The sequence below is a fragment of the Rossellomorea vietnamensis genome (assembly GCF_025398035.1).
GTDB classification, from domain to species: Bacteria; Bacillota; Bacilli; order Bacillales; family Bacillaceae_B; genus Rossellomorea; species Rossellomorea vietnamensis_B.
In genome coordinates this window covers 57672-114898 of the sequence record NZ_CP104558.1, presented here as the reverse complement: position 1 = coordinate 114898, position 57227 = coordinate 57672, and the positions used below count along the sequence as shown (strand labels likewise).

Annotated in this window: 64 protein-coding genes (1 of these 64 only partly in view); 14 read left to right on the top strand and 50 right to left on the bottom strand. The window is 45.4% G+C overall.

All coding sequences use genetic code 11. The annotated features are described in order from the left end of the window. Positions 1-226: 226 nt before the first annotated feature. From N5C46_RS00590 to N5C46_RS00540, 11 genes are all read right to left on the bottom strand, one after another. Positions 227-1990 (bottom strand): ATP-binding protein, encoded by a 1764-nt coding sequence (locus N5C46_RS00590; RefSeq protein ID WP_261750487.1) that lies wholly within the window; start codon positions 1988-1990, stop codon positions 227-229. Continuing rightward, positions 1987-2703, bottom strand: a complete 717-nt coding sequence (locus tag N5C46_RS00585; RefSeq protein ID WP_034758246.1) for a response regulator transcription factor — start codon at positions 2701-2703, stop codon at positions 1987-1989. The genes N5C46_RS00590 and N5C46_RS00585 overlap by 4 nt, the downstream gene beginning before the upstream one ends. A gap of 121 nt (positions 2704-2824) precedes the next feature. Further along, entirely contained in the window at positions 2825-4000 is a 1176-nt protein-coding gene (gene ccsB / locus N5C46_RS00580) for a c-type cytochrome biogenesis protein CcsB (RefSeq protein ID WP_034760586.1), read from the bottom strand. After that, positions 3981-5657: a cytochrome c biogenesis protein ResB gene (gene resB / locus N5C46_RS00575; RefSeq protein ID WP_261750486.1), complete on the bottom strand. Its 1677-nt coding sequence runs from the start codon at positions 5655-5657 to the stop codon at positions 3981-3983. The genes ccsB and resB overlap by 20 nt, the downstream gene beginning before the upstream one ends. Positions 5658-5688: 31 nt before the next feature. Further along, positions 5689-6219 (bottom strand): thiol-disulfide oxidoreductase ResA, encoded by a 531-nt coding sequence (gene resA, locus N5C46_RS00570; RefSeq protein ID WP_159362189.1) that lies wholly within the window; start codon positions 6217-6219, stop codon positions 5689-5691. 257 nt (positions 6220-6476) lie between these two features. Further along, positions 6477-7208, bottom strand: coding sequence for a pseudouridine synthase (locus tag N5C46_RS00565; protein ID WP_034758238.1), 732 nt, complete (start codon positions 7206-7208; stop codon positions 6477-6479). 147 nt (positions 7209-7355) lie between these two features. After that, positions 7356-7883, bottom strand: coding sequence for a spore maturation protein (locus N5C46_RS00560; RefSeq protein WP_034758235.1), 528 nt, complete (start codon positions 7881-7883; stop codon positions 7356-7358). Next, complete coding sequence (locus N5C46_RS00555; RefSeq protein ID WP_261750485.1) at positions 7884-8477, bottom strand: nucleoside recognition domain-containing protein; 594 nt, start codon at positions 8475-8477, stop codon at positions 7884-7886. Next, complete coding sequence (locus N5C46_RS00550) at positions 8470-9636, bottom strand: D-alanyl-D-alanine carboxypeptidase family protein (protein ID WP_261750484.1); 1167 nt, start codon at positions 9634-9636, stop codon at positions 8470-8472. The genes N5C46_RS00555 and N5C46_RS00550 overlap by 8 nt, the downstream gene beginning before the upstream one ends. 187 nt (positions 9637-9823) lie before the next feature. Beyond that, positions 9824-10417: an SMC-Scp complex subunit ScpB gene (gene scpB / locus N5C46_RS00545; RefSeq protein WP_261750483.1), complete on the bottom strand. Its 594-nt coding sequence runs from the start codon at positions 10415-10417 to the stop codon at positions 9824-9826. Beyond that, positions 10404-11168: a segregation/condensation protein A gene (locus tag N5C46_RS00540; RefSeq protein WP_098439972.1), complete on the bottom strand. Its 765-nt coding sequence runs from the start codon at positions 11166-11168 to the stop codon at positions 10404-10406. Before N5C46_RS00540 ends, scpB begins: the two co-directional genes overlap by 14 nt. A 165-nt stretch (positions 11169-11333) precedes the next feature. On the opposite strand from N5C46_RS00540, the gene N5C46_RS00535 reads away from it, so the two are divergent. Beyond that, positions 11334-11864 (top strand): DUF309 domain-containing protein, encoded by a 531-nt coding sequence (locus tag N5C46_RS00535; protein WP_261750482.1) that lies wholly within the window; start codon positions 11334-11336, stop codon positions 11862-11864. Between the two features lie 13 nt (positions 11865-11877). Here the strand turns inward: N5C46_RS00535 and N5C46_RS00530 are convergent, their stop codons facing one another. From N5C46_RS00530 to spoIIM, 17 genes are all read right to left on the bottom strand, one after another. Next, entirely contained in the window at positions 11878-12249 is a 372-nt protein-coding gene (locus tag N5C46_RS00530; RefSeq protein ID WP_229592311.1) for a GNAT family N-acetyltransferase, read from the bottom strand. A gap of 361 nt (positions 12250-12610) precedes the next feature. Further along, positions 12611-13909: a diaminopimelate decarboxylase gene (gene lysA / locus N5C46_RS00525; RefSeq protein WP_261752422.1), complete on the bottom strand. Its 1299-nt coding sequence runs from the start codon at positions 13907-13909 to the stop codon at positions 12611-12613. 76 nt (positions 13910-13985) lie between these two features. After that, positions 13986-15464, bottom strand: a complete 1479-nt coding sequence (locus tag N5C46_RS00520) for a spore germination protein (protein ID WP_261750481.1) — start codon at positions 15462-15464, stop codon at positions 13986-13988. Continuing rightward, a complete protein-coding gene (locus N5C46_RS00515) occupies positions 15430-16026 on the bottom strand; it encodes a stage V sporulation protein SpoVABEA (RefSeq protein ID WP_261750480.1) in 597 nt (198 codons plus the stop codon). Before N5C46_RS00515 ends, N5C46_RS00520 begins: the two co-directional genes overlap by 35 nt. A gap of 23 nt (positions 16027-16049) precedes the next feature. After that, a complete protein-coding gene (locus tag N5C46_RS00510; RefSeq protein WP_034758212.1) occupies positions 16050-16472 on the bottom strand; it encodes a stage V sporulation protein AB in 423 nt (140 codons plus the stop codon). Then, the gene (locus N5C46_RS00505; RefSeq protein ID WP_261750479.1) at positions 16462-17082 is read right to left on the bottom strand and encodes a stage V sporulation protein AA; all 621 of its coding nucleotides are present in this window, start codon (positions 17080-17082) and stop codon (positions 16462-16464) included. Before N5C46_RS00505 ends, N5C46_RS00510 begins: the two co-directional genes overlap by 11 nt. Positions 17083-17297: 215 nt before the next feature. Continuing rightward, on the bottom strand, positions 17298-18062 hold the full coding sequence (sigF, locus tag N5C46_RS00500) for an RNA polymerase sporulation sigma factor SigF (protein ID WP_261750478.1): 765 nt from the start codon (positions 18060-18062) through the stop codon (positions 17298-17300). 12 nt (positions 18063-18074) lie between these two features. Beyond that, positions 18075-18518, bottom strand: a complete 444-nt coding sequence (spoIIAB, locus tag N5C46_RS00495) for an anti-sigma F factor (protein WP_034758205.1) — start codon at positions 18516-18518, stop codon at positions 18075-18077. 1 nt (position 18519) lies between these two features. After that, on the bottom strand, positions 18520-18870 hold the full coding sequence (gene spoIIAA / locus N5C46_RS00490; protein WP_034758203.1) for an anti-sigma F factor antagonist: 351 nt from the start codon (positions 18868-18870) through the stop codon (positions 18520-18522). 121 nt (positions 18871-18991) lie between these two features. After that, positions 18992-20158, bottom strand: coding sequence for a D-alanyl-D-alanine carboxypeptidase family protein (locus N5C46_RS00485; protein WP_261750477.1), 1167 nt, complete (start codon positions 20156-20158; stop codon positions 18992-18994). A gap of 217 nt (positions 20159-20375) precedes the next feature. Further along, a complete protein-coding gene (locus N5C46_RS00480; RefSeq protein WP_261750476.1) occupies positions 20376-21680 on the bottom strand; it encodes a pyrimidine-nucleoside phosphorylase in 1305 nt (434 codons plus the stop codon). 34 nt (positions 21681-21714) lie between these two features. After that, positions 21715-22530 (bottom strand): purine-nucleoside phosphorylase, encoded by an 816-nt coding sequence (locus N5C46_RS00475; protein WP_060672283.1) that lies wholly within the window; start codon positions 22528-22530, stop codon positions 21715-21717. A gap of 76 nt (positions 22531-22606) precedes the next feature. Then, positions 22607-23791: a phosphopentomutase gene (deoB, locus tag N5C46_RS00470; protein WP_261750475.1), complete on the bottom strand. Its 1185-nt coding sequence runs from the start codon at positions 23789-23791 to the stop codon at positions 22607-22609. A gap of 207 nt (positions 23792-23998) precedes the next feature. Continuing rightward, entirely contained in the window at positions 23999-24892 is an 894-nt protein-coding gene (gene xerD, locus N5C46_RS00465) for a site-specific tyrosine recombinase XerD (RefSeq protein ID WP_098439963.1), read from the bottom strand. 6 nt (positions 24893-24898) lie between these two features. Continuing rightward, positions 24899-25126 carry a YqzK family protein gene (locus N5C46_RS00460; protein ID WP_034758190.1) on the bottom strand — a complete coding sequence of 76 codons (228 nt, stop codon included), beginning with the start codon at positions 25124-25126 and terminating at the stop codon, positions 24899-24901. A 187-nt stretch (positions 25127-25313) separates the two neighbouring features. Further along, complete coding sequence (locus N5C46_RS00455; protein WP_034758188.1) at positions 25314-25772, bottom strand: ferric iron uptake transcriptional regulator; 459 nt, start codon at positions 25770-25772, stop codon at positions 25314-25316. Between the two features lie 111 nt (positions 25773-25883). Continuing rightward, positions 25884-26537, bottom strand: a complete 654-nt coding sequence (spoIIM, locus tag N5C46_RS00450; protein WP_034758186.1) for a stage II sporulation protein M — start codon at positions 26535-26537, stop codon at positions 25884-25886. Between the two features lie 125 nt (positions 26538-26662). Between spoIIM and N5C46_RS00445 the strand changes: the two genes are divergently transcribed. Next, the gene (locus tag N5C46_RS00445; RefSeq protein ID WP_261750474.1) at positions 26663-27244 is read left to right on the top strand and encodes a GNAT family N-acetyltransferase; all 582 of its coding nucleotides are present in this window, start codon (positions 26663-26665) and stop codon (positions 27242-27244) included. Between the two features lie 422 nt (positions 27245-27666). Here the strand turns inward: N5C46_RS00445 and N5C46_RS00440 are convergent, their stop codons facing one another. After that, entirely contained in the window at positions 27667-28221 is a 555-nt protein-coding gene (locus N5C46_RS00440; RefSeq protein WP_261750473.1) for an NUDIX hydrolase, read from the bottom strand. 81 nt (positions 28222-28302) lie between these two features. Between N5C46_RS00440 and mciZ the strand changes: the two genes are divergently transcribed. Next, positions 28303-28428, top strand: coding sequence for a Z-ring formation inhibitor MciZ (gene mciZ / locus N5C46_RS00435; protein WP_261750472.1), 126 nt, complete (start codon positions 28303-28305; stop codon positions 28426-28428). A gap of 79 nt (positions 28429-28507) precedes the next feature. Further along, positions 28508-29431: an aldo/keto reductase gene (locus N5C46_RS00430; protein ID WP_261750471.1), complete on the top strand. Its 924-nt coding sequence runs from the start codon at positions 28508-28510 to the stop codon at positions 29429-29431. 15 nt (positions 29432-29446) lie between these two features. Here the strand turns inward: N5C46_RS00430 and N5C46_RS00425 are convergent, their stop codons facing one another. The 5 genes from N5C46_RS00425 to N5C46_RS00405 form a co-directional block, all read right to left on the bottom strand. Further along, a complete protein-coding gene (locus tag N5C46_RS00425) occupies positions 29447-29965 on the bottom strand; it encodes a GrpB family protein (protein WP_420720430.1) in 519 nt (172 codons plus the stop codon). Positions 29966-29982: 17 nt separating this feature from the next. Next, positions 29983-30213 (bottom strand): YqkE family protein, encoded by a 231-nt coding sequence (locus tag N5C46_RS00420; protein WP_261750470.1) that lies wholly within the window; start codon positions 30211-30213, stop codon positions 29983-29985. A 116-nt stretch (positions 30214-30329) separates the two neighbouring features. Further along, the gene (locus N5C46_RS00415) at positions 30330-30992 is read right to left on the bottom strand and encodes a CoA transferase subunit B (protein ID WP_261750469.1); all 663 of its coding nucleotides are present in this window, start codon (positions 30990-30992) and stop codon (positions 30330-30332) included. Positions 30993-31010: 18 nt separating this feature from the next. Further along, positions 31011-31703 (bottom strand): CoA transferase subunit A, encoded by a 693-nt coding sequence (locus N5C46_RS00410; RefSeq protein WP_034758170.1) that lies wholly within the window; start codon positions 31701-31703, stop codon positions 31011-31013. A gap of 20 nt (positions 31704-31723) precedes the next feature. Then, positions 31724-32911, bottom strand: coding sequence for an acetyl-CoA C-acetyltransferase (locus N5C46_RS00405; RefSeq protein WP_261750468.1), 1188 nt, complete (start codon positions 32909-32911; stop codon positions 31724-31726). A 174-nt stretch (positions 32912-33085) separates the two neighbouring features. On the opposite strand from N5C46_RS00405, the gene N5C46_RS00400 reads away from it, so the two are divergent. From N5C46_RS00400 to N5C46_RS00385, 4 genes are all read left to right on the top strand, one after another. Next, entirely contained in the window at positions 33086-33985 is a 900-nt protein-coding gene (locus N5C46_RS00400; protein WP_261750467.1) for a hydroxymethylglutaryl-CoA lyase, read from the top strand. Between the two features lie 61 nt (positions 33986-34046). Further along, the gene (locus N5C46_RS00395) at positions 34047-34178 is read left to right on the top strand and encodes a hypothetical protein (protein ID WP_256503904.1); all 132 of its coding nucleotides are present in this window, start codon (positions 34047-34049) and stop codon (positions 34176-34178) included. A gap of 130 nt (positions 34179-34308) precedes the next feature. Next, positions 34309-35235: an alpha/beta hydrolase gene (locus tag N5C46_RS00390; protein WP_261750466.1), complete on the top strand. Its 927-nt coding sequence runs from the start codon at positions 34309-34311 to the stop codon at positions 35233-35235. Further along, on the top strand, positions 35232-36131 hold the full coding sequence (locus tag N5C46_RS00385) for an aminoglycoside phosphotransferase family protein (protein WP_261750465.1): 900 nt from the start codon (positions 35232-35234) through the stop codon (positions 36129-36131). Before N5C46_RS00390 ends, N5C46_RS00385 begins: the two co-directional genes overlap by 4 nt. 556 nt (positions 36132-36687) lie before the next feature. Here the strand turns inward: N5C46_RS00385 and N5C46_RS00380 are convergent. Then, positions 36688-37020, bottom strand: a complete 333-nt coding sequence (locus tag N5C46_RS00380) for an iron-sulfur cluster biosynthesis family protein (RefSeq protein WP_261750464.1) — start codon at positions 37018-37020, stop codon at positions 36688-36690. Positions 37021-37151: 131 nt separating this feature from the next. On the opposite strand from N5C46_RS00380, the gene N5C46_RS00375 reads away from it, so the two are divergent. Then, positions 37152-37367 carry a CDGSH iron-sulfur domain-containing protein gene (locus N5C46_RS00375; protein ID WP_034758155.1) on the top strand — a complete coding sequence of 72 codons (216 nt, stop codon included), beginning with the start codon at positions 37152-37154 and terminating at the stop codon, positions 37365-37367. 49 nt (positions 37368-37416) lie between these two features. Here the strand turns inward: N5C46_RS00375 and N5C46_RS00370 are convergent, their stop codons facing one another. The 7 genes from N5C46_RS00370 to N5C46_RS00340 all read right to left on the bottom strand — a co-directional run bounded on the left by N5C46_RS00370 (position 37417) and on the right by N5C46_RS00340 (position 43571). Continuing rightward, positions 37417-37749 (bottom strand): YolD-like family protein, encoded by a 333-nt coding sequence (locus tag N5C46_RS00370; protein WP_261750463.1) that lies wholly within the window; start codon positions 37747-37749, stop codon positions 37417-37419. Between the two features lie 23 nt (positions 37750-37772). Further along, positions 37773-39035, bottom strand: coding sequence for a Y-family DNA polymerase (locus N5C46_RS00365; RefSeq protein ID WP_034758151.1), 1263 nt, complete (start codon positions 39033-39035; stop codon positions 37773-37775). Between the two features lie 374 nt (positions 39036-39409). Continuing rightward, positions 39410-40195: a glucose-1-dehydrogenase gene (locus tag N5C46_RS00360; protein WP_061809700.1), complete on the bottom strand. Its 786-nt coding sequence runs from the start codon at positions 40193-40195 to the stop codon at positions 39410-39412. A 13-nt stretch (positions 40196-40208) separates the two neighbouring features. Then, positions 40209-41060: a GRP family sugar transporter gene (locus tag N5C46_RS00355; RefSeq protein ID WP_261752420.1), complete on the bottom strand. Its 852-nt coding sequence runs from the start codon at positions 41058-41060 to the stop codon at positions 40209-40211. A 170-nt stretch (positions 41061-41230) separates the two neighbouring features. Continuing rightward, a complete protein-coding gene (locus N5C46_RS00350; RefSeq protein ID WP_261750462.1) occupies positions 41231-41752 on the bottom strand; it encodes a YobA family protein in 522 nt (173 codons plus the stop codon). A 49-nt stretch (positions 41753-41801) separates the two neighbouring features. Then, positions 41802-42596 carry an SDR family NAD(P)-dependent oxidoreductase gene (locus N5C46_RS00345; RefSeq protein ID WP_261750461.1) on the bottom strand — a complete coding sequence of 265 codons (795 nt, stop codon included), beginning with the start codon at positions 42594-42596 and terminating at the stop codon, positions 41802-41804. Between the two features lie 15 nt (positions 42597-42611). Further along, positions 42612-43571 (bottom strand): MBL fold metallo-hydrolase, encoded by a 960-nt coding sequence (locus N5C46_RS00340; protein ID WP_261750460.1) that lies wholly within the window; start codon positions 43569-43571, stop codon positions 42612-42614. Positions 43572-44082: 511 nt separating this feature from the next. On the opposite strand from N5C46_RS00340, the gene proC reads away from it, so the two are divergent. The 3 genes from proC (at position 44083) to namA (ending at position 47246) form a co-directional block, all read left to right on the top strand. Continuing rightward, a complete protein-coding gene (gene proC / locus N5C46_RS00335) occupies positions 44083-44901 on the top strand; it encodes a pyrroline-5-carboxylate reductase (RefSeq protein ID WP_261750459.1) in 819 nt (272 codons plus the stop codon). Positions 44902-44977: 76 nt separating this feature from the next. Next, positions 44978-46129, top strand: a complete 1152-nt coding sequence (locus N5C46_RS00330) for a glycosyltransferase family 2 protein (protein ID WP_261750458.1) — start codon at positions 44978-44980, stop codon at positions 46127-46129. Positions 46130-46226: 97 nt separating this feature from the next. After that, positions 46227-47246: an NADPH dehydrogenase NamA gene (gene namA, locus N5C46_RS00325; RefSeq protein ID WP_224519568.1), complete on the top strand. Its 1020-nt coding sequence runs from the start codon at positions 46227-46229 to the stop codon at positions 47244-47246. A gap of 49 nt (positions 47247-47295) precedes the next feature. Here namA and N5C46_RS00320 read toward each other — a convergent pair whose 3' ends face one another. From N5C46_RS00320 to rnz, 3 genes are read right to left on the bottom strand one after another with little or no spacing between them, the layout of a single operon-like run. Beyond that, complete coding sequence (locus N5C46_RS00320; protein WP_261750457.1) at positions 47296-48051, bottom strand: GNAT family N-acetyltransferase; 756 nt, start codon at positions 48049-48051, stop codon at positions 47296-47298. Between the two features lie 34 nt (positions 48052-48085). Continuing rightward, a complete protein-coding gene (locus tag N5C46_RS00315; protein ID WP_261750456.1) occupies positions 48086-48625 on the bottom strand; it encodes a histidine phosphatase family protein in 540 nt (179 codons plus the stop codon). 11 nt (positions 48626-48636) lie between these two features. Next, positions 48637-49563: a ribonuclease Z gene (gene rnz, locus N5C46_RS00310; RefSeq protein ID WP_261750455.1), complete on the bottom strand. Its 927-nt coding sequence runs from the start codon at positions 49561-49563 to the stop codon at positions 48637-48639. Between the two features lie 286 nt (positions 49564-49849). On the opposite strand from rnz, the gene zwf reads away from it, so the two are divergent. Further along, positions 49850-51352, top strand: a complete 1503-nt coding sequence (gene zwf, locus N5C46_RS00305) for a glucose-6-phosphate dehydrogenase (RefSeq protein WP_406686805.1) — start codon at positions 49850-49852, stop codon at positions 51350-51352. 16 nt (positions 51353-51368) lie between these two features. After that, positions 51369-51989 (top strand): cyclase family protein, encoded by a 621-nt coding sequence (locus N5C46_RS00300; RefSeq protein WP_261750453.1) that lies wholly within the window; start codon positions 51369-51371, stop codon positions 51987-51989. Between the two features lie 93 nt (positions 51990-52082). On the opposite strand, the gene N5C46_RS00295 is transcribed toward N5C46_RS00300, so the two are convergent. From N5C46_RS00295 to N5C46_RS00275, 5 genes are all read right to left on the bottom strand, one after another. Beyond that, positions 52083-53186, bottom strand: a complete 1104-nt coding sequence (locus N5C46_RS00295) for an NADH:flavin oxidoreductase (protein ID WP_261750452.1) — start codon at positions 53184-53186, stop codon at positions 52083-52085. A 176-nt stretch (positions 53187-53362) separates the two neighbouring features. Further along, on the bottom strand, positions 53363-54769 hold the full coding sequence (gndA, locus tag N5C46_RS00290) for an NADP-dependent phosphogluconate dehydrogenase (protein ID WP_261750451.1): 1407 nt from the start codon (positions 54767-54769) through the stop codon (positions 53363-53365). A 163-nt stretch (positions 54770-54932) separates the two neighbouring features. Then, positions 54933-56186, bottom strand: a complete 1254-nt coding sequence (locus N5C46_RS00285; RefSeq protein WP_261750450.1) for a DNA polymerase IV — start codon at positions 56184-56186, stop codon at positions 54933-54935. A gap of 21 nt (positions 56187-56207) precedes the next feature. Beyond that, positions 56208-56678 (bottom strand): chemotaxis protein CheW, encoded by a 471-nt coding sequence (locus N5C46_RS00280; protein WP_261750449.1) that lies wholly within the window; start codon positions 56676-56678, stop codon positions 56208-56210. Positions 56679-56936: 258 nt separating this feature from the next. Further along, a protein-coding gene (locus N5C46_RS00275) for a tripeptidase T (RefSeq protein ID WP_224519557.1) crosses the window boundary here: on the bottom strand, positions 56937-57227 show its end. 834 nt of this gene lie beyond the right edge of the window; only the last 291 of its 1125 coding nucleotides appear in the window; its start codon lies beyond the right edge, outside the window — the gene reads right to left on this strand; the stop codon is at positions 56937-56939.

Sequence of the window (57227 nt, the reverse complement as noted above, 5' to 3'; positions counted from 1 at the left end):
TTTACCTATGTAAAAAAGTTACACACTATCAATATAGTATTATTTAGGTGAAAAGGAAAGACCTATATTGACCTTAAAACCGCATGAAAAAAGCCAACAGGGAAATCACCCTGCTGGCCCATTTTCTCTATTTCAACAACCTTCTTGAAATAGAGCAAAAAATAAAGAATGTTTCCCATGTAACAAGAAAAATCGTCATGTTTCTATGGAGATGATCGATAATTGCCTAAATAGGGAGAAAGAAAGTGAAGGTTGTCCCTTGGTCGACTTTGCTTTGCACCTGAATATGCCCCTTATGGGACTCAATGATATTCTTGGCGATGGCGAGGCCGAGACCTGTTCCGGACTTTCCTCTTGTTCTTGCTTTATCTGCCTTGTAAAAGCGCTCGAATACAAAAGGAAGGTCTTCTTCGGGTATACCGGAACCCGTGTCCCTGACATGGAACAGAAATCCACCTTTCTTTTCCGTCAGGGAAACCGTCACTTCCCCTCCCGTCGGCGTATGCCTCAGAGCATTATCGATGAGATTCGTTAATACTTGTTCAATTCGATCGGGGTCTATGGAAATCTCTTTATTCAGTTCCACATCACTTTCAAAGTAAATGGAAACCTTTTTTTCCTTGGCCAATCCGATGAACTTATTTGTCACCCTTTCCGTGAAAGGCACAACACCGATCACATCCTTGTTCAGGGTGATATGCCCGGCTTCCATGCGGGCGAGATCCAGGAGATCGTTGACGAGCCTTCCCATGCGAAGCGATTCATCATAGATGATGCGCGCAATTTCTTTCTTCTCTTCTTCGGATCCGGCAATATCATCCACGATCGCTTCACTATACCCTTGCAGCATGGAAATGGGGGTGCGAAGTTCGTGGGATACATTGGCGATGAAATCCTTGCGGAGCTTATCCAATCTCCGTTCTTCTGTCATGTCCCGAACCACCGCGACCGCTCCCCTGATGGTGTTATTATTATACAGGGGACTCACGATCACTACATAGGAACGCCCTTGCAGACTCAGTTCATCCGTCTGTTCCATTTCTGTTACGACCACACTCTGCAACAACTCTCTTACTGTCGTCGGAATGGCTTCTTCACCCTCTTCACTTTGCTCGTAATACCAGTGTTGAAGGAAACGATCAGCAGGGGGGTTTGTGATCAGGATGGTCCCGTCCCGATTAAAGGTGATGACACCATCAGCCATACTGCTGAGAATGGATGAAAGCTGTTCTTTCTCCTGACTGAGTGCGTTGATATGAAACTTCAGCTGCCTTCCCATCTGATTGAAGCCAGTAGCAAGTTCACCGATTTCATCCTTTGTCAGGATCGGAACCTTTGTATCGAACTTTCCCTTTGCCACTTCGAAAGCAGCCTCCCTCATTTTCCGGAGCGGTGCAGTGATACGGGTGGAGAGGAAGAAGGCAAATATTGTCGTAAGGATGATGGCAATCCCCGCGGCAAGCAGAATCAGCTTGGTGGTTTGTCGTGTTGTATCCTTGATCACTCCCAGGGACTGATAGAGATAAACGGCACCATCTTCCCCATTGATATGAAGGGGCGTTCCGACTACGATGACATTCTCATATCGATTAGACGACTCCTTGGACAGTTCAACCTCTTTTTTCACGGTGATTTCTTTTGATTTGACCGACTGAAGCTTGTTATCCTTCGAGATATACTGGTGGATCTTCTTTTGAAAGACCGTCGAATCCTGAGAATATAGTGATTGGTTTTGATCCAGGGAAATAATGATATTAACAGGTTCATCGATGATTTCTTTCCCAAGTTCCATTCCAAGGGTCAGGTCATTATGATTCTCGATGACCCTGGCTACTTTTTCAGCTGTATGGGTCAGTTCTTTCTCCACTACACCTACATGGTAATTTTGAAAGAATTCCAACAATAAGATGGTTAGAATAAATAATACAAAGGAAACCAGAAGCAGGATGGTCACCCACAGTTTCCCTACTACACTACGCCAAAGCCTCATTCATTTGTTACCTCGAATTTATAGCCTACTCCCCATACGGTCACGATCATTTTAGCAGCCATTTCAGATACTTTGTTCAGCTTTTCCCGTAATCTTTTCACATGGGTATCCACCGTACGCAAATCGCCGAAGAATTCGTAATGCCATACTTCCTTCAACAGGTGCTCACGATCAAATACTTTATCAGGAGCTTTCGCAAGGAAATAGAGGAGTTCATATTCTTTAGGAGTCAGATTGACATCGATTCCATCCGCCGACACCCGGTGGGCATCATTATCGATTGTCAGATGCGGATAAACAATCAGGTCCTTTGCTTTTGCATCCGTCTGAATGAAGCTTGACTTCGTGGAGCGTCGTAATAATGCCTTCACCCTGAGAACTACTTCGCGGGGAGAGAAAGGCTTCACGATATAGTCGTCGGTCCCGACCTCGAAACCTTGTACCCTATTCACTTCTTCACCTTTGGCAGTAAGCATGATGACAGGGGTCGCCTTGCTTTCCCGAAGGTGCTGACACACTTCGATTCCATCCATTCCAGGCATCATGATATCCAATAGAATACAATCATAGTTCTGTTCGAGGGCCATCTCTAACGCCTGTTCTCCATTTTCCGCTTCATCGATTTCATAGTTTTCCCTTTCCAAATACATCTTTAGCAGTCTTCTGATTCGATCTTCATCATCAACAACCAGAATGCGAATATTTTCCTCCATGGGTACATCCCCCTTTGTATATTTACACTATATTATCCTATATTTTGTATAAAAAAAGAAGCTGACAGGAAAGAGAATTGGATTCTCATGGTTGTCAGCTCCTTCCTTTCGTTACGATTAATTAAGCGTATGAGTGTAACCCGGCAATGATAAGATTAACCGCTACAAGGTTGAATAGAATGATTGCAACCCCTACAACAGCAAGCCATGCCGATTTCTCGCCATGCCAGCCTTTGGACAGGCGGAGGTGGAGAAAGGCTGCATAGAATAAGAATGTAACCAATGCCCAAACCTCTTTCGGGTCCCATCCCCAAAAGCGGGTCCAGGCGATCTGTGCCCAGATCATGGCAAAGATGAGTCCTCCAAGAGTGAATACCGGAAATCCGATCAAGACGGAACGGTAACCGATTTCGTCCATCAAGTCGAGGTTCACATTCTTTACGAGTGGCTGCATCTTAGCTGCGATCCGCTTTCTGAAGATCAAGCGGAGAAGAAGATAAATGACTGTCCCGACCATAAATGACCAAATCACGGTATTTAATTTCTTCGCATTGATGAGAGCAGGCATTTCAACGAGTGGCTCCATCACGTCTTCGCTTAATAATTCACCTTTATTTGGACCTACCAGGGCTGGAAGGGTGTATTCAGAAATTGCCTCTTCCCCCTGTTGATTCACATATTGAAAGTTCGCTTCATAATGGCCAAGGGTAAATGCCGTCGATGCGACAACAAACCCCAGTACGACAACCAATGAATACATCACTGTCTCGAGCCAGAATGACTGCCTGCTGCCTTTTGTATGCTGAACTGATTTCAGTAAGTAGATCAACCCTGCCACGAAGCTGATGGAAAGAATCGCTTCCCCTGCCGAAACGGTGGTGACATGGATCTTCAACCAATCACTTTGAAGGGCAGGGATGAGTGGACTGATGTCCTTTGGAAACATGCTGGCGTATGCAATCACCAAAAGGGCGAATGGCAGTGCGATGACACCAAGGATCGTCGTCTTATACATAAAGTAAAGAATGATGAATGCCCCGACAAGCATCATACCGAAAAAGGTTGTAAATTCGAATAAATTACTTACCGGTGCATGTCCCGAAGCCCCCCATCTAAGAAAGAAGTACCCCAATTGAGAGGCAAATCCGACAAGGGTTAAAGCAATTCCGATAAAGCCCCATTTTTTCTGGTTCGTTTCCGTTGTATTCTTTTGACGGATACTCCCGCCAAAAAACAGAGTCGCGATCAAATACATGATGAAGGATACGTAAAGTAAATTACTGCTCCACTCTGCCATTGTTGTCGTTGACATCCTCATTCCTCCTTACTTCGTCCTTTTGTTGTTGATCGACAGGCTCATTGATTCCACTGCCTTCCAATACAAAGCTGATTTCATTTTTCAAACCATGCCAGTTTTTGTTCGTATGACCGGCTACGATGAGTCCATCCCCATCATCACTCCGCCTGATCCAGATCCTTCTGTGATGCCAGTATGCACCCTGTATGACACCGATCATGAAGATGGCTCCTCCAAGGGCCAGGATCCAGAGGGTAAGATCCTTATGTACGGTTAAGGCGGATACATCTCTCGTCTCGACACCGGCAAATGACAATTTATAGTCATTTTCCCCTAAGGGCTCAAGGTTTTTTCGGATTCCTACAAAACTGATTTCACCTTCGGGCTTTTCGGGTGAGAACAATTTAAACAGGAATGCCGGGTTATTCGGAAGGGGAGATTTTGTCTGCGGTTCACCCTGTTCGTTGAACCCGGAGAAATCCGGATAATATCCCATAAGTTCTGCTTTATACCCATCTTCAAACGTATAGGCATTTTGAGGGTCGAATAAATCGACTGTGAATTCACCGAAGCTTTTCCCCGACTCTTTGTTATCAAGGGTAAAAGACATGGATTTGAATTCATCCAGTTTATAACTTGTTTGATAAACAGCAAAATTTCCGAATTTCAGAGGATGGTTTACTTTAATGGAATCCTCCTGTTCTTTCTCTCGTTCTGCCTTCTGACCGGGAACGCGCTCTCCTGATTCCTTATACAGGATCACATCCGATTGGAAATTCTTCGCAATGGTCCCGTTTTTGTCAATCGCTTCACCGAATACTTCTTTATCCTTATTCTTGTCGTATGTCTCCAGGGTGAATCCCTTGTTTTCCAAGTAATATTCCTGGTCCGTCCCCGGAACGGCTCTCGTCTCTCCTTCACGGATCCACACCGTTTCGTCTATGTACATCCCCGGAACGAATCGAAGCATGCCACCGAAAAGGAAGATGATCAGACCGATATGATTTACATAGGGACCCCATCTTGAAAACCGATTCTTCTCTGCAAGGATATTTCCATCCTCTTCCCGGATCTTATATTTTTTCCGCGTCAGATTTTCTTTTATTTTTCCGATTGGCTCATCATATTCGGTCGTGTCCGTTTTCCCGTAGATCCTTTGGCGTTTCAAAAAGCCGACATGTCTTGTGACACGTTGATTCTTCAAGGCGCGATAGAGGGGGATCACACGGTCCAGGCTGCATATGACGAGGGAAACCCCAATGGATGCAATCAATAGCAAGTACCACCATGAGCTATAGAGATCATGGAACCCTACCGTATAGTATAGTTCTCCAAAGAAACCATAAACATCTTCATAGTATTCATCTGCAGGCTGACCATTTGGAATATACTGTTCCTGGGGCAGTATCGTTCCCACTGCTGAAGCAATAAGCGTGATGATGATTAACCACACGCCCACTTTCACAGATGAAAAGAAATTCCAAATCTTATCTATAATCGATTTATTATACGTTTGGGAACGTCTTGCACTCCCCTCGTAACGCATGTCATGGAGCTTTTCATTCTTTGCTTCCTCCGTTAAAGCCCGTCCACAGGATTCACAGAGAACCGTACCATTTGGATTCACATGACCGCATACACATTTAATCTCTTTCATGCTAAAACTCCTTATTTCAAGTTAAACTGCCTTACGGCTTGATGCTCTCTAAATCTTCAATGATATCGTTTTCTGTCATCGTACCCGTTATGATCTTCTCAATCTTTCCTTGAGGGTTGATCAGGAACGTCGTGGGAAGTGGATCGATCCCGTATGCATTCTGCACTTCTTCTTCCTTGTCTACTAATATAGGGAACTCTAACCCATGTTTTGAAACGAATCGGTTAATGAGGAAATCGGATTCCCCTACATTTACCGCTAAAATCTGTACACCTTGATCCTGATACTTCTTAAATTGATTGTTCATGTAAGGCATTTCCCTTTCACACGGCTTGCACCATGTTCCCCAGAAGTTCAGGAAGACTCCTTTTCCTTCATAGTCGGAAAGGCGGTGTGTATTCCCATCCATATCCGTAAGGACAAAATCCGGTGCCTTATCGCCAGCCTTTAACATCCCTCTTTCATCCTTCGTGAAATTTGCATAAAGGGTATATGCAACTGCAGAAGTCAGCACAATCAGAATAATGGTCCTGATGAGCAATCTGCGCTTTTTCTTATTCATTTACGTGTGCCTCCCAAATTGAAATCGTTCTCAAGAATGGAGAAGTTTTTCTCTCTTTACAGTAGCAAAGGGCCTGAAGTCATAAGAGTCCACTTATGACTTCAGTCCCTGCCATGATGTACGGTTTCATATCCTCATAATGAGCAGAGAAATATCCCAATTATTTCAGGGTAAAATTTCTTTCTCATTATATCATTTATCACTTTAAAGTTAATGTAAATTATATGAAGGATATGTGACACTTTCCATAGTGGACATTAGTGGATGCTGCCTGTTTCAGCGAGCGCCCTCAATTGTTTCACTTCATGTGGTGTCAGTTCTCTTCCCTCTCCCGCATTCAAGCCGTGGAGCGAAAGGAATGCATATCTTTCTCTTTTCAACTTTTGAACAGGATAACCCAGGGCTTCGAACATCCTGCGGACCTGACGGTTTCTTCCTTCATGAATCGTGATTTCCACGATTGATTTCCCCTGCTTTTTATCGATGCTCAGGACTTTCACTTTAGCCGGTGCGGTCATTCCGTCTTCCAGCTTAATTCCTTTCTCAAGCTCACGGATCTTGAATTTAGGCGGAATCCCTTTTAATCTTGCCACATACGTCTTTTCAATTTCATTACTTGGGTGCATAAGGGAATTGGCGAAGTCGCCATCATTGGTTAACAAGAGGATCCCTGAAGTTTCATAATCAAGTCTGCCCACAGGATAAATTCTTTCCTCGATTTCAGGGAAGAAATCCGTTACCACCTGACGATCTTTATCATCGGTTACAGCCGAGATGACCCCTCTTGGTTTATAAAGCATGTAATATACTTTATTTTCTCTTTCGATCTGGATACCCGTCACTTCAACTCGATCGGAGTGAGATACCTTCGTTCCAAGTTCCTTCACGACTTTCCCATTGACCTTTACTTTACCTTCTATAATTAATTGCTCTGCTTTACGGCGTGACGCCACGCCACTGTGAGCAATTACCTTCTGTAATCGTTCCACGGTCTTTCACCTCATTTAATTTTCAATACATTTACCTTCATGAATTATTACACAATCCAGGCAAAATAGAAAGGCATAAAGGAAAATCGACCAATCCAGTCGATCCCTTTATGCCTTTTCATCTTTCCTGCAAGGTGAGGCTGATCATTAAAACATAATGGTGACGATGAAGATGGCAGCGGCTATTCCGACCAGGTCGGCGAGGAGACCCACTTTCAGGGCATCCCCCATTTTCCGGATGCCGACTGCACCGAAGTATACGGTCAGTACATACAGCGTTGTATCCGTGCTTCCCTGCAGGGTGGAAGCGAGTCTTCCGATGAACGAATCGGGTCCGTTGGTGGCGATGATATCACTCATCATGCCGAGGGCAGCAGTTCCTGAAATCGGCCTGATGATGGCCAGAGGGACGATTTCAGGAGGGATCCCGAGTGCAAGTAATGCGGGGCGGATCAGACCAACAAAGAATTCAAGGGCACCCGATTCCCGAAAAATGGTGATGGCCACCAGCATCCCAATCAGAAAGGGAATGATCGATACCGCTATTTTGATCCCTTCCTTTCCACCGTCAACAAATGTTTCATACGTCGGGACCTTTTTGATGGTCCCATAGATTAATATAAATCCAATCATGATCGGTATCAGCCATAAGGAAATGGTGGATATCCATTGCATTTACTTCACCTCTCGACGGGTTCGCCTGTAATGAAAATAACGGTCGATCAGAATCGCACCAATGGTGGACAGCATCGTGGCGATCAGAGTGGGTCCTACGATTTCAGTTGGCGACGCAGAGTCATATTTCATACGGATGGCGATCACCGTTGTCGGAATGATCGTAATGCTGGAGGTATTGATCGCCAAGAATGTGATCATCGACCTGCTGGCCACATCCTTTCCACCGTTTAAGCTTTTCAACTGCTCCATAGCTTTGATCCCTAGTGGGGTTGCAGCATTTCCCAAGCCGAACATATTGGCCATCATATTGGAAAGGATATACCCCATTGCCGGATGATTATCGGGCACTTCCGGGAATAGTCTCTTCACAAATGGTCTGAACAACTTAGCCAATTTATCAAGTAATCCCGCTTCCTGGGCGATCCTCATAATCCCGAGCCAAAACACTAATACACTGATCAATCCTATGCATAAGGTAACGGCTTCATTAGCTGAAGTGAAAATGGCTTCATTCACCTCGGCCATTTTCCCGTTAATGATGGCGAATACCAACCCGATGATGGTCATCCCTACCCATATCAAGTTAACCATGGTCCCGTACCCCTATGATGGATTCAAAGGAATAAGCCCAAAACTTCCACCAGCTTTTTTCTTCTTTCTTTTCGCCTGATGCTTTATAAAAGACGGGAAGGGTATCCACTTCCTTGTCCCCTAAATAAACCACTGCCTTCCCGACTACCTCAGGCACATGCTGGCCCTTTACCCATTCCTGTTTTGGCTTCAACATCTTATACTCCACCTTGACCTTATCTACTTCATCATCCTTCAGGGTTAATACAGATTCCCGCTTAAGGTACGCATGGTTTTTATAGATTTTATCATCCATTTTTTCAATATTACCTTTTTCCAGGACGATTTTGTAATCATAGTGTTTAAATCCGTATTCAAACATCCCAATATGATCATTCCAGTCATCAGGACCGTTCAGGGTCACGGCAATCAGATTCTCCCCATCTTTGGATGCGGTGGATACGAGCGTTCTTTTTGCCAGTTTTGTATAACCCGTTTTCCCTCCTGTACTATATTTATATAATTCCGTCAGCAGTCTATTTTTGTTTTTCCACTTGCGGTCCCACTTTTCATCCGGATTCGGGGCGGTGTGGACCTTGGTGCCTGCAATTTCCTTATACCTATCGTTTTCCATGGAATATCTCGTGAGAACGGCCATATCATATGCTGTCGAATAGTGATCTTCATGGTCATCCAGACCGTGTGGATTAGAGAAATGAGTATTTTCCATCCCTATTTCCTTTGCCTTTTCATTCATCATATAGACAAAACCGTCGAGGCTTCCCCCTACAAATTCCGCAATGGCGACTGCCCCATCATTGCCTGACCTGAGCATCAATCCGTACACGAGATCCTCAAGCTTTATCTTCTCTCCTGCCTTCAAATAAAGGGAGGAGCCTTCCGTACCGGCTGCGTTCTGAGATACGGTTACTTCCTGGTCCATCTTTCCGGATTCGACGGCAAGGATCGCAGTCATGATCTTCGTGATGCTGGCAATGCGACTTTGAGTATGGGCATCCTTTTCATATAGAACGCGCCCTGTTTCCTGATCCATTAAGATAGCTTTTTGTGAACTGACTGAAGGGGCAGCCAGAACCTTACCGGAAACAGAGACAAACAGAAAAGCAATGATTAGAAAATAGTATATGTAAAATCTCGCTCTCTTTCGATTCACACCCATCTACTCCTTTAAATCTAACGTGTTTGTACAAGTTTATGAGAGGACAAGGGGTAATATGAGTGAAATCTCGAAAGCAAAAGGGCAGATGGTACAGGTGAAATGGTTATCACGATGGACCATCGCCAAAACAAAAAAAGGCAGGACTGTGTATGCACCTTCACAGTCCTGCCTGTTCATATACGATTTTCTATTCGTTCGTTCCCATCGTCTCCTGAAATTTTTCAAAGAACAGGTCCGCTTCGTCCTGGGCGAATTCGTCTTCAATATTTTCAGGAAGAGGCGGAAGCTCCTCGATGCTCTTCAGGCCGAAGTAGTCCAGAAATTCTTTCGTTGTACCAAATAAAAAGGCACGTCCGGTCCCTTCCGCCCTGCCCACTTCCTTGACGAGCCCTTTTGATGTAAGGGTCTGAATGGGACGCTCGGTCTTGACTCCCCTGATCTGTTCGATTTCCATACGCGTGATCGGCTGTTTATACGCGATAATCGCAAGGGTTTCAAGGGCTGCCTGGGACAGGAAACTGACATGTGGGGATTCTACCAGTTTCTTTAAGTAGTCGGCATTCCTTTTTTTTGTCACTAATTGAAAGGTTCCTGCTATTTCAATGATGTATATGCCTCTATTAGAATCATTCTCATAATCATTCTTCAAGTCTTCAAGGACATCCTTTGCTTTTTGTTCTTCGATTTCCAGTACCGAACAGACCTGTTTCAGTGATAGACCTTCGTCCCCCGCTGCAAACAATAAGCTTTCAAGGATCCCTTTCCAATTAATATTGCTCAACCATTCCAGCCTCCTCTCCTGCTTCTACAAATATTTCCGTAAAGTTATTCTCCTGGTTGACGATGATTTGTTTCCGCTTCATTAATTCAAGCACAGCAAGGAACGTCACCACGAGATGCTCTTTGCTGTCAGAGGGAAAAAGACTTGTAAAGGATGTGCGTCTTTTTAGATTCTGTAAATTTTCCAGAATATCGGTCATTCTTTTCTCAATGGATATTTCCTGTCTCGTAATTCTCGTTTGAACGGGGCGCTGGAGTTTTTTCCTTCTCAATAATTTATGAAAAGCGCCAAGCATATCATATAAAGATACCTGAACCTCTGTATTCTTTAAATCAACCTCTTCACTGAATTCAGAAAGGTCACTTGGAGGCTTGGTATACACCTGCCCCCGCTCTTCCTCACGATGCTTCAGCTCATTCGCCGCTTCTTTAAACTTACGGTACTCAATCAACCGCTCCACCAGTTCGTCCCGGGGATCTTCCTCTTCAAATTCGATTTCATCGCCCATCATGCCCTCATCATGCTTAGGAAGGAGCATTTTACTTTTAATGGCGAGTAACGTTGCTGCCATCACCAGATATTCACTTGCGACATCCAGTTGCAAATCCTTCATCGTATGTACATATAACATATATTGCTCCGTGATCTGAGCCATAGGAATATCATATATATCAATTTCTAAGGAGTTAATCAGATGCAAAAGAAGATCCAGGGGACCTTCAAAAGCGTCAATCTTTACATTGTATTCCACTTAATCACCAAATTTCTCATAACAATCTTGCTGGAACGCTACTTAATAGTATAGTAGAAAGACCACTATTCTCCAATAGAAAGTTTTGTATTTACAGGCTTTCCTGTCGTATCATCAGTGGTTTATGCTACAATTTAACTACTTTGCGTCATATGGAGGGATCTTATGGTTTATCCGGAAGCCTACATCGAATACTTAATGTATTTTCACGGTAATCGAGATTATTTTGAATGCCATGAAGTATTAGAAGAATATTGGAAAGAAGTCGATCCGGGAAACAGGACTTCCCACTGGGTGGGTCTCATTCAGGTCGCAGTGGGCTTTTATCATTATAGACGAGGCAATCTGACAGGTGCCGTCAGGACATTCAATAAAGCTGTGAAGAATATTGAGGGGAATCACAAACCATTGACCGGGTTGGGGATTGATTCCAGAAAGCTTCACGCAATGATGGAAGAAACCATTCACCAAATCGGTGAAAATCAACCTTATCACAGTATCATCCTGCCTTTAACGGATGCTTCCCTTTCAGATCAGGTTCAACTGCGGTGCAGGAAAAATGGCTACATCTGGTGTTCAGAGAGTGACCTGACGAATTCAGGGCTCATTCACCGCCATTCCCTCAGGGACCGCACCGATGTGATTACCGAGCGGATAAATGCCTTACGAAAAAAAAGAGGCGGACCACCAGAATAGGCGGCCTGCCTCTTTATTGTTCTTGTTCCTCGTTGTCTACACCCATCTCATCGCATTTCTCAAAAAATGATGCGGTGTCTGAATTGGGCTTCACTTCAAGCTCCGAGTGCATATCCCTCAGATGTTTCACCATGGATTTCCCGATTCCTTCGTGACGATGTGATGGATTGACTGATATATGTTGAATCTCTAATGTACCTTCTGTTTTATAAACTCCGATCAAACCTACTATGTCCTCTTCTTTCCATAAAAAGAGCTGCCAATTTTCTTCAGTTTCGTATTGCTTCATCGTTTGTTGAAGCTTCTTCAAATCCTTTTCATTTGGCATGAAAGATAATAATCCCATGGCAATCTTTTCAAACGCCTTTTTATACCGAATTAACATATTTACCCCTCGTCATGTTTTATGTCTAATCTATTTATTTCCTATTATAGACAAAAACTAGAAATTTAATTGATATGAACGTTTATTTATCTTACTAAATTTACTTTTATTAAGCAAATCCCAATCAATCAGTTTCCAGCGATGAACATCCAGTAGATGACTCCCCACACCAGACCGGCAACGATTAATAACAAGAACAATGCTTTATTACTGATCTTCATGACTGACTCCTTTGTCTTCACTCTATGTGTTTATGTCATTGTTATTGTATAGTAAAATCGAAATTTGTTAAAGTATGTAATTCAGAATGCAAAAAAGTAGTCTTTAAGTACGAGATACTTAAAGACTATATGATATGCCGTTAAAACCTTATATCATGGGTGATCAAATCCTCATATGTCTCCCTTCGGACGGCTAACCTGGCTTCTCCGTCCTCGACAAATACGACGGCGGGCCGTGGAATCCGATTATAGTTATTCGCCATCGAATATCCGTATGCACCTGTACAGAACACAGCGAGAATATCCCCGTCTTCCGCGAGAGGAAGTGGCAGGTCCCATATCAGCATGTCTCCTGACTCACAGCATTTCCCTGCTACGGAAACCGTATCTTCACACATCCGGTCTGCTTTATTCGCTAATATCGCTTCATATTTTGCCTTGTACAGGGCAGGTCTGATATTATCGCTCATTCCCCCATCGACCGCTACATATTTCCGGACGCCCGGGACATCTTTCTGAGACCCTAACGTATAAAGACTTGTACCTGCGTCTCCTACAAGTGACCGACCCGGTTCGATCCAGATTTCAGGCATCTCTAAATTGTATTTCTCCACTTCCTCTTTCACTGCAGCAATCATTTCTTTCACATATTGACGAGGAGGAATGGGATCATCCTCTTTCGTGTATCGAATCCCAAATCCACCACCCAGATTAATGACCTTTGGCTCAAAGCTGTAATGTGAACGCCACAGGGCAACCTTTTCAATGATTTTCCTGGCGGCGAGAATGAATCCCGTCGTTTCAAAAATCTGTGAACCAATATGGCAATGGAGGCCCAACAATTCAATTGTCTCGGAATCCATCGCTGATTTCATCGCTTTTTCGGCCTGACCGTTCTCTAAATCAAATCCGAATTTCGAATCTTCCTGTCCCGTAAGAATATAATCATGGGTATGAGCTTCGATCCCTGGTGTTACTCTTAACAGAACCCTTGTGGCTTCTTCAAGAGATCGTGACAATTCACCCACAAGCTCCAGTTCATGAAAGTTATCGACGACGATACAGCCGATTTTATGTTCAATGGCCATCGTCAGTTCTTCCCTTGACTTATTATTCCCATTAAAATGGATCCGTCCCGGAGGAAACCCTGCCTTCACGGCCGTAAATAGCTCTCCTCCAGAAACGACATCCAGGGACAACCCTTCTTCATCCATTAACTGAAAGATGCCGATACAGGAGAATGCTTTGCTGGCATAGGCCACTTCCGCCTTTACCCCGAGGGATTCAAATGTTTCTTTAAACCCTCTTGCACGCTCCCTGACAAGTTTCGTGTCATATACATAAAGGGGCGTACCATATTGAGCCGCCAGGTCTCCGGTACTGACCCCGCCTATCATTAAGCTCCCGTTTTTTATTTCTGCTGATCCATGAAGATGCATGAAACGTCTCATTCCCCTCTATAGTCCACTACTAATTAAACGTAATTTACCACAGAACAGGAATTGTTGCAATATTCTAAGATTTCGCAGGCTGTTTGTATTTGTTTCTCGGCTGGACGATACTTGGTCGAATTTTAGACCCCGGTACCGACTTCCTGACGAGAATCTGCATAAACGCCTTCGGACTGAAAGGCAGCAGCGGCCATAGGTACGGTGTATTGAGGGATTTGATATTCGCTACGTACAGAATGAACAGGGTACTTCCAATCATCAAACCTGGAATATGGAAGAACGCAACCATCACCAGGAGAATAAGCCTTGCCATCTTATTCGCTACACTTAATTCATAACTCGGAGTCGCAAAGGTCCCGATTGAAGCGACAGCTACATACAAGATGACCTCTGGCTGGAATAGCCCTACATCGATGGCAATCTGTCCGATCAAGACGGCGGCGATCAAACCCATGGCCGTGGAGAGCGGGGTCGGGGTATGAATGGCGGCGATCCTGAACATCTCCACCCCAAGGTCAGCGATGAACAATTGAACGATCACCGGAATATTGGTTTGTTCCTGAGGTCCGACATATTTAATGACTTCAGGCAGCAGTGATGGATCCAGTACGAATAGATACCATAACGGAAGAAGGAAAAGGGAAGCAAGCACACCCATGAATCTTGTCCATCTCACAAACGTCCCTACAGCCGGTGATTGTCTATACTCCTCCGCATGTTGCAGATGATGAAAGAACGTGGTAGGGGTGATGATGACACTCGGCGATGTATCGACAAAGATCAGCACATGCCCTTCTAGCAGGTGGGTCGCAGCTACATCAGCCCTTTCTGTATATCTGACCAGCGGATATGGATTATATCCTTGCTTCACCAGAAACTCTTCTATCGTTTTATCCGCCATCGTCAACCCATCGATTTTTATACTTTTCAATTCTTTCTTGATCACTTCAATCAAGCTCGGGTTGGCCACATCATCGATATATGCGATTGAAATATCCGTCTTGGAACGCTCTCCGATCCGGAATATTTCAAATCTCAGCCTGGGATCTCTTATTCTCCTTCTTGTTAAGGCTGTATTGACGATGATATTCTCGACATAACCGTCACGGGAACCGCGGACGACCTTCTCCGTATCGGGTTCTGACGGCTGTCTTCCAGGATAACTCCGGACATCTACGATCAGCGCTTCTTCATATCCTTCAACAAATACGGCAATCAAACCGGAAAGCACTTCATCGACTGCTTCTTCAATCGTTTTTACCGGTTCGACGGATTGATGCACAAGTCGATTATGTACAATATCGTATAATCTGCTTGTAGCCCGTTCATGATCATTGATCTCCACAAGTTCTTCTACAATTTCAATGATATAAGAGGCATCGGTAAGCCCATTTATATAATAAAAATGAACACCTTTTTTCAAGACCATCAATTTGCGGACACCGATGTCAAAGCTTGTGTTCAACCCTACGTGCTCTTTCATATAATCTTCAATGACCTTTAAGTCTTTAGGTATCGGTGTTTCTTTCGTCTTTTGAGGCATGATAACCACTCCTTTCTAAGATGATCTCCACTGCTTTTTTCGTAATGGGGGCGCCTTGGGAGTAATGATCCCTCTTGGCCATCTTCCCTATGTCACCAATTCCGACAATCACCGGCACATCCAGTTCATCAAGGCAGTAAACAGTATCCCCCGTCAATCTGCCCACATCCATTTCAGGTACACCGAATTTATCGACCCCGTATGGAGTCAACTCTCCGAATTTATCAATGCAGACATCCACCCTGGTCCATTCAGCCTGCCTGGTTTTACTTGCTACCGCAATAATTCCGAGCACGTCTATTTCCGGGTGATTCGCCACATACTTAAGTGCCCTTTCACCTGCGCCTTCCCCAATGAATCCACTATCATCAAACATCACAAAGACAGGGTCGTTTTTGGCTCTTTGAATCAGCTTTACAATTTCCGGTCCCGACAACACAGAAGGATTGCCTTTAGAGCTTGAGATACACCTTCCCCCATACCCTTTCGCCACACATTCGATCGCGCGCTTGGCGTATTCATCCCCATCTGTTATCAGGATCACTTTCCTTTTATTGTCCATACGAAACCCCTGCCTCTTGCAAATTATTGATGAACCAAGTAAAGCCAATGAAATAGAGAACCGAAAATCTTCCCAAATACGATCGCCATGATCAGTATCACAATCTGTCCATCAATCCCGATTCGTTTGGCCAGGATGGGAAACACATTCAATACTTCCGTCAAGGCAGCAGCCAACAGTCCGATGAACACTCCACTCATGAGACCGAGGGGGATAAGGACCAATGGAGAGAAATGGAGAGTGTAGTCATTCAGGCTGATGAATCCTCCTGCAAGCGCTCCGGTAATGACGGCCATCTCATAGTAATGAATCATTTTCATTGTTTTGGTCAATTGAGTTAACCGCGGGATGATTCCCAATACGGTTAAAAATGCAACGAATCCCGAGCCTACAGCCAGCCCCCCGGCAAATCCGATAAATACGGTGATCAATACATTAATGGTCATCCAGTTTCTTCTGACTTTCTTTATTTTCGTGCATAATCACGTATTGGTCTAAATCCTGCTGGTAGTTAAACATTTCAACTTCAAGAGGGCTCGGCTCTTCATTGAGTCTTTTTCGAAACACATGATTGAAAAACAAAATCATTCCAAGACCTAAACCAAACGAGTAGGGAACCTGGAATAATAATGGGTGGGGATCCACCCCTCCCGTCACAAAATGATACAGCCTTTGATGAACTTCTCTCATACTTACATCTTCATGAAAATTCATTATCGCCAGGGCCGCACCGATGAATAATAGTAACCAAACGCCAATGAATAAAGGGAGAGAGACTTTCTTTTTCTCATAGATCACTTCTATGATGCTTTGAGTAGGCCCGATCGTTTGAATATCCAGGTCCGGGTATACTTTGCACACCTCACTGATGACCTTCATGACATCGACAACGACAATATTCTTATCTGAAGGGGTCACCTGATGAATCGGGATTTCCTTAATATCTTCCACAATCGCTTCAGATGCTATGATTTGCGCCAGCTGAGAAAGCTTGACCATGCTCTCTTCCCTTACCTGCACTCGATGGCGTAAGCGTATATACAAAATACCTTCCATGCAGTTCACTTCCTGAAAACATGATTTTCCCTTCGTACCAATAGTATGGATTAACGTGATTTATTTATGTAATGTCCTCGGGGACGATGGGACAAATGGGTGAACGAAACGTTGGGCTGGAAGTGATGGGAAGGTCTGGAGGGAAGGTTTATGGAAACAATTTCAAAAAAATAACCTTGTGGATTCAGTAAATGGAATCCACAAGGTTATGTTGTCTAAGGTTCTGAATGCATATGTTCTTTCATCGTTTGTAAGATTTTCTTCTCAAGTCTTGATACCTGTACCTGGGAAATCCCCAGCCGATCCGCTACTTCCGATTGGGTCTGATCTTTGTAATACCTTAAATACACGATCAGCCGCTCACGATCATCCAATTCCCGGATCGCTTCTTTCAGGGCAATCTTATCAAACCACTTATTATCCGTATTATCGGCAATCTGATCCAAGAGCGTGATGGGATCACCATCATTTTCATAAACCGTTTCATGGATCGAAGAAGGGGCACGACTCGCTTCCTGGGCCATGATCACCTCTTCAACGGAATATTCAAGATGGTCGGCAAGCTCGCTGACTGTCGGGACCCTGCCGAACTTCTTGGAAAGCTCATCCTTCGCTTTCCTGATTTTATTCCCCATTTCCTTCAGGGAACGACTCACCTTCACTGTCCCATCATCCCGAATGAAACGCTGGATCTCTCCGATAATCATCGGAACCGCATACGTCGAAAACTTGACATCGTAGCTTAAATCAAACTTATCCACTGATTTCAGCAACCCGATACTGCCTATTTGAAAGAGATCATCCGGCTCATAACCCCGATTGAGAAAGCGTTGGACGACGGACCATACAAGGCGCATATTCTTCTGGACGATCAAATCCCGGGCGCTCTGGTCCCCTTCCTGACTTTTCTTGATCAGGTCTTTCACCTCGTGATCTTTCAAAAAGGTCTGTTCCTTTTCATTTTTCACTTCGACATCCATGGGCACGACTCCTTAATTGCATAGCGCTTTACTATTGGTCAAGTGCTTCTTCAGCCTTACCGTGGTGCCTGTACCTGGGTGTGATGACACTTCTATTTCATCCATGAAATTCTCCATGATCGTAAATCCCATACCGGAACGTTCAAGTTCCGGCTTGGAGGTGAAGAGGGGTTGACGGGCTTCTTCCACATCCCCGATCCCGATCCCTTCATCGCGGATGGTCATATCAATGAACCCATCCTCTTCCATGATCACGGATATATAAACCGTCCCATTCGGTCTGTTATCATAGCCGTGAATGATGGCATTGGTCACGGCTTCTGAGACGACGGTCTTGATCTCAGTCAACTCATCCATCGTCGGATCGAGCTGGGCAATAAATGACGCAACAGTCACGCGGGCAAAGGATTCATTTTGGCTTAAAGAACTGAATTGAATGTTCATTTCATTTCTCATATCATGCGACCCCCAATCTTTGTAATGCATTTTCTTCAGACGGCTCAAGACGAATGATCTTAAACAACCCTGACATTTCAAATAATCGGTTTACAGAAGGGGAAATCGCACATACCACCATTTCTCCATGCTTTTGCTTGATCTGCTTGTATCGACCCAAAATGACACCCAATCCGGAACTGTCCATAAAGCTCAATTCCTCTAAATTCAAAATGATATGCTTTACATTCTCACTTTCAATCAGGCTTGAAGCTTTTTCCCTGAGTTCATCGGCAGTGTGATGATCCAACTCACCACTTAAACGGACACACAGTACATCTTTTTTGACTTCTAAGTTAATAGCAAGACTCACTATCAGAAAGCCTCCTTCTCTGTCGTATAGTGAGTCATTTCGCTATTCTTTTAGTAAATTCCTTCTCCATGACAAAACTAGAAGGAATTCGTCATATTTAGAGGTTATTTTCCGAGGCTCATTACTTTCCTACCTTTGTAAAAAGTCCAAAGGATTTTTTATATAATTCCCACCAGCTTGCATCGTTTACATTTTTCTTGGCAACGAGAGTGCTTTCCACTACTTTTTTTCCTTTATTCATCACCACGAGCGTCCCGACTTTGTCTCCTTTTTTAATAGGAGCTTTCAAGTCTTTCGATAAGGTGATCTTCTGCTGGATCTCATCTAATTTTTCACCTTTTTGGGTAAGGAGGGAAATGGGCTCATCCGTTACGGCATCCACCTTATTCTCCTTCCCTTTTGAAACTTTCACCTTAGCCAGGGAATCCCCTTTTTTGAAGAGAGGTTTGGTCGAATACTGATTGAAGGCATAATCGAGCATTTTACTCACTTCATTGTTCCGTTCCTTTGGTGTCGGGGCACCGAACACGACTGCAACCACTCTCATATTGTCTTTCTTTGCCGTCGCCGTCAGGCAATATTTCGCCTCATTCGTGAAGCCTGTCTTCAATCCATCCACTCCGTCATAGAAGCGGACCAATTTATTCGTATTCACGAGCCAGAATTTTTTATCCGACCCTTCACGCAGGTAAGATTCATAGCTGCCTGTGAATTTTGTGATGCCATCATATTTAAGAAGTTCCTTCGCCATCATCGACATATCATGGGCCGAACTGTAATGATCTTTGGACGGTAAGCCTGTCGGGTTTTTGAAGTGAGTTTCCTTTAACCCGAGCTCTTTCACTTTTTTGTTCATTTTCTCAACGAATGCTTCTTCACTTCCTGCAATATGTTCCGCCATTGCGACTGAGGCGTCATTGGCGGACCCAATGGCAATCCCCTTCAGCATTTCTTCTACAGACATGCTTTCACCCGGCTCCAGGAAAATTTGTGATCCGCCCATCGAGGCAGCATATTCACTTGCCCGCACTTTGTCATCCCACTTGATTTGACCTTTTTCGAGGGCTTCCATGATGAGTGTCATGGTCATGATCTTAGTCATGGACGCAGGTGCCAGCTTTTCATGACTGTTCTTCTCGTATAGCACCGCTCCAGTATCACGCTCGATCAATATGGCCGATTTCGCCACGTCGGCGAGCTCCGATTTCTTTTCCTGGGCAAATCCTATGGAAGGAAATAGAAAAGCTGTTAAAACAAATGTCACCACTATATACGCAAAACGTTTCATCCAACTGTCCTCCAATCAAAATCTCGTTATTATTTCAATACTCATAGATCCATTTTTTCCATCCTCATCATTTTTATACAAACATTGGTAAAAAGTCATTCAAAACTTATTGAGCCGTTCGCTCATTGAAATGAAATCAAGAATCTGTTTTCACACAAAAAAAGCCCCTGCCGAAGAGAAATAATCCCTTCGGCAGAGGCTTCGTTTAAACTAATGATCAACCTGTGATTTCAGTATGAATCAACGTTGGTGCATCCACATGTTCAGTTGTCACTTTAATGCTCTCATAAAGCTTCTCTTTCACATTGTCGATGTTTTCTTCATTGCTGTAGATGGTGGCAAGGGAATCTCCCGCTTTGACCTCGTCACCAATTTTCTTGCGAAGTTCAAGACCGACGGCTAAGTCGATCACAGAATCTTTCGTTGCACGGCCTGCTCCAAGCCACATGGCAGCTGTTCCAACTGCATCCGCCACGATTTCAGATACATACCCATCCTGTTTCGCTTCAAGCTCAATTTTGTACTTAGCTTGAGGGAGTTTGGATGGTTCATCCACAACGGAAGGATCTCCACCTTGCGATTCAAGGAATACCTTGAAATTCTCAAGAGCCGATCCATCATCAATCGCTTTTTGTAATAACGCCCTTGCTTCTTCTAACGTTGAAGCTTTCTCTGCCAGGAATACCATGTGGCTTCCAAGGGTCAGGCAAAGTTCCGTTAAATCTTCGGGACCTTCCCCTTTTAACGTATCGATCGCTTCCTTCACTTCAAGGGCGTTCCCGATGGCATAACCAAGTGGCTGGCTCATATCTGAAATGACCGCCATCGTCTTTCGTCCGACGTTATTCCCGATATTCACCATGGCTTTGGCAAGGTCCTTCGAATCGTCAAGCGTCTTCATGAAGGCACCGGCACCGGTTTTTACATCCAGTACGATGGCATCGGCTCCCGCTGCGATCTTTTTGCTCATGATCGAGCTTGCAATCAACGGAATGCTGTTGACCGTTGCGGTTACGTCACGCAATGAGTATAGCTTTTTATCAGCAGGCGTCAGGTTACCGCTTTGACCGATGACGGCCAATTTATTCTTGTTCACTAAACGGATGAACTCATCGTTTTCGATTTCCACATGGAAGCCTTCTACGGATTCAAGCTTATCGATGGTTCCTCCTGTGTGTCCAAGACCCCTTCCGCTCATCTTCGCTACAGGGACTCCGACAGACGCCACAAGTGGTCCAAGAACAAGTGTCGTTGTATCACCGACTCCACCTGTGGAGTGCTTATCGACTTTGATGCCTTCAATGGCGGACAAATCAATTTGATCTCCCGATTCCACCATGGCCATCGTCAGGTCCGCTCTTTCTCTATCGCTCATATCTTTGAAGAATATGGCCATCGTCAGGGCGCTCACCTGATAATCAGGGATGCTTCCGTCCGTATATCCTTCCACGATGAATTTGATTTCTTCCGTAGATAATTCTTTTCCTTCACGCTTTTTCTCTATTAAGTCAACCATTCTCATTGCCTTCACCCACTCTTCTAGTATTAATCCGCTTTTATAATGATTTCACGATTTCTTTTACATATGAAAGGAAATTGGCACGCACCATTTCCGTCGTTTCCATGACTTCATCATGGGAAAGTGGCTGGTCCAGAATCCCTGCAGCCATGTTTGAAATGCATGAAATCCCCAATACCTTGATTCCTGCATGGCGGGCCACGATGACTTCAGGTACCGTTGACATTCCGACTGCATCCCCACCCAGGGTACGGGCAAGGCGAACCTCAGCAGGCGTTTCATAAGTAGGACCGGTATTACCTACATATACCCCTTCCTGCACTTCAATGGATAATTTCCCGGCGATTTCTTTCGCTTTTTGACGCAATTCTTTACAATATGCTTCTGACATATCCGGGAATCTCGGCCCTAAGCGGGAATCATTCGCTCCGATGAGTGGATTGCCTCCCATATTGTTGATATGATCGGAAATCAGCATCAGATCCCCCGCCTGGAAGCTTTCGTTCACGCCGCCGGCAGCATTGGTCACAATCAGCACTTCCACGCCCAACTCTTTCATGACGCGTACAGGGAATGTCACTTTATCGAATCCATACCCTTCATAGTAATGGAAACGCCCTTGCATGGCGACGACTTCCTGTCCGGCCAATTGTCCGAACACAAGCTGCCCTGCATGACCCGCCACGGTTGAAACAGGGAAATCAGGAATTTCCTTATAAGGGATCTTCACTGAGTTTTGGATTTCATCTGCCAATACACCAAGCCCTGATCCCAGGATCAATCCGACCTTAGGCTGTCCTGTATATTGATTTTTCAAATGATTTGCTGCATTTTGGATGTTTTCGTAATTCATCTTATTACTCCTTTTCAACGTAAAGAGGAGGAAATGAGCCTTTCGTTCGGCTTCACCCCACTCCCACTCATATTTTTTATTTTAATTTCGTCAAGAAGCTTTGGCCGAACTTCGGCATGTCCACATTGAAGTTATCTGCTACTGTTGCCCCGATATCTGCGAATGTTTCAGAGATAGGAAGTTCTTTCCCTCCATCAAAACGCTTTGAATATACAAGAAGTGGGACATACTCCCTCGTATGATCTGTTCCTGGAGCAGTGGGGTCGTTCCCGTGATCAGCTGTAATGATCAGAAGATCATCTTCGGTCATTTTCTCGAATACTTCAGGGAGGCGCGCATCAAATTCTTCCAGCGCCTTTCCATATCCTTCTGGATCGCGTCGATGTCCATATAACGCGTCGAAGTCAACCAGATTCAGGAAGCTTAAGCCTGTGAAGTCTTTGTCGAATGATTCGACGAGTCCATCCATTCCGTGCATGTTATGCTTTGTGCGAATGGATTCGGTCACCCCTTCACCATTATAAATATCTGATATTTTCCCAATGGCGATCACATCAAAGCCGGAGTCCTTCAATTCATTCATGACTGTACGGTCAAATGGCTTTAATGCATAGTCATGGCGATTGGATGTGCGCTTAAACGCTCCCGGCTCCCCTACGAACGGACGGGCGATGACACGTCCGACGAGGTATTCCTCTTCTTTCGTGATTTCACGGGCAATTTCACAGATTTTGTACTGTTCTTCGATCGGAATGATGTCTTCATGAGCTGCGATCTGAAGAACGGGGTCTGCAGATGTATACACAATGAGTGCCCCTGTTTCCATATGCTCTTTTCCTAATTCTTCAATGATTTCAGTACCGCTGGCAGGCTTGTTTCCAATGATCGTCCTGCCTGTTTCCGCTTCCAGTCTTTGGATCAATTTTTCTGGAAATCCATCCGGATACGTCTTGAACGGCTTATCGATATTCAGGCCCATGATTTCCCAATGACCCGTCATCGTGTCTTTCCCGACTGACGCTTCCTGCATTTTAGTGTAGTATGCAAGAGGTTTCTCGGCCTTCTCAATACCCTTCACTTCTTTAATATTGGAAAGGCCGAGCTTCCCGATATTCGGCATATTCAGTCCATTCATGTGTTCAGCAATGTGACCGAGCGTATCTGACCCCTTATCGTTGAACAGTTCTGCATCAGGCGCTTCGCCGATACCGACCGAATCCATTACGATCAAGTGAACCCGTTTGTATGTATAGTTGCTCATTATAGTAAACCTCCTATATAGTTATCCCTTTAAAAAAGCGGTTACATTTTCGACCTTCAAACGTATCATACCCTTATCTGCATTGAAGCAATCGACAGGATTTAACGTCAGAAGTCTGACATCTATATTCTACTTTTCCCTTTCAAAAAAAACAAGAGAGATCCCTTAAAGAATCGTAATTTCTTTAAGGAATCCCCCTTCATTCTTTTAAGCTCTGGGATGGAATTGTGAATAGACATCCTTTAAGCGGGTTTTCGTCACATGTGTATAGATTTGGGTCGTGGAAATATCTGCATGACCCAGCATCTCCTGAACCGCTCTCAGATCCGCCCCGTTCTCCAACAAATGAGTGGCAAATGAATGACGAAGCGTATGAGGCGTCAAATCCTTCTCAATATTGGCTTTCTTGGCAAGGGCTTTTAAATTCTTCCAGAACCCCTGCCTTGTCAGTCCTTTTCCATGGTGATTCAGAAATAAATGATCATCACGGTGCTTCTTGCTCCGTAATTTCAAACGTGCATCACCTAAGTATTTCTCGAGGACATCCATGGCCGTCTGCCCGATCGGGATGATCCGCTCTTTGTTCCCTTTTCCGATGCACCGGACAAATCCCATGGTCAAATGGACGTCTTCCAATTGAAGCTGGATGAGTTCGCTTACCCGTATCCCCGTCGCATAAAGAAGCTCAAGCATCGCCTTGTCCCTCATCCCTAAAGGTGTCGATTCTTCAGGGGCTTCGAGTAGAGCCTCCACTTCAGCGATGCTCAAGATCCTCGGGAGTGTCCTCTCGGTCTTTGGTGTCTCGATGTGCACCGTCGGATCTTGTTCCGTCGCCTTTTCCCTCAATAGGAATTGATGAAAGGAACGGATCGATGCCACATGACGGGCAACGGTCTTTGACGATTTCCCCTGGTTTTTTAAATGTCCGAGAAATTGAAGGATATTCACCCTTGAAACGGCGTTTAATTCTGCCACTTCTTCAACCTTCGATAAGTATAAGGCATAATTCTTTAAATCACGTTGATACGACTCGATCGTATTCTTTGCAAGCCCTTTTTCTACTATTAAAAAGTGCATGAAATCTTGAATATGGTCTTCCACACTGCATTACTCCCCGTTCATATAAAAAAATAATAATCGGTCATACCAATGGCTCTCTTCCTCTGTAACGGAAGAATAAACCTTCACCGCTGCTCCCTCCGGCTCGTCATATTTGTGGTAACCTTCGTATTCTTCGCTTATCCACATGATACCATAGTAAAATAAAATCGTTGAACCCGTAAATAAAATAAACACCTTAATGGTCTGCCATACCAATTGAACCCCTTTTATCATCCTGTCGTCCTCCATATTCGCTTGCTTATTAATACAAGCTATGACGATTTTGAACCGTTTTATACCTTATGGAGTGAGATACTGTGAAAAATTCCGGGAGAGTATGAAAAAAGCCTTAAAGAGTATGTATGGGATGTTTCCGATTCTAGAAACAACACAGGGGTCTTTAAGGCTTTCCGGCATCATCTTATTCTTCTGGATCTTCTTCTTTATCCTGACATCTGGAACAAATGCCATGAAAGGTGAGGCGGTGGTCTTTTATTTTAAACTTCCAGTCTCGTTCGACAATCGTTTCCACGTCTTCTAAAAGATCATCTTGAATTTCATCGACAGCTCCACATTCAATACATACTAAATGGTGATGGAAGTGGGCTGCCCCTTCTTGCCTGAGGTCATAACGCGATACACCATCGCCAAAATTGATTTTATCTACAATTTTCAGTTCAGACAGCAATTCCAATGTACGATATACGGTCGCCAGTCCAATTTCCGGAGATTTTTCCTTAACGAGGAGGTATACATCTTCGGCGCTGAGGTGATCTTCTTCATGTTCCAATAACACGCGGACCGTAGCTTCGCGCTGTGGCGTAAGCTTGTAGCTGGCAGAATGAAGCTGTTTTTTTATTCGTTCAATGCGGCTTTCCATAGTCCTCTCCTCCCTCGTCAATGTCTTTACTATTATATCAAAAAGGGAGGAATAAGCAAAATAAAATAATTATAATCAAACAAATAAAATGATTCTTATATAATAATCATTTTATTTTATTTTCCCTATGACCGCTTCCATTAAAGTAGGTGAAAGATAGGCTTCAATACTTGCGGCGACGGTGACGATTCCGATGGCCACCACCATGAAGATGACGTATCTTGAGAGGAACGGGATCATCTGGAACTGCATGGACGACGACTGCCTCATAAAGATCTTCCGGATCAGTGTCAGGGAGAAGTTCGCGCTGATCGCACCTATAAAAATAAATGCCGGAATGATGATAATATTTTGTGGAAGGACGCTCACAAAAGATAATAAAAATCCGCTCCAGCCCATTTGATTCACAAGAAATCCGACAGAAAAGCCAACGACGACACCCTTCATAAATAAAAGGACGAAGATGAGGGGCAGCCCGATGATCGAGATCCCGAGGAGCCACATCAACCCGAGATACTTCACATTATGGAGGAAACTCTGACGGAAGAGTTCTTCCGCTGATGTCATGCTTCCATCCTCCATCTCACTGAAGAATTTACTTAAATAGAAATAAAGGTCCTCCTTTTGGGCAAATGATAAAGAATTCACGACAATCGCACCAAAAATGATCCCCATTAAAAACAATGTAATGATAAATAAATAGATTGAGGAATGTGCTTGTACATGTTGAACGAGTGGATTTGAATTTGATATTTTTTTACGCATCACAGTGCTCCTCCTAGATATCGATTACTAATCTATATGTAAGGCTGGAGAGGTTTATTCTACTCTATTGAACTTCCATTCGGATAAACGTATAATCATAGAAACCTGAGTGGGAGGAATATTATATGACCAAGGCAAGCTTAATCGAATTTCCCGATCGGATCGAAACTCCACGCCTTTATATTCGGCCATGCATGCCTGGTGACGGGTCAGACGTGTTTCGTGCCATTGCAGATTCACGGGATGCGTTAAGACCATGGCTGACCTTTGCCCGGAAAGAACAGACCCTTGAAGAGGTGGAGGCAGGCGTACGGGAATCCTATGCAGAGTTCATTAAAAAGACCGATATCCGCCTACATATCTATCTGAAAGAAACAAATGAATTCATCGGATCCACAGGACTTCACCGCATTGACTGGGACGTTCCTAAAGTGGAAATCGGGTATTGGCTCATCTCACAGCACACAAAAAAGGGATATATGGTGGAAGCCGTGAATTCGTTGACCCATTTCGCCCTCCACGACCTTTCCTGTCAGCGTGTGGAAATCCGCTGTGATGAGAGAAACACTGCCTCGCGGAGGGTGCCCGAGAGACTGGGGTTCAAGCTTGAAGGGATTTTAAGGAATGACCATCTTGATGAAAATGGGACGGATGCACGTGATACGTGTGTGTATTCCCTAATTCTTGGGGACCTGATTGAAAGTTGATTACCGCATGCGGCCTGGCCGTTTTTTGTGACTCGCCAGGTTGTGCGGTTGGGTTCAGGTGATTGCGGATATTGTAGAGCTTGTGAATATTAGATCAGGCTCTCTTCTTTTTGTAAATTTGACCTTTGATTTTGTATTTGATGTTAAAATTCCAGTTGAATACTGAAGGAAATGTAGAAGATTGATAGAATATGCTCTTACGCGAGGCGGCAGTTGCTTCTAAAAAGCTGGATAGAGGTTCGTAATTCCGTCATTAAATCATTTATTGCGTCATAATCCAAGTAATTGCGTCATTATTTTATTTATTGCGTCAAAAACCTGTGTAATTGCGTCATTTTTTTATCTTTTTGCGTCTTTTACCATTTTTACCCAAACGAAGCTGGACCCTTCTCAAACAGAGTCCAGCTTCGTTCCTTCACCATTCACTCTTTTCCCACAAGCCCCTGCAACTGCAGATATTGAACCGCATAAGCCGTTTTCGCATCATAGATCCGCTGTTCTTTAATAAGTTGCAGTGCCTCTTCTACTGTCACTTCAATCAACTCGACAAATTCGTCTTCATCCGTTTCTTTCGACTCCAGGATGGGATGGATATCGTGAGCGATATACAAGTGCACGAGCTCATCCGCAAATCCAGGTGAAGTGTAAAACGAAATAAGATGCTCCAGATTTTCACATCCGTACCCTGTTTCTTCTTCCAATTCCCGCAGGGCCGTTTTATCCGGCTCTTCACCCGGCTCAAGCTTTCCGGCAGGTATTTCGATGATGGATTTCTCCAACGCTTTGCGGTACTGCTCCACCATCACTATTTTCCTTTCCGGTGTCAATGCGATGACCGCTACAGCCCCAGGGTGCTTAATCAGTTCCCGCTTGGATGTCTTGCCGTTTGGAAGCTCGACTTCATCCACTTGAAGATCAATGATTTTCCCTTGATAGATCGTTTCTGTTGTAATCGTCTTTTCTTCGAATTTTTTCATCGTTCAACTCTCCTTGTTCTGTCATCGACCTTGTCCTCATACATTTTACCATATCCCATTCGAGGATCGAGGTGAAAACCCTTGAAGGTGATTGCTGAAAAGGACCGGATCATCCTGGTAGGGAAAGCATGGGAAATCAAGGCGAAGCTGAAGGAATATAGTCTAACGTACTCCACTGTGAAGGAATGGATCGACGCCAATCGTTGAATCCGACCGTTTTCTTTGTTTATTCGTCCTCACTTTCGTTAATATAATAGAGAGTGCTAATGTTGAAAGGACGGATACCATGGAAAAAAGACGGATTGGAAACTCTGATTTATTAGTATCAAAGATGGGACTCGGTTGTATGTCCCTTGGAACCGAAGAGAGTTCTGCGAAGGAAATTGTGCAGCATGCTTTAGAAAATGGTATCAATTACCTTGATACGGCTGATTTATATGATTTTGGGCAAAACGAAGAAATCGTCGGCAACGCCATCCGTGATGTCCGGGACGACATCATCCTTGCAACAAAAGTAGGAAATCGCTGGGATGACGTGGAAGACGGCTGGCGCTGGGACCCTTCCAAATCCTATATCAAGTCTGCCGTGAAGGACAGTCTATCCCGCTTAAAAGTGGACTATATCGATCTTTACCAGCTTCACGGAGGGACGATCGAAGACAATTTTGAAGAAACGATCGAAGCGTTTGAAGAGTTGAAGAAGGAAGGGCTGATTCGCCATTACGGCATCTCTTCCATCCGGCCGAATGTCATCAAGCGATTTCTAAGTTCTTCTTCCATTGACAGCGTCATGATGCAGTACAGCTTACTCGATCGCCGCCCGGAAGAGTGGATGGACCTGCTGGATGAAAATAAGGTCAGCATCGTAGCCCGGGGACCTTTGGCAAAAGGGCTTCTTTCTGAAAAGATGCTGTCTAAAGCTTCTGCGAAAATGAAGGAAGATGGCTATCTGGACTACTCTTATCAAGAGCTTGAAGAAACACTGAAGTCCATCCATGGGAAACTGGGGGACAACCGTTCAATGAACGAACTTGCCCTTCAATATATTCTCGCTCATGAGTCGGTGGGTGCTGTCATCCCGGGAGCAAGCTCCGTTCAACAGCTTCAGGAGAATATCAACGCAGTGAATGCGGGACCTTTATCTTCCGAAGAGCTCGACATGCTAAAACAGCTAACCAAATTATCACGATATGAGCAACATAGGGACTGAATAAAAATAAGCGGGTCAGGGTTTATTGGTTCCCTGCCCGCTTATTTTTTCATACCAGCTTAACGCCTTTTCCTCAAGGTCTTTCACAAATTGATCCTTCCCTTGAATGTAGCCATCCATATCATGCGGAAACTTCTTTGCAAGCATTGATTTCAAGTCACCGTATCGTTTGGCTTCCTTGTCAAATCCCCTCAAATAATCACGAAACGCCAAGTGCCTGACTACATGATCAATGCCATAAGGGAAAATATGAAGATGTACGGCTCTCTCATTCCCTTCTCCTTTATAGAAGTAGCGGCGGTTCGGGATGCCATTCTCACCTTTTCCGACAAAATCCAGTTGCCTGAATTGTTCTCTACGTTCATCAACGCTCTCTAAGCTTGGTACTTCTATCATTATGTCTATGATCGGCTTAGCAGCCAAACCCGGCACGGAGGTTGAACCGATATGATGGATGGTTGCGTCAGGAAGGAGCTTATTCAGACTGCGTTTTTCATTTTCAAATTTCTCCTGCCAGCCTGCTTGATGAGGCACCACTCTTACATCCCGCATCAATCCTTATAGTTCTTCCAATTCATATTACTTTCATTCAACAGCTCTTCGAAACTTTTATTCTTCTCACGCTGTTTTTTCTCTTCCATTTTCCGGAGGCGCTCTTCTTCCTTCTTCACAGACTCTACTTTTTCAAGCTCTGCCTTCTTCTGTTTCAGTTGTTCGAAGATGTCCCCGTTGATGGAATTTTTCAACGTCAATTCGGCTTCCTGTTTCTTTTTCTTGGACATGTTCTGATTCCCCCTATCTGTCATAGTTATAAATCTTTTTTCCACTTTAGTCAAAAGGCAGGCTCAAAAAAAGCCGGTCAAAAGAGGTACTCTCCCCTTCTAACCGGCTCTCTCCATCAATACGCTTCCAGTACTACGTCATCCCCTACGATCAACGTCGCATCCGTGGATGATTGGATATCCTCCACAGAGAAGCCGTTCGCCACTTCGCGAAGCAGTAAGCCTTCCTCCGTTACATCCATTACGGCGCGGTCCGTTATGATGCGGTCAACGACGCCTTTTCCCGTCAGGGGCAGGGTGCATTCTTTCAGGATCTTGCTTTCCCCGGCCTTATTGACATGTTCCATGATGACGATGATGCGCTGGGCACCGTGAACGAGGTCCATCGCTCCACCCATCCCTTTGATCATTTTCCCCGGGATCATCCAGTTGGCAAGGTCCCCGTTTTCGGCTACTTCCATTCCACCAAGGATGGCAATATTAATATGTCCTCCCCGGATCATTCCGAATGACTCCGAGCTATCAAAGTAAGAGGAGCCCGGAATCGCCGTAACGGTCTCTTTTCCGGCATTGATGAGGTCGGCATCGACTTCATTTTCACCCGGATATGGTCCGATTCCGAGTAATCCGTTTTCAGATTGAAGGACAACCTGTTTGTTTTCTGTGATATAGTTGGCTACCAGTGTAGGCATCCCTATCCCTAAGTTGACATAGAAACCGTCTTCTATTTCCTTTTCCGCTCTTCTTGCGATTCTTTCACGCATTTTGGCACGATCCATCCCGTTCCACTCTCCCTTCTATGCTTGTCTCACTGTTCTTCTTTCAATCCGCTTTTCCTGCTCGGCCTGTATCAGGCGCTGCACGTAGATGCTCGGTGTGTGCACTTCATTCGGGTTGATGTCCCCGATTTCCACAAGCTCCTCCACTTCGGCGATCGTCACTTTCCCCGCCGCTGCAATCATCGGATTAAAGTTTTGCGCCGTTTTGTTATAAATCAGATTCCCCATCTTATCGGCCTTCCACGCTCGTACAAGTGAGAAGTCGGCTGTATAGGCTTCTTCCAGCAGATATTCTTTTCCATTAAATGTGCGGGTTTCCTTTCCTTCCGCTACCGGTGTCCCGACTCCTGCAGGCGTGTAGAAGGCAGGGATCCCTGCACCACCTGCACGGATCTTCTCCGCAAGCGTCCCTTGGGGAACGAGTTCCACCTCAAGTTCTCCCGATAATACCTGTCTTTCAAATTCTTTATTTTCCCCGACATAGGAACCTATCATCTTATCAATCTGCTTATTCTTCAATAATAAACCCAGGCCCCAATCGTCTACTCCACAGTTATTTGAAATGACGGTCAGGTTTTTCACTCCTTTTTCCACAAGGGCAAGAATGAGTTTTTCAGGGATCCCGCACAGGCCAAATCCTCCAACCATCAAGGTTGCTCCATCGTGAATATCTGCCACCGCTTCGTCATATGAAGTGTATACTTCTTTCATTGTAGTCCCTCCTCTAATCTTTATTTATGAAGTTCAACAACGGTTGCTACTCCCTGTCCTCCACCGATGCATAGGGTAGCGAGTCCGTTTTGGACGCCTCTTTTCTTCATCTCATGAATCAGCGTCACAAGGATCCGTGTACCGCTGGCTCCAATCGGGTGACCAAGTGCTATGGCTCCCCCGTTCACATTGAGGGCATCCTTTTTGAATTGAAGCTCTTTATCCACCGCCAATGATTGAGCGGCAAATGCTTCATTGGCCTCAATCAATTCCATATCCTCCATTGTCATCTTCGTTTTTTCCAATACTTTTTTAACGGCGGCAACCGGTCCGATCCCCATGACACTCGGGTCTACACCTGCATTGGCATTCCCTTTGATCGTCACGAGAGGCGTGATGCCAAGTTCGTCTGCTTTCTTCCTGGACATGACGACAACAGCAGCGGCCCCATCATTGATGCCCGATGCATTACCCGCTGTCACAGAGCCATCTTTTTTGAAGGCAGCCCGAAGACCTGATAACTTCTCCGCCGTTGATCCTTTACGTGGGAACTCATCCTGTTTGAACACGAGCGGATCCCCTTTTCGCTGCGGGATGGAAACCGGAACGATCTCATCATCAAATCGGCCTGATTCAATGGCTGCAGCAGCTTTTTGCTGACTCCATGCAGCGAATTCGTCCTGTTCTTCCCGAGTCAGAGAGTAACGGTCACATAGATTTTCTGCCGTCACACCCATATGGTAATCATTAAAGGCACACCATAAACCGTCTGATATCATGCTGTCGACGACTTTTTGGTCCCCCATCTTGTATCCTTCTCTTGCTCCCTGTAACAGATATGGAGCCTGACTCATATTTTCCATTCCACCTGCAACGATGATATCTGCATCCCCTGCGAGGATTGCCTGTGTTGCGAGATGAACCGTTTTTAATCCTGATCCACACACTTTATTAATTGTCATGGCCGGTACCTGTTCAGGCAGTCCCGCTTTGATGGATGCTTGACGGGCCGGGTTCTGTCCCAATCCTGCCTGCAACACATTCCCCATGATCACTTCATCCACTTCATTACCGCTTAAACCAGCCTTCTCCAGGGCATCTTTAATGACAATCGCTCCAAGTTCCGGAGCGGAAATACCTTTTAAAGATCCGTTAAAGCTTCCGATGGCCGTGCGTACTGCACTCACAATGACAACTTCATTCGACATCGTTCTTCCTCCCTTTCTCTTCTGACTGATGTGCCTGCCTATTGATAACCTATAAAACAGTTCCACTTTAACTCATTCTATGTAAGCGGTTAAATTCCTCTAAATTCGTCAAAAAATTTTTATATTGATTTATATGTCGAAATTTTCTTAAAATGGAGAGGGAGGAGTGAAATGATGAACTTACCTAAAAAAGCCACAATCATTGAAGTCGGTCCGAGAGACGGCTTGCAAAATGAAAAGAACTTTGTCCCGACGGACGTTAAAAAAGAATTTATCCTTCGGTTGAAACAATCAGGTGTGAAAGAAATGGAGCTGACTTCGTTTGTTTCCCCTAAATGGGTTCCACAAATGCAGGATGCCGGTGAGATTGTCGATGCCTGCATGACCATGGATTCACGTGATATCGTTCTTGCACCAAATAAAAGGGGGATCGAGCGGGTCTATGAAACAGGATGCCGTTCTGTAGCCGTCTTTGTCGGTGTCAGCGATTCCTTCAATCAAAAAAACATTAATAAAACGAGTGAGGAAGCCATGAAAGGACTGGCTCCCCTCATAGCGGAGCTGAAAGAAAAGGGCTATTTCGTGAGAGCCTGCATTTCGACCGCTTTCTACTGTCCATATGAAGGGAAGATCCTGCCTGAGGCTACTCTTTCCCTTTGTCAGGAATTCGTTTCATTCGGTGTGGATGAATTGAGTGTCGCTGATACGGTGGGGCGGGCCAACCCGTCTGAAGCCTACCATCTCTTTGCATTATTGAAAAAAGAATTACCCGGCACATTGCTGACAGCACATTTCCATGACACCCGGAAGATGGCGCTGGCGAATATCCTTGCGTCCCTCGAAGCGGGGATCGACCGCTTCGACACAAGTGCCGGCGGTCTTGGAGGCTGTCCTTTCGCCCCCGGTGCAACAGGGAATGTCGCGACGGAGGATGTCGTATATATGCTTGAGGAAATGGGGGTTTCCACAGGGGTTGACCTTGAGAAACTCGCCCTTGCCATCGACGTGGTGAAACCTCATATCAGCCGTCCAGTGGAAAGCGGTTATTACCGCCTTTATGAATTGAATCAGTAGTGCATATGTCCTCTCTCCTCCGAGCATTCTAAAGGGGATAACCTTTAAGGAGATGAGTCATATGAGCCAAAAACGCGACAAAGGATTCAGTCAAAAAGGCAAACCGAATGCAGATACGGTTTCTAACACCATGGCGAAAGAAGAACTGGATAAAGCCATTCATCCAACTAAAGGACAAAATGCTAAATCATAAGTCCTCAACTGCACATGGACTAAAAAAGAGTGTCTCTTCACGAGGCACTTTTTTTCATCCCCAAAAATTCCGCTTATTTCCTTTATTTGCTACAATAAAAATAAACGACATTTCTTAGAGGTGATGACACATGAGAAAAAAATGGGCCATCCTCGGCGGCACCCTGTCCTCTATCGGGCTGCTTGGGGTTTATATTACAAATCGATTTATGTATTTGCCGAAAAAGGGGGATGACTTCATCCGCGCACGTGAAACCGAATCGACCCGACTGATCGAAGAAGAGTATGACTCCCTTCCTAAAGAAGAAGTCCTGATTCCTTCTCAATACGGTTATGATATTAAAGCGATATTCGTGAAGCCATACCCTCATAAAAAATTCATGATTTTTTCCCATGGAGTGACGGAAAACAAGTGGAATTCCATTAAATACATGAACCTTTTCATCAAACAGGGGTTCAATGCCGTCATTTATGACCACAGGCGCCATGGGGAATCAGGGGGTAAGACCACGAGCTATGGATATTTTGAAAAATATGACCTGAAGGCGGTCGTGGACGAGCTGATCCGCCGTGAAGGAGACGATGTATTCTTTGGAATCCACGGAGAATCCATGGGGGCAGCGACTTTGCTTCTTTATGCCGGCAGCGTGGAAGATCGGGCTGATTTTTATATTGCCGATTGTCCCTTCTCCGACTTCGGTGAACAGCTTGCTTACCGGATGAGTGCAGAAGTGAAGTTGCCGGCAAAATTCCTCCTCCCCCTCGTGGACGGTACCCTGAAACTGCGACAAGGCTATACATTAAAGGATTTATCACCAATTTCGGTTGTCCAAAACATTCTAAAACCCGTATTATTCATTCACAGCAAGAACGATGATTTCATCCTTCCTCAAATGACAAAGGATCTTTTTGAGAAGAAGCAGGGTCCAAAGGAGCTGTTCCTTGATTTCAGCGGTACCCATGCCCAGTCGTATAATGATAACCCGGAAGAATACGAGGAATTGATCCAACGGTTCCTAGAGCAATTTGTTTTAAAGGGAAAGGATGTCGTCTCATGATTCCAACGGATTTCAGGTTAAAAATGCAAACGATGTATGGGGATGCGGGGGATGATTGGATGACGGATACGGAAGATCTTATGGAGTCATTAAAAGACCGATTCCAGTTAACCTACGGTGAGCCTTTTTCACTGAGTTATAACTTCGTGATCCCGGTCCAGATCGGGTGTGAGCGGGACGCCGTGTTAAAGATCGGGTATCCGAACAGTGATTTCTCCAATGAGTTTCATGCCCTGCAGGATTTTCAAGGTAATGGTATGGTGAAAGTCATCGATTACAACAAGGAAGAAGGCTGGATCCTGTTAGACCGTCTCATGCCGGGATCTTCCCTTCTCTCGATTGAAGATGAAACAGAGGTCCTTTCTGTCTTCTCCCATACCGCCAAACGACTTTGGCATAAACCTGTCAGCACCCACCCCTACCCTACGGTTGAATCCTGGTCAAAGGGAATCGGAAGGCTACGGGAACGATTTAACGGGGGAACCGGCCCCATCCCTCAGGAGCTCGTCGCTAAAGCTGAAGCCCTTTATCCGGAATTGCTGAGTTCTTCCACAGATCTCTATCTTCTTCACGGTGATCTTCATCACGGAAACATTCTCTACTCCGATTCTTCCGGCTGGACTGCCATCGATCCCAAAGGGCTGATCGGCGAGAGGGAATATGACTGCATTCAGTTCATGTTGAATGAGTGGGAGAAATGGGATGCGCCATTAGAGCTGCTCCGGTATAGGACAGAGACAATCGCTTCCCTGCTTTCCCTCTCTTATGAGCGGTTGCTTCAGTATGGATTTTGTCATTCCATTCTGTCTGCGTCCTGGTCTGTAGAAGGTGGACTTGATGGATGGAAAACCGGGGTTTCTTTGGCGGGGATGTTTGAAGAGCTCTTGGCGGAGTAATGGATAATCTTCCTTAACCACCCAATAAATTGGGATTATATGTTAATATTTATATAACTAGTTTTTTACGTGGGGTGGATTATATGAGAGAGATTGCATTGGCCTTCGGGAATATTTTTGGAGGGATCGCGCTTATCGCCCTCTTCGCTTCTTTGTGGGGAAGATTTGAGGACTATTTCGTTGTTAAATTAACCGTCTTTCGTCAGCAGCTTTTCCTCTTCTCCCTTACCCTTTTCATTGAAATTCTTTTTCTTTTTTCTGTCTATTTCTTTTTCCACCTGGCTTTTTTGGATGCACTGTTCATTTCTTGCACCGTCTTCCTATTTGTCATCTGGGTAATCCCCTACCATGCTCATTTCAACATGAATACAGACTTGTTGTTTTTGAAAAAATTCGGGCTCTCTTCTACGATACGGATTTTCATGCCGGTCCGCTCCCCGTTTTTTATAGGGACTCTCCTTTTTTCGGTTTTCGGTTTCATGGTTATATTTTGTGCGTATTTTTGGTTTTAAGAACACAAAAGCTCCGGCATGGCATGCACCGGAGCTTTTGTGTTCTATTCCTCAGGGTACATCAAAAAGTTCATTCTCCCATTGATGATCTGAGCGGGGCTTTTTAATTGGAATGTATTGCTTTGGGAAGAAAAATCGATTTTCAGCTCTTCATCAAGAAAGACCATCTTTGATTTTTCTACAAGAATGGGATAACTGTTCGTGTCGATCTTGATATCTTCCCCTTGCACAGGGTGATGGACAAACCACAGGGTAGGAATCCCGCTCACCACACAGCCGCAGCCTTCTGTATCATATTTTAGTTTCAGGTGACCTTGTTTGTTTTCTATTTTATCCTCGAGCTTTTGGGTTGCTTCGTTCGTTAGTTGGATTTTCATTTGACTTTCCTCCTCTGTCCTTTATCCTACCACATTTCATTTGTTCCTTTTAGAATATTGCTTTTTTACTCTTTTCATCTTACTATCGATAGTGGGGATTCTTTTGTATTTTCTAGAAAGGGTGGGTTTTCATGACAAAAGCTCAAATTAAAGTGAATGATAACGGTTCTTTTCGCGTAAGCGGCGATGTGGAACTGATCGATGCTGATGGAAATGTATTTCCAACGAAACAAGTGTTTACTCTTTGCCGCTGCGGTCTATCAACCAACATGCCGTTTTGCGACGCTTCTCACAAAGGGAAATTTGAATCATGTGTGCGTGCAGAAAAGGTACTGGACGAAGAGTAAATGGAATGAAAAGAGAGACTTCACCCGAAGTCTCTCTTTTCATTTGAAATCAGTCGAAAAAGCGAATATCCACAACGCTTGCCAGTGGAATATAGTGTACGTCTTCGAACCTGTCTACGACATGCAGTTTCCCGTCCAATGGGTCGACATGATGAACGGTTCCGATTGATAATTGATGACGGTGCTTCACGTAATGGGTGATCGATACCATTCTACCAAACTCCATCGCCTCAGCCACGACTTCATTCATCCTGTCGAGCTCCTGCTCATCCAGTTCGATCCTCTTTTCATGTGTATCTTCCTTTGCCCAATCCCTCAGGAGCTTCACGTGCTCGGGGAGCATCATGGATGTCCATTTGATTCTTCCTCGATCCCGGATCAATTCTCTTCACCTCCTGTCATTCGTTATGATTTATGTCCGCCGAGCAGACGGGCACGATGCCTTGCCGTTCCCGCTTCAGTATAGGAGACGGCGCGGAGAAGGGCCCCTGAACCATATTTATTCCGGATGTGGTCCACTACATACCCGAGCTCCCGTTTTTCCCAGCGGTCAGGTTCGAACAGGGAAACCTGCAGCGCTCCATCCTCTACAATATTCGAAAGGGCGATATTGATTTTCCGTACGGTTTTCCCATTATAGTTCTCTTCGAATAGCTCCAGGCACACCCGGTACAGATCCATGGTGATGTTGGTCGGTTCCTCTATCGTTCGCGACCGGTGGAACCCCCCTCCGAACTCCTCGTGGCTGTAGCCGATTCCGAAGCTCACGGTCCGCCCGGCCTTGCGATGGGTCCGGGCACGTCTTGCGACCTCTTCGCACATTTCCAAAATGACGCGTTTGATTTCCTTTCTCTCCTTATAATCCCGCAGCAGGATCTGACCCTTGCCGAAGCTGACCTGCCCATCCATGATCGGTGCCCCTATTTCGGACAGGTCCACCCCCCATGCATGGTAATAAAGCTGGTTCCCCATCACACCGAACTTCGCCTCCAGCTTCTCCAGGTCATACTTCGCCAATTGCCCGATGGAGAAGATGCCCATGCGATTGAGGGTCTTCTCAAGGCGTCCTCCAATCCCCCACATTTCCCGGAGCGGAGAGAGCGGCCACAGCTTTTCCGGAACGTCTTCATAGGTCCACTCGGCAATTCCTTCTTTCTTTGCTTCAAGATCCAGGCACAGCTTGGACAAGAGCATATTGGGGCCGATTCCGATGGCACACGGAAGCTGGAATTCCCTTTCCATATCGTCTTTGATTTTGCCGGCGATGGTGGCTGCGTCCCCCCAGAGACCCGTCGCTCCATCAATCTTAATGAAGCTTTCGTCCACACTGTACGTGTGGATGGCATCCTTCGGAACATAACGATGAAACAGGCGGGTCAGCTCCGTGGAGATCCGGACATACGTCGCCATCTTCGGCTCTACAAGCTGGATTCTCGGGTCGTTTGGAATTTCAAACATCCTCGAACCCGTTTTGATTCCAAAGTCCCTCTTCATCCTGGGTGAGGCCGCCAGTACGATGCTTCCCTGCCGACTTTTATCCCCCACTACAGCCAAGTGACATTCAAGGGGATCCAACCCCTCCATGACAGCCGAACAGCTAGCATAAAAGCTCTTCATATCGATGCACAAAATCTTGTGGTGTGGCAGCACACTGTAATCGACAGTCATATCCTCATCCTCCATCTTACCCAAAATAGAACAAACGTTCTTATATAGTATAGTTATGATTCTAACCGAATATACGTTCCCTTTCAACTTAAATTACTGGAAACAGAGAGAATAATAAGAAAAGCGGAAGGGCTTTGCCCAGAGGCGACAAGCATAAGACGAACCTGCCGGAAAGGCGTTCTTTGCCTTTTTGGCAGGTTTGACTTATGACCTCGAGCCTCTAAGCCCTGGAGCTGGACAAAGAAAAGCGGAGGCGGCTCGGGCAGAGGCAACAAGGCATCCAGTGATCGGCAAAAAGCTGGCATACAGCAGGATCAGAACAAAAAAATAAGTCCAAAATCACAGAAATGATTTTGGACTTACTTTATCATTCATCACCCTTTTCCAGCTTGGAATCCCGGGTATTTCGTCATGCCCCCATCGGCGATGAGCGTTGTACCCGTAACGTAGCTTGCCTGATCGGAGGCTAGGAAAACAGCGCAGGAAGCGACCTGTTCAGGTTCTCCGATGTAGCCGAGGGGAATGAGCTTCTCCACTCCTTTTTTCTTTTCCGGATCGGAAAATTTCTCGGCATTGATGGGTGTATCAATGGCCCCTGGAGCAATATTGTTCACCCGTATCCCATCTGGTGCAAACTCCAGCGCCAGGCTTTCCATCAGCAGTTTCACCCCACCTTTACTGGCTGCATAATGAGCGAAGTGAGGCCACGGGATGATTTCATGGACAGACGATACATTGATGATCGATCCCTTGATGCCATGCTCGAGCATGTATTTCGCCGCTTCACGGCAACCGAGGAATGTACCTGTCAAGTTCGTGTTGATGACCCTTTGCCAATCTTCAATCGGCAGATTTTCAGACGGAACTTCATTTTCGATTCCCGCATTGTTCACATAGATATCCAAACGGCCATATGTGTCATGAGCAAAGCGGACAAACCCCTGGACATCCTCTTCTTTTGACACATCCCCTTGAATGATGGAGGCTGTCCCGCCTGCTTCTTCGATTTCCTTTACAAGTCCTTCAGGGTTTTCTTCTTCTTTGAAATAATTAATGACCACCTTACTGCCTTCAGAGGCAAAGCGTTTAGCGATCGCCTTTCCTATACCAGTAGCGGCACCCGTTATGATGACAACCTTATCCGTTAAATCTGTATACATGTCCCATTCCTCCTTAATCTTTCGTAAAGCCCAATAGAACCCCGCCGATGATGATCAGGACACACCCTGCGATGACGAGGAGGATTTGCTTTTTAGATTTCTTTTCCCCTAAGAAGAACAAACCACCGAGAGTGGAAATGACGATTCCCGTTTGGGAGAGGGAAAAGCTTGTCGCCACACCGATCCGGGGCAGGGCAAGAAGCAATCCGAGATTCCCGGATGCCCACATAAGTCCGGTTAAGATATTTCGAACCGTATATTTGTTAAATGGCTTATGCCTGAATGTGATGACAACGGCTCCGATGAACATACCGATTGCCTGTGGTAAAATCGCTTGCCATCCGTCAATATCAAACCATCTTAATATGACGACATAGGCTATGTATCCACAACTGGAAAGGAGCAGCGTCAACAGACCTTTTTTCAATTGAGAGCCTTCATCTCCTTCGGACTTCTGTGTGAAGGAGGTGAGGACGACCCCGATGATAAGGGCCAGAACCGCCCCGCTTCCAAGGAGGATCGTTTCAGTCGTTTTCCATTCTTTAAATACCAGAACACCAAAGAGCGTCGTTCCGATCAGCTGCATCCCCGTTGAAATCGGGACGGTTTTCGAAACGCCGATGAATTTCACACTGGCCAGCTGGTTCACTTGCCCGACAGCCCAGAAGACGCCGGAAATAAACCCGATGCCAAAGACAAATAACGTTAACTCAGGGGACTTGATGAAGAAGACGCCAATCGCAAACAGCAGGGAACCAACCGTGATCCCGACCGTTTGACTGTAGGCATTCCCTCCAAGTTTTACACTTACAAACACAAGACTTCCCCACGCGACCGCGGGGATCAGGGCCAAAAGAATCCCTATCATACACCCACATCCTTTTTCCGACAATAATCATAGTTTTCCTCTGAAACAAAAATTCTACCCGTTTAACGCAAAATATTTCCCACTCTCTCATGCATACCCTTCTTCCCTGAGGTGTAACCTCAAAAAAAAAGAAAGCGTCCGATGTGTAATCGACGCTTTCTTCTTTGTTATTTGGTAGAAGTATGTATCGGGACAATGACCCTTTCATTCTCGACATTCACCATCACATGGACATCACGGTCAAGGGAAAGGTCTTTGAATCGTAACGAATAGAGGCCTGTGGGATTTTTTTCGATGGATTGGATGACTACCTGTGAAAACCGGGGATCACTCATGACTAAGTTCACGACAGTCTCTTCGATTTTGCTCTCTTTATCTGTCAGAAATACCATTTGATCCGCCGAGGCTCTCCTGGGATAGGATTCCTGCATCTCCCCGTTAAAGGTCACATTCACTTTTTTACCCATCTTTATATCTTCTTTATGAAGCTTTTTATCTTGATCTGTCAACATGACCGTTTGTTGATCGAAAGAAAACCAAACGTCATTGATCAGCACCTGATTGTTTTCCAATTGGGTGACAAAGCCTATGAAATCTGTGCTGGCCTGAGAATTGACAGATGCTGATGGCCCGCATCCGGTGAACAGTATACAGGAAAAAAGGATCATAACAGTCAAACATTTCTTCATAGACTCCCCCCTTATTATATTAGACGATTGATGGCACTGTTTGGTTTCACTATTTTTTGAAAAAAAGGTTATTTCCTACTTTTTCGACAAAAGATGGGAATAATTGATAGAACTTGCTTCCTATATTCATCCATCGGGGCAGGTTGATTTCTCTTTTATTGGTAAAGAGTGAATCCACTACTTTCCCAGCGACAAATGCAGGATCAAGCATGAACTTCTCCACATTCTTCACATACGTGCCGGTTTCATCGGCAATGGAGAAGAAATCGGTGGCGATTGGTCCGGGGTTCACCGCCGTCACCTTCACGCCGTATCTTCTTGCTTCCATCCTGACACTGTTCGTATATCCGAGGACAGCATGCTTGGAAGCGGAATAGGCACTTGATTTCGGAGTGGCAAACTTCCCTGCCTGTGAAGCGATATTGATGATGTGGCCAAACCCCTGTTCACGCATGTAAGGAAGGACTTCCCCTGTACATGCCATAAGGCCAAGAACATTCACATCCATCATCCCTTTTACATCTTGGAAGGAGGTTTCGTGTGCTTCCTGGAAGATTCCATATCCTGCGTTATTGATCAGGGCATGGATGGATCCAAAGTCCTTCCGGATGGCAGTGAAAACAAGGGGGATCTGATCATAATCCGTGACGTTTAAAGGATATACTTCCACCTTGCAGTTGAATGTTGTTGTCAGCTTTTCCTTCAATGCCTGGAGCAGGTGGACACGGCGTGCGATCAATGCAAGATTCCCGCCATTTTCCGCAACCTTTATGGCCATTTGCTCCCCGATTCCTCCCGAGGCACCGGTAATGATAATCGTTTTTCCATTGATTCTCCTGTTCATGTCAGTCACATCTTCCTAAGCAAAATAATAATAGATTCCTTCATGCTTTTCTTTCCGTATAAATTGATTGGATTCCAAGTAATCCAATTGCCCGATGGTCTCGGACAATGTCAAACCGAGCTCCTTTCGATACACGGAGGGAAATAACCTCTTGCATATCTCAAATACGGTCACGCGGTTTCCTTTGATCATGCCGAATACATCTCTTGCTCTTTCTTCTTGTTTCCCTAATCTCCTCGGAATCAACCCATGAACATCCGTAACGTTGTCTCCATGTCCTGTGTAGGCGAGGGAAATCGGAAAATCAAGAAGTTTTTTCAATGAAGCATTGTACTGCAGCAATGGCTTTGTACGCTCCATCTCCCCTTCAAATGGCGGCTCGATGAGGGGGTTGGGAGAAATAGAGGCGAGTATATGGTCGCCCGCTATCAGAACGCCATCACGTTCCCTGTAAAAGGATAAGTGACTCTGGGCGTGACCAAGGGTTTCAATGACCGACCACCCTCCCAGTCCGGGAAGGCCATCCCCTTCTGCTATCGCCACATCCAGCTTTCGGTTCCCCATGAATTTCAAAGGACTCTTGAACTTCGGGATGGCCGGGAGATATTCTTCAGGGAGCCCCGATTCCATGGCAAGCTTCGTGAAGAAACGGTCATACTCTTCATGGAAGTGCTCATCACGCTTGAGCCAGAATCGATTATACGTGTGACCATATACCGTGACGTCGGATGAGAACCGATCAAGCAGGCCGGCATGATCGGGATGATGATGCGTCAAAACGATTTGTTCGATATCCTGAGGTGTGTACCCTAAAAGGGACAATTGCTCAGTCAGCTGCATCCAGGCCATATCTGTAAGAGGACCTGCATCCACCAGGGTCAAGGCATCCCCCTTGACTAAATAAACATTCACATCTCCCACGGCAAAAGGAGTGGAAAGTGTGATTTTTGCGATATCATTCACTAAAGTTGTCATAGTTTCACCACATTCTTCATAATAAAAAGGTACAGACAATACGGTACCTTCCCGTTTTGTCACTCATTTCCAGAAAATGAATGATCCTTCATTACCTAGTGTACATTTTTTTCAGCATGATGTCATTTTTAAAAAGTGTGAATATACTAAAAATAAACCCTTGACAGATAAGCTGTATTTCTACGATAATCACCTATAATATAGATTTATTCCATTCATCACCCATTACATATTGATATAGAATAAAGCGATGAGAAAGATTAGTAATGAATAGATGACACAAGAGATCGGGGCCCACCGGCTGAAAGGCACCGTCGTCCTCTCTATTTGTGAACCTGCCTTTTGAGCGTCTTAAAGCAGAACGTCGTCCAGCGTTAATGGAAATGGAGTGTGTTCATCTTCTTCTTGGAAAATGGACAAAACAAGGTGGTACCACGGAAGCGAGACCCTTTCGTCCTTTATGGATGAAAGGGTCTGTTTTTTTTTCAAAAACAGAAGGGGGAATGAGCGAATGAAGACATTATTTATCGGAGCAGGGTCGATGGCTCATGCTTTAATGAGCGGTGCATTGAAAGCCGGTGTATTGAATAATGAAGAAGTATATGTAACCAATCGGGCCAATCAGGAGCGTTTAAATGAAATCATGCATGAATTCTGTATCCGGAAGGTAAACCGGGCGTCACGCTATGATGTCATCATCCTCGCCATGAAACCAAAGGACTTTCATGAAGCAGCAGATTCTGTCAGACCCTACCTTTCCGGGAATACGCTAATCATCTCTGTCCTCGCAGGCATCACCATGGAACATATAAGCGACAGGCTGGACTTTAAGGGAGCCATCGCGAGAGCCATGCCGAATACAAGTGCAGCCATGGGGAAGTCGGCAACGGCGGTGGCTTTCAATCAATATCTCTCACCCTCCCAGAAGGAATGGACAAAAACACTATTTCAGTCTGTCGGCATAGCAGCGGAGGTAGAAGAAGAGAAATTGGACCTGATCACGGCTCTTTCAGGGAGCGGGCCAGCTTATATCTATTACGTAGCCGAAATACTGAAACATGCTGCAGTAGAATTGGGACTGGAAGAGGGCCTCGCTGAAAGCCTTGTTACCCAGACGATCGCCGGGGCAAGTGCCATGCTTTCAGAATCCGGATTGGAAGCCCGGGAATTAAGAAGAAATGTGACCAGTGCAGGTGGAACGACCGAAGCGGGAATCGCTGCGCTGGAAGACCACCAAGTCAGGGATGCCTTTTTCAAGTGCATTTCTTCCGCAAATAACCGCTCTCAAACACTTGGACATGAATTAAAGGAGAATTCTTTGAAAAAATAAAACCTGCAGCCGATCATGATTCGCAGGGGATCCCGTTTCAGTGATACAATCAAAGCAAAAAAGAAGGTCGACACAGATGAATCTACTCCTCATTTTACTTTCTGCAGTCCTAGTCGTCTGGATCGTTCTCGCCATCGAGGTGTGGAGGGGGTTGGGTACGCTTTCTTCCCTAGAAGGATTGCCGGGCAAGGCAATCGGCCCGCTTCTCTCCATCATCGTGCCTGCCAGGAATGAAGAAGAAGCGATTACAGACAGCATTCTATCTCAACTCAAGCAGGACTATAAACGGATTGAATGGATTCTCGTCAATGATCGTTCAACGGACACCACACCGAAAAAACTTGAAGCACTGGCGGAAATGGACAACCGGATCCGTGTCCTCCATATCGATACACTGGAAAAAGGATGGCTCGGAAAGAATCAGGCATTATATAAAGGATACCTCATCTCGGAAGGAACACTCATCCTGTTCACCGATGCAGATGTCCTGTATAAAGATCCTTCCACCCTGTCCCGGGCTGTCGCGGTCTTTCAATCTCAGAAGCTCGATCATCTCACCCTCGCCCCCAACATTAAATCAAAGACATTCTGGTTGAAAAGCTTTGTTGTGTTCTTTTTATTCGGTTTCTCTTTTTATAAACGGCCATGGAAAGCGAATGACCCTTCCTCGGGGACAGGGGTGGGGATCGGCGCATTCAATCTGATCACACGTTCTGCTTATGAGGAGATCGGTACTTACGAAAAGATCAAGCACATGCCCGATGACGATCTGCAGCTTGGGATCCATATCAAAAAAGGCGGGAAGACCCAGGCGTTCCTCACTGCCCTTCACTCGCTGGAGGTGGAGTGGTATCACTCCTTGAAAGGAGCCTTTCAGGGCCTTGAGAAGAACACATTTGCCGGGCTCCATTACTCCATCCTTCTTGTCCTATTTGCCATGACGGGTGTGTTCTGCTCCACGGTCCTTCCTTTCTTCACGATCTTTGCCGGGGACGTCCTGATCCGGACCGTAAGCATGTTGATCATTTTGTTGATTTCCATCACCTATTTCAAAGTCATAAAAGAGATGACGAATGAGTCTGCCCTTCTCATCCTCTCCCTGCCCGTCACAGCCTTGTTATTCATCTATTCCATCGCCCGGGCGACGTTCCTGACGTTTAGAAGAGGCGGGGTCGAATGGCGCGGGACGGTTTATCCATTGAAGGAGCTGAGGAAGAAAAGAAAATAGAGCACATTCCTTTCCCGTCAAAAGTGATGTTGGTATACTCATGATGAATTACTGTTTAGAAACCCGAAATAAATTCCTCATGGAAAGGTGATTGGAAATGAACGCAAAGCTATTCGAACCATATAAACTTAAAAATGTTGAATTGAAGAATCGAATCGTCATGGCACCCATGTGCATGTACTCTTCCCACCATGAAGATGGAAAAGTCGAAAACTGGCATCGCACCCACTATACGAGCCGTGCTGTAGGCGGAGTCGGACTCATCATCCTGGAAGCGACAGCGGTTACACCACAGGGAAGGATTTCCCCACAGGATTTGGGGATCTGGAATGACGAACAGATTGAAGGCTTAAAAGAGTTGGTGGATCTGATGAAAGAGCAGGGGGCAAAGACCGGTATCCAGCTTGCCCATGCCGGAAGAAAAGCGGTACTCGAAGGAGATATCCTTGCTCCATCAGCCCTTCCATTTAATGATGAAATGAAAACACCTGTTGAAATGACAGCGGATGATGTGAAAGAAACCGTCACCGCATTCATCAAAGGGGCCGAAAGAGCGAAGAAAGCGGGCTTTGATGTGATTGAAATTCACGGAGCCCACGGATATCTCATCAACGAGTTCCTCTCTCCCCTGTCCAATAAACGAACAGATGAATACGGGGGATCGGCAGAAAACCGCTACCGTTTCCTCCGTGAAATCATTGACGGTATTCAACAAGTATGGGACGGACCGCTGCTTGTGAGGGTTTCTGCCAAAGACTATAACGACGAAGGCCTGGACGTCGAGGACTACGTCGTATTTGCACAATGGATGAAAGAGCAAGGCGTCGATTTGATCGATGTCAGCTCAGGCGCCCTGGTACCGGCACGGATCCCGGTATTCCCCGGCTATCAGGTGAAGCTTGCCGAGACCATCAAGAACGGTGCCGACATTGACACGGGTGCGGTTGGACTGATTACAACAGGCATCCAGGCGGAAGAAATCCTGCAAAATGAACGGGCGGACGTCATCCTCCTTGCACGGGAATTGCTTCGTGACCCTTACTGGCCGAGAACGGCGGCCAAAGAGCTCGGTGTTGAAATCGAAGCACCTAAACAGTATGAGCGCGGCTGGAAATAAAAAATACGCAAACAAGAGGGTGGACCAGAAGTCCCCCCTCTTGTTTTATTTATTCATACACCTTCTGTACTTCATATCTGAACCCTAGACAACGGTAATTCTGCTTTTGGTACATCAGTCTTGGCGTATCTTCCCCGTCCGCAACCAGGATGATAAACGTGTCAGGGAACCGTTCCATGACATACCGCTGCAGCCTGCTTCCGATCCCCTTCTTTTGAAACGATTCGTGAACCATCAAACCGTCTATTTCCGCTGAATCTTCTTCGATGATCACATCCACGGATCCGGCCGGCGTCCCCTTATAGAAAGCCAGAAGCTGCATGATACGGGGATTTTCAAAATTCCGCTTATGCATATCCACCTTTTGGTCGGCAAAATCCGGACCAAAGTCCATGTCCTGCTCATACTGAAAAGAAAGATAATCCTGGAGTTCTTCCTTGCCCACTTCCTTGACTTCTATATCAGGATTCACTTCCGTCAATGGGAATTGATCTGGTTCAATGGAATAAAGTTCATTGAACCCGACGTCATATCCCTCTTTTTTACAATAGTCCATCAGATCTTCTGAAGGTTTGTGATCTTGTGGAAGAAGGAACTTTACATGCTTCTGGCCTTTTGATTGATGAAATTCCCGTAAAAAACGGGCGGCTTCCATAAATTCTTCAAGAGTCGGCTGTTTCTTAAATGCAAGAAAGTTACTATCATACCTCGTCAGCATTTCCGGATAATGAATATGTAGATAAAGAGCGTTTTCAGCTATAATATGACCCGGATTATAAATATGTTCAAATGTAAATGAATTCATCTCGATTCCCCTTTTTCTGTTTAAACGGCAATTCCTACTCCCAAATACGCTGTACAGAAGCGCGGTCCCCCTCCAGCCTGACGATGTAGACGTCGGGATTGGATAGAGCGAACAGTTCATTGTATCCATAGCTATCATCAAATAACCTGAGGAGCAGCGTCGTTAAATTACCATGACTCACACAGACAATGTGTTCCTCTTCTTTTCCCATCACCTCATCGACGAAGGACCTTGCGCGTTCCATCGCCATTTGATTGGATTCCCCGCCAGGTAATGAGAGAGAAAAATCCTCAAAGCTCATCTTTAACTTTTCCATCCAATCAGGAAGATCCTGATCGCTCAGCACCCTTTCTCCCAGCCTGTCATCCTTCTGGACCCGGAGCCCTGAGCGATCAGCAAAAGGAGCGATCGTGTCCAGTGCCCTTATGAAGGGACTTGAATAAATCGCTTGAATGGATCGATTTTCTAAAAAGGATGCTAATTGACGTGCCTGACGTTCCCCCTCCTCCGTTAACGGTGTATCAAAGGGCTGTCCTTCCGCTTTCGCATGACGGACGATATAGATCTCCTTCATCCCACTCCCCCCTATTTCTTTAAAGGTATGTCGTATTCCATGAAATCCCTTGCCATATAGCTTTCCGGGAAGACGTCCCTTGCTTCCTTCTCCAATTCTTCCCATGATTCCTTTGCATACCGGGAAGAAATATGGGTCAGGAAAAGGCGTCGTGCCCCGGCTAGGAGAGCGGTCTTTCCAGCCTGCTTTGTCGTGGAATGGTAATATTCCCGGGCCATCTCTTCTTGATCCCGGTTGAAGGTCGCTTCATGAACCAGGACATCTGCGGACTTGGAAAGTTCCACCGCATTGGAACAAAATCTTGTATCTCCAAGGATCGTGACCACCCGTCCAGGAATCGAAGGTCCTAGAAAATCCTTTCCATCGATCTCCCTCCCGTCTTCCAGTCGAACCGTTTCACCACATTTTAATTTCTTATACAAGGGCCCCGGTTGAACGCCCCTATCACGTAATTGATCCACCTGAAGGACACCGGGCTTATCTTTTTCAATCACTCGATAGCCGAAAGTAGGAAGAGCATGGTCGAGCCCCATTGCTACTACACTGAACCCTTCATCTTGAAAGATGACCCCTTCCTCGATTTCCACCACTTCAAGGGGATATTGAAGGTGTGTCCTGCTGATTGAGAGGGAAACCTCGATAAAGTCCTTGATCCCCTTAGGACCGTATACCGTCAGTTTTGTTTCCCCTCCCTGGAAGGAACGGCTCCCGAGTAACCCCGGCAGCCCGTATATGTGATCACCATGCAGGTGGGTAATGAAGATCTTTTCGATTCTTCTTGGTTTCAAGCTTGTATGTAAAATTTGATGCTGGGTTGCTTCCCCGCAATCAAATAGCCAAACCGCACCGCGTTCCTCCAGTAATTTCAAAGCGATACTGGTCACATTGCGGAGCTTGGCCGGTACTCCTGCACCCGTACCCAGAAATAATAATTCCACTGTCATCACTCCTCAGATGAGCTATTCTGTCTCTATTTTAGCATAATCGCCCATATTTTACCCTTTCCCGCAAAATGAGTCATAAGAATGAAAATTAAAGCCAATATAATGACGAAGATGTTTGCAAAAAAGATAAAACGTTTTCATGCATATACGCAGAAAAAGTCATCAGCATATAATTTGCCAAATGAATGAGAAGTCTTTAAAATTAAGTAATTGTATAGGATATTAAATAAGAAGAAACGCATAAATAAGGGTTACAACAAGATAAAGTGAGGTCATGACATTGAATAATTCAACTACACCAACATCTCTGATTACGATTTTCGGAGCGACGGGTGATCTAGCGAAAAGAAAACTATATCCATCTCTTTATCATCTGTTCCGTAAAGGAAAAATCTCAAAGCGTTTTGCCGTTGTAGGTGTGGCACGACGCGAATGGTCAAATGAAGAATTCCAGGAGCATGTAAAAACATCGGTACATAAAGCGTTAGGCAGCGATGAGAACATTGATGAGTTTGTGTCACATTTCTATTATCAGCCGAATGATGTATCCAACAGTGATTCATATAAAGCATTGAAGAACTTATCCGATGAGCTCGATGAAACATATGAATTAGAAGGCAATCGCGTTTTCTACTTAGCGATGGCTCCTGAATTCTTCGGGACGATTACGGAACAGTTGAAAAATCAAGGCTTGACCGATACAAAAGGCTTCCAGCGACTTGTGATCGAGAAACCATTCGGTCACGACCTGCCTTCAGCCGAAAAATTGAACAGCCAGATCCGTGAATCATTCTCCGAGGATCAAATTTATCGTATCGATCACTATCTTGGTAAAGAAATGGTGCAGAACATCGAAGTCATCCGTTTCTCAAATGCCATGTTCGAACCACTCTGGAACAACCGTTATATTTCCAATATCCAGGTCACCTCATCGGAAGAACTTGGTGTGGAAGACCGCGGCCGTTATTACGAAAAAAGCGGGGCCCTTCGCGATATGGTTCAAAACCATCTGCTTCAAATGGTTGCATTACTTGCCATGGAGCCGCCGATCAAATTGACGACGGATGAAATCCGCAGTGAAAAGGTACGTGTATTGCGTTCCCTTCGTCCGTTTCAACAGGATGAAGTCAAGGACTACTTCGTCAGGGGTCAGTACGGTCCCGGGAAAGCAGGAAATGAAGCTCTCCCTGGTTACCGCGAAGCTGAAAACGTCGATGATCAGTCCAATACGGAAACCTATGTTGCAGGTAAATTGATGATCGATAACTTCCGCTGGGCGGGTGTCCCGTTCTATATCCGTACCGGAAAGAGAATGGAAACCAAATCAACGAAGATCGTCATCCAGTTCAAAGACATCCCGATGAATCTGTATTACAACCCGGACAAGCCACTGGCACCGAACCTGCTGGTCATTCACATTCAGCCGGAAGAAGGGATCACCCTGCATCTGAACGTGAAAAAATCCGGACAGAATATCGAAACGACTCCAGTGAAATTGAACTTTGCCAACAATAGCGTGGATGGAATGAACACACCTGAGGCGTATGAGAAGCTTCTATTCGATTGTCTTCGCGGGGATGCTACGAATTTCACCCATTGGGATGAAGTGAAATTATCATGGGCTTTCGTCGACAAAATCTCTGAAGTATGGGAACATACACGTGACGGAGAATTCCCTAACTATGAAGCAGGTTCGATGGGGCCGAAAGCCGCTGACAATCTGCTCGCAAAAGACGGCTTCTCCTGGTGGCCGATTGCCAACCTCGATGTAGACCAATGCTAAGAAAGGTGTGGAACCTATGAAAATTTATGACGTAACAGCCCCGATCTTTAACGGGATGCCCGTGTACAAGAACAAACCTGAAAAACAACCGAGTATTGAAACCAATACGAACGGACATGTGACGGAGTCAAGACTCTCAATGGATGTTCATACAGGAACTCATGTCGACGCTCCTCTTCACATGATCAACGACGGTGAGACGATTGAAACGATTGAAATCGAGAAGCTCGTCCGCCCTGTCAAAGTATTTGATGTAACGGAAGCCGATGAGAAAATCAGCCTGAAGGATATTGAAGGATTAGAGATTGAAGAAAATGACTTCATCCTATTCAAAACGAAGAATTCATGGGATACTGAATTCAACTTTGACTTCATCTATGTAGCAGAAGATGCTGCTGCATACCTTGCTGAGAAAAAGATTGCAGGAGTGGGGATCGATGCCCTCGGAATCGAGCGGGCCCAGGAGGGTCACCCGACCCACCGCAGCCTTATGGGAAGCGGCGTCATCATCATGGAAGGCCTTCAGTTGAAAGATATCAAAGCCGGCCAATACTTCATGGTGGCGGCACCACTAAAAATTCAAAACACAGATGCATCACCGGCACGTGTCTTGCTGTTTGATGAAATGATCGGGTAATGCTTTATTGACTCTCCGGTATATTGCCGGGGAGTCTTTTTATTGTAAACACACAAAAAAGGTGCCTCATTCAAAGAGACACCCCGTACTGCCTTAATACAATTTTTTCAGTGCTTCCTTATCAAACGGCAGCAGGTCATTCGCCTTGCCTTCTTCCACCTTCCTCACCCATTCAGGGTCCTGAAGGAGTGAGCGTCCGATTGCGACCAGGTCGAATTCTCCGAGGTCCAGTCTGTCGATCAGACCATCCAGGCTAGTCGTGCCCGCACCCGAGAAGCTCGTGAACTCCCCGTCCAGACCAACCGACCCCACAGATATAACCGGTTTACCTGTCAGCTTCTTTGTCCACCCGGCGAGATTCAAGTCAGATGCTTCAAATTCAGGCTCCCAAAAACGGCGTGTCGAGCAATGGAAAATATCTACGCCTGCATTCACCAGTGGCTCCAGGAAGCGCTCCAGTTCATCTGGCGTATTTGCAAGCTTTGCACCGAAATCATTCATTTTCCATTGCGAGAAACGGAAAATGATTGGGAAATCGGGTCCCACTTCGCGTCGGCAAGCCTCAATTACCTCAACGGCAAACCGGGTTCTGCCGACCAGATCTCCTCCATAACGGTCCGTACGACGGTTTGTATTCTCCCAGAAAAACTGATCGATTAAATATCCGTGTGCCCCGTGCAGTTCTATGCCGTCGAAGCCTATGCGTTTCGCATCTGCAGCAGCTTGGGCATACGCTTCCACCATCTGGACGACTTCCTCTTCCGACATAGGCTCCGTGATTTCTTTACCTGAAAGACTCAGTCCTGATGGTCCAACAGGAAACGCTTCTTCATTTGGAAGCTCCCCCTTTTTACGGGTCATCCCCACATGCCAAAGCTGTGGTACGATCTTTCCTCCTGCTTGATGGACTTCCTTCACGACGTTTGCCCATCCATTCAGTGATTCTTCCCCATGGAAAAGAGGGATGCTCGCTCCTGAAACAGAAGAGGGGTGATTGATTCCGGTTCCCTCCGTGACGATCAATCCTACACCATTTTCAGCTCTGCGGCGATAATAAGCGGCAACGTCTTCACCGGGAACTCCATTGGGTGAGAAACCCCGTGTCATAGGTGCCATCACTGTACGGTTGGATAACTGCAGCTTCTCACTATGGAATGATTTAAATAATGATTCTGTCGATGTATTGGTTTGACTCATTGAAATGCCTCCTCTTTTCTTGATGCATTTTCATTATTTCAAACCCGTAGTGAAAATCAAAGAAATCTGTTTGGGGAATGTTATTCATTCCGTATGTAATTCTGATTCGTTCCACTCGACATCATGATATTATTAAAAGCCCCTTTCTTCATCAGAAAGGGGCTTGAATCATTTAATTATTTCATCCACTCTGTATGGAAAATACCTTCTTTATCCACACGTTCGTAGGTATGAGCACCGAAGTAGTCCCGCTGAGCCTGGATTAAATTCGCAGGAAGCGTTTCTGTGCGGTAGCTGTCATAATAAGAAAGGGCTGCCGAGAAGCCGGGAACCGGTACGCCATTCTGGACGGCGACACTGATGACTTCACGGAGTGCGTATTGATAGCTTTCGACGATCTCTTTGAAGTAAGGATCGAGTAAAAGGTTAGTGAGATTGGATTCACGATCATATGCCTCTTTAATCTTCTGCAGGAACTGTGCACGGATGATACAGCCTCCGCGGAAGATCATGGCGATATCTCCGTACTCGAGATCCCATTTGTACTCATCAGACGCAGAACGCATCTGGGCAAAGCCTTGCGCATACGAACAGATCTTACTCATGTAAAGAGCTTTCCGAATCGATTCGACCAATGCTTTCTTATCACCATCGAACGGTTTCGTGTCTGGACCTTTCAGCATCTTGCTCGCCTTTACACGTTCATCCTTAATCGCTGAAATGAAACGGGCGAAGACAGACTCCGTGATGATCGGTAAAGATACACCGAGATCCAATGCACTTTGACTTGTCCATTTACCCGTACCCTTTTGACCTGCTTTATCGAGGATGACATCCACCATAGGCTTGCCGGTTTCTTCATCTTTCTTCGTAAAGATATCAGCTGTGATTTCGATGAGATAGCTGTCAAGCTCACCTTCATTCCAGTCCGCAAACACTTCATGAAGTTCTTCTGCACTCAAGCCAAGGACATTTTTCATCAGGAAATAAGATTCCGCGATCAGTTGCATATCTCCATATTCAATACCGTTGTGCACCATTTTCACATAGTGACCTGCGCCGTCGGGACCGATATACGTCGTACATGGATCTCCGTCAACCTTCGCTGCGATATCTTTCAGGATAGGAGCCACGAGATCATATGCTTCCTTCTGTCCTCCAGGCATGATGGATGGACCTGTCAGTGCACCTTCCTCCCCACCGGACACACCCGTCCCGATAAAGTGAATGCCAAGTTCACTTAGTTCCTGATTGCGTCGACGGGTATCCTCAAAGAACGTATTTCCCCCATCGATCAGGATGTCACCTTTTTCAAGGAAGGGTTTTAATTGTTCGATAGTCGCATCAGTCGGATTTCCAGCCTTGACCATCAGAAGAATCTTCCTAGGCTTTTCCAATGAGTTGACGAATTCCTCGATTGAATATGTAGGATTGACATTCTTGCCCTTCGATTCGTTCATCATTTCTTCCGTTTTCTCACTGGAACGATTGTATACAGAAACAGAGTATCCCCTGCTTTCAATATTCCATGCCAAGTTTTTTCCCATAACGGCTAATCCAATAACACCGATTTCCTGAGCCATAACATCAACGTCCTTTCATCTATAGAATCATGATTTCATTACTTCTTCAGTTATATCAAATGAATGACCGGAGTCTATTTCAATCTAACAAGAATGGTTCATTGATGCAAATAATCCGATTGAGAAGTACGTTACTGTTATAAGATGTCCCCTTTTCCAACTGTCATTCCCTTAAGAAGTCTTTGTTGAAGCTTGTGTCCTGTTTCTGGTCATAAGACTTTTTCTTATTCTTGGCTTTAATCCCTTGAGAGATGGAATCTTTCCCAAATTTGTCATGGAGCTTGGATAATACGTTGTAGAGTGGTTCCTTTTCGGCGACTTTCTTATAAGAAAATAAGTCCAGCTGTTCCGTGGCTTCGCTTTTCTCCACTACATCCTGTGCCGTGACCCCGAGGAGTCGTACAGGATCCCCATCCCAATGCTTCAGGAATAAGTCTTTCGCCTGGTGGTATAAGTCTTCTTTTTTATAGATGGGGTTTGCAACCTTTTTGCTTCTGGTGATGGTCTTCCGGAACTTATCACGAATCATCAGCTGGATTGTCGTTCCCAGTACATCTTTTTGTTGAAGTCGCGACGATACCTTCGCACACAGCTCTTCTACAACGATTAAAAGCTCTTGTTGATTCGTTGTATCCTTCGGTAAGGTAGTGGAATTGCCCACGCTCTTATAATCATAAATCGACTCCGGGTCCACATTCCTTCTGTCGGTTCCATTGGCTCGCTCTTTAAGACGGAGCCCGTTGATCCCGAGCAGTGACTTCAACTGGATATCGTTGGCATGGGCAAGGTCGCTGCACGTATGGATACCGATTGAATTCAGCTTCTCGGCAGTCTTCTGACCGATTCCGTGCATTTCAATGACGGGAAGGGGCCACAGCTTATTCGGGATATCCCTTTTACGCAACACGGTGATTCCCATGGGCTTCTTCATATCTGAAGCCGTTTTCGCCAGGAATTTATTTGGCGCCACACCTATACTGCAAGGAAGGTCTAACTGACCCTTGATCTGGGCCTGTATGTCCGAGGCAATTTGTAGTGGAGTTCCTTTCTCGAAGGAATCCGTTATATCGAGATACCCTTCATCAATCGACACGGGTTCCACTAATTCTGTATATTGTCTGAGGATATCGAATATTCCTTTGGAGGCGGCACGATAACGGTCGAAGTTAGGAGTCATGATCACCAGATCCGGACATAGTTTTTTTGCCTCCCAAAGAGGCATCGTCGTTTTCACGCCAAAGCCCCTGGCTTCGTAGCTGCATGTCACGATGATGCCCCGTCTTTCCTGGGGGTTCCCGGCTATAGCCAGAGGTTTCCCCCGCAGAGTAGGATCAGAGGCCATCTCTACAGAGGCATAAAAACTGTTCATATCCACATGAAGGATCACTCGTCCGTTTTTGGGATAGTGTGAGTTCATTTCAATCGCGGCTTTCTTTGTCTAGTTTTGATGTGTTTTTTGCTCGTTCACATAATCCTTTATTTCTTTTATACCTTCTAAGCTTTCTACTAAAACATCGGGATCGATTTGGGTCAGAAGGGAATCTTCAAGATTGATGATACCTGAAAAATAGGTTGTTTTCGAGTAAGCAAGTAAACCGACGTTTGTTATCGATTCATCCGCCACTTCGATGATTTCCTTTGCTTCCATCACGACCAGACCGACCTGCATCGTTTTCGTCTGGACGACCAGGAGAAACATTCCTTTTTCAGCAATCGCAGGGGTGTCATAAAGGATGTTCCCTAAATCAAGGACCGGAATCAGCTCTCCCCTGACCTTTACAAGTCCCAGGACAAATGGGGGTAAGTGAGGGATCGCCCTGATCTCCTCCACCTTTTCAATGGATACTACGTTCTCAATCGGCAGAGCATATTCTTCTTTTCCGGCATGAAATACAACTACTTTCGGCAATGTATAACGTCCCCTCTCGCATTTCTGATATGTATACTACTAATGTACCATATTTCACAATAAGGCGCTGATTTGAAAGAAGAAAAAGTCCACGCACAAAAGAAAACCCTTTTGCATGTGGACTTTTTTCTTTCTATTGTCCAGCTACGGGGCTTAGAGGCTCGAGGTCATAAGTTAAACCGACCAAAAAGGCAAAAAACGCCTTTCCGGTCGGTTCACCTTATGCTTGTCGCCTCTGGCCAAAGCCCCTTCGCTTTTCTATTCCCCAGCCACCTCTTTGATGATGGCTATGACCATTTCAGAAAGCTTGTTTAGTTCTTCTACAGGCATTCTTTCGCTTTTGGTATGGATTTCTTCGTATCCTACTGCAAGGTTTACAGTCGGTACTCCGAATCCGGCGATGACGTTGGCGTCGCTTCCGCCTCCGCTTGTGAGCAGCTCGCTAGGGCGGCCGATTTTCTTCGCCGCACGTTTTGCCACTTCCACTACTTCGTCACCGTCTTTGAACTTGAAGCCCGGGTACATGACTTGAACTTCGACTTCCGCTTT

Excerpts from the sequence above, each read along its gene's own strand:
- N5C46_RS00590 (WP_261750487.1), bottom strand. The coding sequence starts at position 1,990 with ATGAGGCTTTGGCGTAGTGTAGTAGGGAAACTGTGGGTGACCATCCTG.
- N5C46_RS00585 (WP_034758246.1), bottom strand. The coding sequence starts at position 2,703 with ATGGAGGAAAATATTCGCATTCTGGTTGTTGATGATGAAGATCGAATC.
- ccsB (WP_034760586.1), bottom strand. The coding sequence starts at position 4,000 with ATGGCAGAGTGGAGCAGTAATTTACTTTACGTATCCTTCATCATGTAT.
- resB (WP_261750486.1), bottom strand. The coding sequence starts at position 5,657 with ATGAAAGAGATTAAATGTGTATGCGGTCATGTGAATCCAAATGGTACG.
- resA (WP_159362189.1), bottom strand. The coding sequence starts at position 6,219 with ATGAATAAGAAAAAGCGCAGATTGCTCATCAGGACCATTATTCTGATT.
- N5C46_RS00560 (WP_034758235.1), bottom strand. The coding sequence starts at position 7,883 with ATGCAATGGATATCCACCATTTCCTTATGGCTGATACCGATCATGATT.
- N5C46_RS00555 (WP_261750485.1), bottom strand. The coding sequence starts at position 8,477 with ATGGTTAACTTGATATGGGTAGGGATGACCATCATCGGGTTGGTATTC.
- N5C46_RS00550 (WP_261750484.1), bottom strand. The coding sequence starts at position 9,636 with ATGGGTGTGAATCGAAAGAGAGCGAGATTTTACATATACTATTTTCTA.
- N5C46_RS00535 (WP_261750482.1), top strand. The coding sequence starts at position 11,334 with ATGGTTTATCCGGAAGCCTACATCGAATACTTAATGTATTTTCACGGT.
- N5C46_RS00530 (WP_229592311.1), bottom strand. The coding sequence starts at position 12,249 with ATGTTAATTCGGTATAAAAAGGCGTTTGAAAAGATTGCCATGGGATTA.
- lysA (WP_261752422.1), bottom strand. The coding sequence starts at position 13,909 with ATGCATCTTCATGGATCAGCAGAAATAAAAAACGGGAGCTTAATGATA.
- N5C46_RS00520 (WP_261750481.1), bottom strand. The coding sequence starts at position 15,464 with ATGCCTCAAAAGACGAAAGAAACACCGATACCTAAAGACTTAAAGGTC.
- N5C46_RS00515 (WP_261750480.1), bottom strand. The coding sequence starts at position 16,026 with ATGGACAATAAAAGGAAAGTGATCCTGATAACAGATGGGGATGAATAC.
- N5C46_RS00510 (WP_034758212.1), bottom strand. The coding sequence starts at position 16,472 with ATGACCATTAATGTATTGATCACCGTATTTATCGGATTTGCCGGGGGG.
- N5C46_RS00505 (WP_261750479.1), bottom strand. The coding sequence starts at position 17,082 with ATGGAAGGTATTTTGTATATACGCTTACGCCATCGAGTGCAGGTAAGG.
- sigF (WP_261750478.1), bottom strand. The coding sequence starts at position 18,062 with ATGGATGTCGAAGTGAAAAATGAAAAGGAACAGACCTTTTTGAAAGAT.
- spoIIAB (WP_034758205.1), bottom strand. The coding sequence starts at position 18,518 with ATGAGAAATGAAATGAACATTCAATTCAGTTCTTTAAGCCAAAATGAA.
- N5C46_RS00485 (WP_261750477.1), bottom strand. The coding sequence starts at position 20,158 with ATGAAACGTTTTGCGTATATAGTGGTGACATTTGTTTTAACAGCTTTT.
- N5C46_RS00480 (WP_261750476.1), bottom strand. The coding sequence starts at position 21,680 with ATGAGAATGGTTGACTTAATAGAGAAAAAGCGTGAAGGAAAAGAATTA.
- N5C46_RS00475 (WP_060672283.1), bottom strand. The coding sequence starts at position 22,530 with ATGAATTACGAAAACATCCAAAATGCAGCAAATCATTTGAAAAATCAA.
- deoB (WP_261750475.1), bottom strand. The coding sequence starts at position 23,791 with ATGAGCAACTATACATACAAACGGGTTCACTTGATCGTAATGGATTCG.
- N5C46_RS00460 (WP_034758190.1), bottom strand. The coding sequence starts at position 25,126 with ATGATAAAAGGGGTTCAATTGGTATGGCAGACCATTAAGGTGTTTATT.
- N5C46_RS00455 (WP_034758188.1), bottom strand. The coding sequence starts at position 25,772 with ATGGAAAGCCGCATTGAACGAATAAAAAAACAGCTTCATTCTGCCAGC.
- spoIIM (WP_034758186.1), bottom strand. The coding sequence starts at position 26,537 with ATGCGTAAAAAAATATCAAATTCAAATCCACTCGTTCAACATGTACAA.
- N5C46_RS00445 (WP_261750474.1), top strand. The coding sequence starts at position 26,663 with ATGACCAAGGCAAGCTTAATCGAATTTCCCGATCGGATCGAAACTCCA.
- N5C46_RS00440 (WP_261750473.1), bottom strand. The coding sequence starts at position 28,221 with ATGAAAAAATTCGAAGAAAAGACGATTACAACAGAAACGATCTATCAA.
- N5C46_RS00430 (WP_261750471.1), top strand. The coding sequence starts at position 28,508 with ATGGAAAAAAGACGGATTGGAAACTCTGATTTATTAGTATCAAAGATG.
- N5C46_RS00420 (WP_261750470.1), bottom strand. The coding sequence starts at position 30,213 with ATGTCCAAGAAAAAGAAACAGGAAGCCGAATTGACGTTGAAAAATTCC.
- N5C46_RS00415 (WP_261750469.1), bottom strand. The coding sequence starts at position 30,992 with ATGGATCGTGCCAAAATGCGTGAAAGAATCGCAAGAAGAGCGGAAAAG.
- N5C46_RS00410 (WP_034758170.1), bottom strand. The coding sequence starts at position 31,703 with ATGAAAGAAGTATACACTTCATATGACGAAGCGGTGGCAGATATTCAC.
- N5C46_RS00405 (WP_261750468.1), bottom strand. The coding sequence starts at position 32,911 with ATGTCGAATGAAGTTGTCATTGTGAGTGCAGTACGCACGGCCATCGGA.
- N5C46_RS00400 (WP_261750467.1), top strand. The coding sequence starts at position 33,086 with ATGAACTTACCTAAAAAAGCCACAATCATTGAAGTCGGTCCGAGAGAC.
- N5C46_RS00395 (WP_256503904.1), top strand. The coding sequence starts at position 34,047 with ATGAGCCAAAAACGCGACAAAGGATTCAGTCAAAAAGGCAAACCGAAT.
- N5C46_RS00390 (WP_261750466.1), top strand. The coding sequence starts at position 34,309 with ATGAGAAAAAAATGGGCCATCCTCGGCGGCACCCTGTCCTCTATCGGG.
- N5C46_RS00385 (WP_261750465.1), top strand. The coding sequence starts at position 35,232 with ATGATTCCAACGGATTTCAGGTTAAAAATGCAAACGATGTATGGGGAT.
- N5C46_RS00380 (WP_261750464.1), bottom strand. The coding sequence starts at position 37,020 with ATGAAAATCCAACTAACGAACGAAGCAACCCAAAAGCTCGAGGATAAA.
- N5C46_RS00375 (WP_034758155.1), top strand. The coding sequence starts at position 37,152 with ATGACAAAAGCTCAAATTAAAGTGAATGATAACGGTTCTTTTCGCGTA.
- N5C46_RS00365 (WP_034758151.1), bottom strand. The coding sequence starts at position 39,035 with ATGACTGTCGATTACAGTGTGCTGCCACACCACAAGATTTTGTGCATC.
- N5C46_RS00360 (WP_061809700.1), bottom strand. The coding sequence starts at position 40,195 with ATGTATACAGATTTAACGGATAAGGTTGTCATCATAACGGGTGCCGCT.
- N5C46_RS00350 (WP_261750462.1), bottom strand. The coding sequence starts at position 41,752 with ATGAAGAAATGTTTGACTGTTATGATCCTTTTTTCCTGTATACTGTTC.
- N5C46_RS00345 (WP_261750461.1), bottom strand. The coding sequence starts at position 42,596 with ATGAACAGGAGAATCAATGGAAAAACGATTATCATTACCGGTGCCTCG.
- N5C46_RS00340 (WP_261750460.1), bottom strand. The coding sequence starts at position 43,571 with ATGACAACTTTAGTGAATGATATCGCAAAAATCACACTTTCCACTCCT.
- proC (WP_261750459.1), top strand. The coding sequence starts at position 44,083 with ATGAAGACATTATTTATCGGAGCAGGGTCGATGGCTCATGCTTTAATG.
- N5C46_RS00330 (WP_261750458.1), top strand. The coding sequence starts at position 44,978 with ATGAATCTACTCCTCATTTTACTTTCTGCAGTCCTAGTCGTCTGGATC.
- namA (WP_224519568.1), top strand. The coding sequence starts at position 46,227 with ATGAACGCAAAGCTATTCGAACCATATAAACTTAAAAATGTTGAATTG.
- N5C46_RS00320 (WP_261750457.1), bottom strand. The coding sequence starts at position 48,051 with ATGAATTCATTTACATTTGAACATATTTATAATCCGGGTCATATTATA.
- N5C46_RS00315 (WP_261750456.1), bottom strand. The coding sequence starts at position 48,625 with ATGAAGGAGATCTATATCGTCCGTCATGCGAAAGCGGAAGGACAGCCC.
- N5C46_RS00300 (WP_261750453.1), top strand. The coding sequence starts at position 51,369 with ATGAAAATTTATGACGTAACAGCCCCGATCTTTAACGGGATGCCCGTG.
- N5C46_RS00295 (WP_261750452.1), bottom strand. The coding sequence starts at position 53,186 with ATGAGTCAAACCAATACATCGACAGAATCATTATTTAAATCATTCCAT.
- gndA (WP_261750451.1), bottom strand. The coding sequence starts at position 54,769 with ATGGCTCAGGAAATCGGTGTTATTGGATTAGCCGTTATGGGAAAAAAC.
- N5C46_RS00285 (WP_261750450.1), bottom strand. The coding sequence starts at position 56,186 with ATGAACTCACACTATCCCAAAAACGGACGAGTGATCCTTCATGTGGAT.